51 protein-coding genes (1 of these 51 cut by a window edge) are annotated in these 57,491 nt (G+C 57.1%); 29 read left to right on the top strand and 22 right to left on the bottom strand.

Annotation, left to right across the window (positions count from 1 at the left end):
• Positions 1 to 157 precede the first annotated feature (157 nt).
• Both CHB79_RS22305 and CHB79_RS22195 read left to right on the top strand, forming a co-directional pair.
• Positions 158 to 400, top strand: a complete 243-nt coding sequence (locus CHB79_RS22305) for a hypothetical protein (protein ID WP_217898862.1) — start codon at positions 158 to 160, stop codon at positions 398 to 400.
• Positions 397 to 1,524 carry a T6SS immunity protein Tli4 family protein gene (locus CHB79_RS22195; protein WP_245851463.1) on the top strand — a complete coding sequence of 376 codons (1,128 nt, stop codon included), beginning with the start codon at positions 397 to 399 and terminating at the stop codon, positions 1,522 to 1,524. The genes CHB79_RS22305 and CHB79_RS22195 overlap by 4 nt, the downstream gene beginning before the upstream one ends.
• Before the next feature lie 98 nt (positions 1,525 to 1,622).
• Here the strand turns inward: CHB79_RS22195 and CHB79_RS12560 are convergent, their stop codons facing one another.
• Positions 1,623 to 2,897 carry an OmpP1/FadL family transporter gene (locus CHB79_RS12560; RefSeq protein WP_089360167.1) on the bottom strand — a complete coding sequence of 425 codons (1,275 nt, stop codon included), beginning with the start codon at positions 2,895 to 2,897 and terminating at the stop codon, positions 1,623 to 1,625.
• 585 nt (positions 2,898 to 3,482) lie between these two features.
• Here CHB79_RS12560 and CHB79_RS12555 point away from each other — a divergent pair.
• Positions 3,483 to 4,769 carry a glycosyltransferase gene (locus tag CHB79_RS12555; protein ID WP_089360166.1) on the top strand — a complete coding sequence of 429 codons (1,287 nt, stop codon included), beginning with the start codon at positions 3,483 to 3,485 and terminating at the stop codon, positions 4,767 to 4,769.
• Positions 4,770 to 4,801: 32 nt separating this feature from the next.
• Here CHB79_RS12555 and CHB79_RS12550 read toward each other — a convergent pair whose 3' ends face one another.
• The 4 genes from CHB79_RS12550 to purE form a co-directional block, all read right to left on the bottom strand.
• Entirely contained in the window at positions 4,802 to 5,338 is a 537-nt protein-coding gene (locus CHB79_RS12550; RefSeq protein WP_089360165.1) for a DUF3299 domain-containing protein, read from the bottom strand.
• 133 nt (positions 5,339 to 5,471) lie between these two features.
• On the bottom strand, positions 5,472 to 5,717 hold the full coding sequence (locus CHB79_RS12545; protein WP_010487740.1) for a GlsB/YeaQ/YmgE family stress response membrane protein: 246 nt from the start codon (positions 5,715 to 5,717) through the stop codon (positions 5,472 to 5,474).
• A 173-nt stretch (positions 5,718 to 5,890) separates the two neighbouring features.
• The gene (locus CHB79_RS12540; protein WP_089360164.1) at positions 5,891 to 6,973 is read right to left on the bottom strand and encodes a 5-(carboxyamino)imidazole ribonucleotide synthase; all 1,083 of its coding nucleotides are present in this window, start codon (positions 6,971 to 6,973) and stop codon (positions 5,891 to 5,893) included.
• A 22-nt stretch (positions 6,974 to 6,995) separates the two neighbouring features.
• Positions 6,996 to 7,487, bottom strand: a complete 492-nt coding sequence (gene purE / locus CHB79_RS12535; protein ID WP_010487741.1) for a 5-(carboxyamino)imidazole ribonucleotide mutase — start codon at positions 7,485 to 7,487, stop codon at positions 6,996 to 6,998.
• 272 nt (positions 7,488 to 7,759) lie between these two features.
• Between purE and adhP the strand changes: the two genes are divergently transcribed.
• From adhP to CHB79_RS12515, 4 genes are all read left to right on the top strand, one after another.
• Complete coding sequence (adhP, locus tag CHB79_RS12530) at positions 7,760 to 8,782, top strand: alcohol dehydrogenase AdhP (protein ID WP_089360163.1); 1,023 nt, start codon at positions 7,760 to 7,762, stop codon at positions 8,780 to 8,782.
• Between the two features lie 95 nt (positions 8,783 to 8,877).
• Positions 8,878 to 9,867, top strand: a complete 990-nt coding sequence (locus CHB79_RS12525; protein WP_089360162.1) for an AraC family transcriptional regulator — start codon at positions 8,878 to 8,880, stop codon at positions 9,865 to 9,867.
• 133 nt (positions 9,868 to 10,000) lie between these two features.
• Positions 10,001 to 11,059 (top strand): histone deacetylase family protein, encoded by a 1,059-nt coding sequence (locus CHB79_RS12520; RefSeq protein ID WP_089360161.1) that lies wholly within the window; start codon positions 10,001 to 10,003, stop codon positions 11,057 to 11,059.
• Between the two features lie 2 nt (positions 11,060 to 11,061).
• Positions 11,062 to 12,162, top strand: coding sequence for a polyamine ABC transporter substrate-binding protein (locus tag CHB79_RS12515; RefSeq protein ID WP_089360160.1), 1,101 nt, complete (start codon positions 11,062 to 11,064; stop codon positions 12,160 to 12,162).
• A 109-nt stretch (positions 12,163 to 12,271) separates the two neighbouring features.
• Here CHB79_RS12515 and CHB79_RS12510 read toward each other — a convergent pair whose 3' ends face one another.
• On the bottom strand, positions 12,272 to 13,183 hold the full coding sequence (locus tag CHB79_RS12510) for a LysR substrate-binding domain-containing protein (protein WP_089360159.1): 912 nt from the start codon (positions 13,181 to 13,183) through the stop codon (positions 12,272 to 12,274).
• A 245-nt stretch (positions 13,184 to 13,428) separates the two neighbouring features.
• Between CHB79_RS12510 and CHB79_RS12505 the strand changes: the two genes are divergently transcribed.
• Together CHB79_RS12505 and CHB79_RS12500 are read left to right on the top strand one after the other, a co-directional pair.
• Positions 13,429 to 14,853, top strand: coding sequence for an aspartate ammonia-lyase (locus CHB79_RS12505; protein ID WP_010487746.1), 1,425 nt, complete (start codon positions 13,429 to 13,431; stop codon positions 14,851 to 14,853).
• 317 nt (positions 14,854 to 15,170) lie between these two features.
• On the top strand, positions 15,171 to 16,439 hold the full coding sequence (locus CHB79_RS12500) for a dicarboxylate/amino acid:cation symporter (protein ID WP_089360362.1): 1,269 nt from the start codon (positions 15,171 to 15,173) through the stop codon (positions 16,437 to 16,439).
• Between the two features lie 18 nt (positions 16,440 to 16,457).
• On the opposite strand, the gene CHB79_RS12495 is transcribed toward CHB79_RS12500, so the two are convergent.
• On the bottom strand, positions 16,458 to 17,270 hold the full coding sequence (locus CHB79_RS12495; protein WP_089360158.1) for a helix-turn-helix domain-containing protein: 813 nt from the start codon (positions 17,268 to 17,270) through the stop codon (positions 16,458 to 16,460).
• 157 nt (positions 17,271 to 17,427) lie between these two features.
• On the opposite strand from CHB79_RS12495, the gene CHB79_RS12490 reads away from it, so the two are divergent.
• The 3 genes from CHB79_RS12490 (at position 17,428) to CHB79_RS12480 (ending at position 20,458) form a co-directional block, all read left to right on the top strand.
• Complete coding sequence (locus CHB79_RS12490) at positions 17,428 to 18,840, top strand: alanine/glycine:cation symporter family protein (RefSeq protein WP_089360157.1); 1,413 nt, start codon at positions 17,428 to 17,430, stop codon at positions 18,838 to 18,840.
• 112 nt (positions 18,841 to 18,952) lie between these two features.
• Positions 18,953 to 19,945, top strand: a complete 993-nt coding sequence (locus CHB79_RS12485; RefSeq protein WP_089360156.1) for an asparaginase — start codon at positions 18,953 to 18,955, stop codon at positions 19,943 to 19,945.
• A 54-nt stretch (positions 19,946 to 19,999) separates the two neighbouring features.
• A complete protein-coding gene (locus CHB79_RS12480) occupies positions 20,000 to 20,458 on the top strand; it encodes a GNAT family N-acetyltransferase (RefSeq protein ID WP_010487751.1) in 459 nt (152 codons plus the stop codon).
• Positions 20,459 to 20,486: 28 nt separating this feature from the next.
• Here the strand turns inward: CHB79_RS12480 and CHB79_RS12475 are convergent, their stop codons facing one another.
• A complete protein-coding gene (locus CHB79_RS12475) occupies positions 20,487 to 20,897 on the bottom strand; it encodes a GFA family protein (protein ID WP_089360155.1) in 411 nt (136 codons plus the stop codon).
• Between the two features lie 141 nt (positions 20,898 to 21,038).
• Between CHB79_RS12475 and CHB79_RS12470 the strand changes: the two genes are divergently transcribed.
• Positions 21,039 to 23,951, top strand: a complete 2,913-nt coding sequence (locus CHB79_RS12470; RefSeq protein ID WP_089360154.1) for an autotransporter family protein — start codon at positions 21,039 to 21,041, stop codon at positions 23,949 to 23,951.
• A gap of 69 nt (positions 23,952 to 24,020) precedes the next feature.
• Here the strand turns inward: CHB79_RS12470 and CHB79_RS12465 are convergent, their stop codons facing one another.
• A complete protein-coding gene (locus CHB79_RS12465) occupies positions 24,021 to 25,289 on the bottom strand; it encodes a serine hydrolase domain-containing protein (protein WP_089360361.1) in 1,269 nt (422 codons plus the stop codon).
• Positions 25,290 to 25,466: 177 nt separating this feature from the next.
• Between CHB79_RS12465 and CHB79_RS12460 the strand changes: the two genes are divergently transcribed.
• Positions 25,467 to 26,273 (top strand): NYN domain-containing protein, encoded by an 807-nt coding sequence (locus CHB79_RS12460; protein WP_089360153.1) that lies wholly within the window; start codon positions 25,467 to 25,469, stop codon positions 26,271 to 26,273.
• Positions 26,274 to 26,288: 15 nt separating this feature from the next.
• Here CHB79_RS12460 and CHB79_RS12455 read toward each other — a convergent pair whose 3' ends face one another.
• The 4 genes from CHB79_RS12455 to CHB79_RS12440 all read right to left on the bottom strand — a co-directional run bounded on the left by CHB79_RS12455 (position 26,289) and on the right by CHB79_RS12440 (position 30,957).
• Positions 26,289 to 26,594: an NIPSNAP family protein gene (locus CHB79_RS12455; protein ID WP_089360152.1), complete on the bottom strand. Its 306-nt coding sequence runs from the start codon at positions 26,592 to 26,594 to the stop codon at positions 26,289 to 26,291.
• Between the two features lie 49 nt (positions 26,595 to 26,643).
• A complete protein-coding gene (glsB, locus tag CHB79_RS12450) occupies positions 26,644 to 27,552 on the bottom strand; it encodes a glutaminase B (protein ID WP_089360151.1) in 909 nt (302 codons plus the stop codon).
• A gap of 172 nt (positions 27,553 to 27,724) precedes the next feature.
• Positions 27,725 to 29,530, bottom strand: a complete 1,806-nt coding sequence (oadA, locus tag CHB79_RS12445) for a sodium-extruding oxaloacetate decarboxylase subunit alpha (protein ID WP_089360150.1) — start codon at positions 29,528 to 29,530, stop codon at positions 27,725 to 27,727.
• Positions 29,531 to 29,541: 11 nt separating this feature from the next.
• Complete coding sequence (locus tag CHB79_RS12440) at positions 29,542 to 30,957, bottom strand: acetyl-CoA carboxylase biotin carboxylase subunit (RefSeq protein WP_089360149.1); 1,416 nt, start codon at positions 30,955 to 30,957, stop codon at positions 29,542 to 29,544.
• A 208-nt stretch (positions 30,958 to 31,165) separates the two neighbouring features.
• Here CHB79_RS12440 and CHB79_RS12435 point away from each other — a divergent pair, with 208 nt between their 5' ends.
• Positions 31,166 to 32,149, top strand: a complete 984-nt coding sequence (locus CHB79_RS12435; RefSeq protein ID WP_089360148.1) for a LysR family transcriptional regulator — start codon at positions 31,166 to 31,168, stop codon at positions 32,147 to 32,149.
• Here the strand turns inward: CHB79_RS12435 and CHB79_RS12430 are convergent.
• Positions 32,146 to 32,370 (bottom strand): PA3496 family putative envelope integrity protein, encoded by a 225-nt coding sequence (locus CHB79_RS12430; RefSeq protein ID WP_010487761.1) that lies wholly within the window; start codon positions 32,368 to 32,370, stop codon positions 32,146 to 32,148. The genes CHB79_RS12435 and CHB79_RS12430 overlap by 4 nt on opposite strands.
• A 216-nt stretch (positions 32,371 to 32,586) precedes the next feature.
• Positions 32,587 to 33,456 (bottom strand): transcriptional regulator HexR, encoded by an 870-nt coding sequence (hexR, locus tag CHB79_RS12425; protein ID WP_089360147.1) that lies wholly within the window; start codon positions 33,454 to 33,456, stop codon positions 32,587 to 32,589.
• A 190-nt stretch (positions 33,457 to 33,646) separates the two neighbouring features.
• Here hexR and zwf point away from each other — a divergent pair, with 190 nt between their 5' ends.
• A complete protein-coding gene (zwf, locus tag CHB79_RS12420) occupies positions 33,647 to 35,083 on the top strand; it encodes a glucose-6-phosphate dehydrogenase (protein ID WP_425439602.1) in 1,437 nt (478 codons plus the stop codon).
• Here zwf and CHB79_RS12415 read toward each other — a convergent pair.
• Positions 35,077 to 35,751 (bottom strand): hypothetical protein, encoded by a 675-nt coding sequence (locus CHB79_RS12415; protein ID WP_010487764.1) that lies wholly within the window; start codon positions 35,749 to 35,751, stop codon positions 35,077 to 35,079. The two genes, zwf and CHB79_RS12415, sit on opposite strands and share 7 nt — an antisense overlap.
• A gap of 300 nt (positions 35,752 to 36,051) precedes the next feature.
• On the opposite strand from CHB79_RS12415, the gene uvrD reads away from it, so the two are divergent.
• The 4 genes from uvrD (at position 36,052) to CHB79_RS12395 (ending at position 41,065) form a co-directional block, all read left to right on the top strand.
• Positions 36,052 to 38,238 (top strand): DNA helicase II, encoded by a 2,187-nt coding sequence (gene uvrD, locus CHB79_RS12410; protein WP_089360145.1) that lies wholly within the window; start codon positions 36,052 to 36,054, stop codon positions 38,236 to 38,238.
• Positions 38,239 to 38,266: 28 nt separating this feature from the next.
• Entirely contained in the window at positions 38,267 to 39,361 is a 1,095-nt protein-coding gene (locus CHB79_RS12405) for a TRAP transporter substrate-binding protein (protein ID WP_089360144.1), read from the top strand.
• A 186-nt stretch (positions 39,362 to 39,547) separates the two neighbouring features.
• Positions 39,548 to 40,384, top strand: a complete 837-nt coding sequence (locus CHB79_RS12400; RefSeq protein WP_010487767.1) for a Tim44 domain-containing protein — start codon at positions 39,548 to 39,550, stop codon at positions 40,382 to 40,384.
• 273 nt (positions 40,385 to 40,657) lie between these two features.
• The gene (locus tag CHB79_RS12395; RefSeq protein WP_089360143.1) at positions 40,658 to 41,065 is read left to right on the top strand and encodes an SMI1/KNR4 family protein; all 408 of its coding nucleotides are present in this window, start codon (positions 40,658 to 40,660) and stop codon (positions 41,063 to 41,065) included.
• 77 nt (positions 41,066 to 41,142) lie between these two features.
• On the opposite strand, the gene CHB79_RS12390 is transcribed toward CHB79_RS12395, so the two are convergent.
• Complete coding sequence (locus tag CHB79_RS12390) at positions 41,143 to 41,793, bottom strand: GntR family transcriptional regulator (RefSeq protein WP_089360142.1); 651 nt, start codon at positions 41,791 to 41,793, stop codon at positions 41,143 to 41,145.
• 63 nt (positions 41,794 to 41,856) lie between these two features.
• Complete coding sequence (locus tag CHB79_RS12385; protein ID WP_089360141.1) at positions 41,857 to 42,636, bottom strand: SDR family NAD(P)-dependent oxidoreductase; 780 nt, start codon at positions 42,634 to 42,636, stop codon at positions 41,857 to 41,859.
• A 134-nt stretch (positions 42,637 to 42,770) separates the two neighbouring features.
• On the opposite strand from CHB79_RS12385, the gene CHB79_RS12380 reads away from it, so the two are divergent.
• The 5 genes from CHB79_RS12380 (at position 42,771) to CHB79_RS12360 (ending at position 47,744) form a co-directional block, all read left to right on the top strand.
• Entirely contained in the window at positions 42,771 to 44,162 is a 1,392-nt protein-coding gene (locus CHB79_RS12380) for an aspartate aminotransferase family protein (RefSeq protein ID WP_089360140.1), read from the top strand.
• Positions 44,163 to 44,214: 52 nt separating this feature from the next.
• The gene (locus CHB79_RS12375; RefSeq protein WP_089360139.1) at positions 44,215 to 45,582 is read left to right on the top strand and encodes a glutamine synthetase family protein; all 1,368 of its coding nucleotides are present in this window, start codon (positions 44,215 to 44,217) and stop codon (positions 45,580 to 45,582) included.
• A gap of 270 nt (positions 45,583 to 45,852) precedes the next feature.
• On the top strand, positions 45,853 to 46,611 hold the full coding sequence (locus CHB79_RS12370; protein WP_010487779.1) for an SDR family NAD(P)-dependent oxidoreductase: 759 nt from the start codon (positions 45,853 to 45,855) through the stop codon (positions 46,609 to 46,611).
• A gap of 152 nt (positions 46,612 to 46,763) precedes the next feature.
• Complete coding sequence (locus tag CHB79_RS12365; protein WP_089360138.1) at positions 46,764 to 47,246, top strand: acyl-CoA thioesterase; 483 nt, start codon at positions 46,764 to 46,766, stop codon at positions 47,244 to 47,246.
• Between the two features lie 87 nt (positions 47,247 to 47,333).
• The gene (locus CHB79_RS12360) at positions 47,334 to 47,744 is read left to right on the top strand and encodes a DUF3301 domain-containing protein (protein ID WP_089360137.1); all 411 of its coding nucleotides are present in this window, start codon (positions 47,334 to 47,336) and stop codon (positions 47,742 to 47,744) included.
• Positions 47,745 to 47,755: 11 nt separating this feature from the next.
• Here CHB79_RS12360 and CHB79_RS12355 read toward each other — a convergent pair whose 3' ends face one another.
• Together CHB79_RS12355 and CHB79_RS12350 are read right to left on the bottom strand one after the other, a co-directional pair.
• Positions 47,756 to 48,640 carry an alpha/beta fold hydrolase gene (locus tag CHB79_RS12355; protein WP_089360136.1) on the bottom strand — a complete coding sequence of 295 codons (885 nt, stop codon included), beginning with the start codon at positions 48,638 to 48,640 and terminating at the stop codon, positions 47,756 to 47,758.
• 32 nt (positions 48,641 to 48,672) lie between these two features.
• Positions 48,673 to 49,662, bottom strand: a complete 990-nt coding sequence (locus CHB79_RS12350) for a CobW family GTP-binding protein (RefSeq protein WP_089360135.1) — start codon at positions 49,660 to 49,662, stop codon at positions 48,673 to 48,675.
• 285 nt (positions 49,663 to 49,947) lie between these two features.
• Between CHB79_RS12350 and CHB79_RS12345 the strand changes: the two genes are divergently transcribed.
• A complete protein-coding gene (locus CHB79_RS12345; RefSeq protein WP_029529558.1) occupies positions 49,948 to 50,301 on the top strand; it encodes a hypothetical protein in 354 nt (117 codons plus the stop codon).
• Positions 50,302 to 50,515: 214 nt separating this feature from the next.
• Here CHB79_RS12345 and zigA read toward each other — a convergent pair whose 3' ends face one another.
• Positions 50,516 to 51,721, bottom strand: a complete 1,206-nt coding sequence (zigA, locus tag CHB79_RS12340) for a zinc metallochaperone GTPase ZigA (RefSeq protein WP_010487791.1) — start codon at positions 51,719 to 51,721, stop codon at positions 50,516 to 50,518.
• A 423-nt stretch (positions 51,722 to 52,144) separates the two neighbouring features.
• Here zigA and CHB79_RS12335 point away from each other — a divergent pair, with 423 nt between their 5' ends.
• Entirely contained in the window at positions 52,145 to 54,079 is a 1,935-nt protein-coding gene (locus tag CHB79_RS12335) for a DUF294 nucleotidyltransferase-like domain-containing protein (protein ID WP_089360360.1), read from the top strand.
• Complete coding sequence (locus CHB79_RS12330) at positions 54,076 to 54,798, top strand: 3'-5' exonuclease (RefSeq protein ID WP_089360134.1); 723 nt, start codon at positions 54,076 to 54,078, stop codon at positions 54,796 to 54,798. Before CHB79_RS12335 ends, CHB79_RS12330 begins: the two co-directional genes overlap by 4 nt.
• 66 nt (positions 54,799 to 54,864) lie before the next feature.
• On the opposite strand, the gene CHB79_RS12325 is transcribed toward CHB79_RS12330, so the two are convergent.
• Complete coding sequence (locus CHB79_RS12325) at positions 54,865 to 56,529, bottom strand: BCCT family transporter (RefSeq protein ID WP_089360133.1); 1,665 nt, start codon at positions 56,527 to 56,529, stop codon at positions 54,865 to 54,867.
• A 304-nt stretch (positions 56,530 to 56,833) separates the two neighbouring features.
• Here CHB79_RS12325 and cls point away from each other — a divergent pair, with 304 nt between their 5' ends.
• On the top strand, positions 56,834 to 57,491 hold the 5' end (the start) of the coding sequence (gene cls, locus CHB79_RS12320; RefSeq protein ID WP_089360359.1) for a cardiolipin synthase. 782 nt of this gene lie beyond the right edge of the window; the window shows 658 of its 1,440 coding nt (coding positions 1–658); its start codon is at positions 56,834 to 56,836; its stop codon lies off the right edge, out of view.

Here is a 57,491-nt window from a genome sequence, read left to right as displayed (position 1 = left end):
GGGCAATTTTCTCAGCCTGACCAATATCAGTCAGTTGCAGCCGCAAGTAACGCCTTTAATGCCAAGTTATACAAATGGATTCCCTACACCTATTTGGCCGACTTGGGCTTACCGAAGCCTCGATAGACTAAAGGAAGGTGGAGACCTGCAAGAACCGATGCCTTATGAAGAAGCTTTTTGGCGCTCAACCTCCCTTACACCGGTCAAAAACTTCTCTCCTCCAAATGGTGTACAAGGCTTTATTTGCGCGCTGCCCACCAACTGGACACGCGGCGAGAACAACGACTCAGGTATCAACCTGACGGTGCTTGCAAAAAACCAGAAACAGCAAGGGCTTGAGCATGACGCCTCGCTTGCAATGACAACCAATAGCAAAAATGACAAAGGCCAACGCACATGAATAAGTTACTCTTAAGCCTAGGCTTGTGCTGGTTGCTGCCAATTCATTTGGCTCAAGCAGACACTGTTCGTAAAGAGTGTATTGGCCGATTAACTTTTGATGTACCAGAAGATATGCAATGGGCAACATACATGAGCCGTGATGCATTTAAAATAACAAGTACTGGTGGCGCGCATGCATTTTCTGATCATGTATTTACGGGTGGTAATAAATCCGGTTATGACTATGACGGGTTAGTAATCATGGTTAGCGATATCGTTGAGCGATCAGAATTTGATGGTGCTGCCAGATACGCAAAGGGAACTCGTAGCCTATACCAAAAAAGTTTGATCAAAGAATTAGCGAGAAAAAAAGATTTGCTCAAAGAGCTAAAAACTCAAGAAGGCACCGAAAATACTGTAAAGATACTTAGGGAAAACATTGCTAAAACAGAACACGATATCCCCCTCGCCCATGCCTATGAGCACGACCTCGGCATCCCGGATGCCTACTTTCTTGGCAGTGAAGACACCGTCTATGATGTCTTACTCTGGCGTAAGAATCGTGTTTATTATTTCTCGCTTAAAGGCAACGATAAAAATAAATCACAGCGTATTAAAGACCTTATCGCACGCTTTCAACCACGCGATTTGTATGAAGTGCCAAAAGGCCCGGGCTTTTGCTTCCCATATGGTTTTATCCACGATGATGGCAAGACCAAGTACGACATCAAGAACAGCCTGCGCTTTACCCGTGAACCCAACGTGATATTCACCATTCTCAATGCTTCTGCTGGTGACCCGTATATGAAGGCCACCTCCGGCACCTACAACACCGATTACAACCCCGGCTACGACAGAGAAAACTGGGAGAAAACATCGTTTATTGAGTCGCTGTACTTCGACAGGCGACTGGTGGGTATGGACGGCTGGCGACTTGATCCAAAGCCGGGCTCGGCAGAGAAGGAACGTGCATGGTTTGGCCTGGCCCATATCGGCGGCATGACTAAACCCCTGATCGCGATACAAGCCAAGACCTTTAAACAAGGCACCGACGATTTAACAGGCCTGACACCACCGCCTGAAGTACTTATGCCCAGCCTGAAAGCCCTGACCAAAAGCATGAAGTTGACCTTGGGCGAGTAATCCACTGGGGCTGTAACGGCTATTGCAGCCATTGTTCAGCGCCCCTGATCCAGCGCCGAGCGTTCGTTCATTGACCGCTCGGCGTTGTGACTGGTGCGCTAGAAGCGCCAGGTAGCGCCGCCGCCAAGAACATGAATCGCCGCTTTCTTGTATTCGCCAGAGACCGTTTGACCATTTCGTTTGCTCTGCTCGACGCTCAGGTCATCCATCCATATCAGGGTGTAGTTGAGGTTGAATGACATGCTTTCATCGATCTTATAGTTAAGACCAGTTGCAAAGCGCCAGGCAGCGCCGACTGGGACATCGACAGTGCGGTCATCATCGTCGACAGATGAGGTGTCGTAACCAACACCCATATTGATACGCAGCTTGTTGGTCATTTGATTTTGCGCGCCAACCGACAGGTGCCAGGTATCTTTGTATTTACGATCTATCTGGCGCGATACGGATGATCCATCTGGATTACCGTCAACCTCGACACCGATCTTGCCGAACTCGCTCCAATCTTGCCAGCCTGCACTGCCTAGCACTGTCCAATGATCATTGAGTTGGTGCGAGATGCTCGCCAAGGCATATTGCGGAATGGTTATGTCGGCGTTTAATTGATCCGCATTGATCCGGCCCAGGGCAACATTGAGCAGTGGGTTGCTGATGTCATCAAAATCCGGCTGGTCATCAAACTTGAACTTGACCTTGCTGACGTAGGACAGGCCCAAGCGAGTGCGATCGCTCAAGTCGTACATAAGCCCTGCCGTAACCCCCATTCCCCAGTCCGTGTCCTGGTATTTAAGCTGGCCATCTTTCGCATTACCGATGCCAAGGGGGTTATTGTTAACCGCTACCTCCGTGAGGAACCGGCCAAATACAAACCGCGGCCCAAAACCAACAGAAAGATCATCGGTGAGTTTGTAGGAGAGCGTAGGCTGGAACGCAATACCAATAATCGATGACTTCTGGGTGAAATAGCGCCCTGCCCAGTCATCGTCATAATTAACCGCTAGACCAAAGTTGCCCACCATGCCGATGCCGATGGTGGCGCGATCATTTATCTGGTGACTGGCAAAAACACTGCCTCCGGGAAAATACTTCAGGGCATTACCGCCCTCGTTGCCGTCGAAGGAATTATCGTCATCACGCGAAAAGTTGATGTGGCCCAACATCAACTGGCCGTTCGCATTGACCTGGGTGCCTTTCAAGGCGGTCAGGCCTGCCGGGTTGTTCATCAGGATACTGGGATCCGTAACCAGTACTGCCGCACCCGCATTGGCTAACCCTGCGCCTTCTTGGCCGACCTCATAGACCAAGATTCCTCCTGCCGATACGTTTCCTGCAACGCCTAACAGCACAATAGACGATAAAACTTTGCGCAACATGGCCAGATATCCTTGTATGTTTATAACCACTTAAGAACCCTCTGAAAAACTACTGCGCTCGATATTACTGCGTTAAAAAACTGCTCACAGCCTTTAGGCTGAACGCACTTCAGTGCTGCCCCGAAGGGGTGGGCAAAGCGAATCAAATGCTCATTTACAGCACGTAAAGTCGAGCACGACCCCGGTCACTTTTTCGCAGTTTTTGACTCGCTGCGCTCGCCCTGCGGGCCAGCCTTCGGCTGTTACTCCCGCTGGTCGTTGCGCCTTGTACTCGCGTCGCTCGCTACCTTTTTCAGAGGATCCTTAACCATTTGATTTAATCCACTTGCGGAATTTCACGCTGCTCCACTGACCGTGGAGCCTTGGATCGACCTGAGTATTCCAGCCAGCCAGAATCCGCTGACTACGTGCATTTTAGGGTAAAACATAGTCAAAAAAGCCGAGTTTACTAGTCTGGAGCGTATAAAATTTACATATACCGCTATCCACAACTAAATACTGGTTGATCACCAATCAAGGGATGACGGCCCCGCACCTTAACTCCGCTACAATCCGTGTTTTGAGCAACCGTCCCTTTCTCTGCACATGCAAAATATCCTTGTTATCGGCTATGTCTGGCCAGAACCACGTTCATCCGCCGCGGGCAGCCGGATGATGGAGCTGCTGGAGTTATTTCGCGCACAGGGTTGGCATGTGACCTTCGCCAGTGCCGCCGCGCTGTCCGAGCACCGCGCGGACTTAACTGCGCTGGGGATTGCTGAGGTACAAATTGCGCTTAACTGCGACAGCTTTGACCAATGGCTGGCTGAGTTGCAGCCCGACATGGTGCTGTTCGACCGCTTCTTCACTGAAGAGCAGTTCGCCTGGCGAGTCGAGCGGGCTTGCCCTGAAGCCATGAGAGTTCTGGACACATGCGACTTGCACAGTTTGCGTGAAGCCCGTCATCACCTGCTAAAAGCTACGCAGCAGGCCTGCTCTAACGAAGCCGATAAACAGAGCGTGGACGCGGTTACGGCAGGTGCTGACCAACTGTTTGAGGTCATGGCCAATTCAGATACGGCCAAGCGTGAAGTCGCCGCAATCTTTCGCAGTGACCTGAGCCTGATGATCTCTGGATTCGAGATGCAATTACTGCAGCAGGCGTTCTCGGTACCGGCAACACTGCTGCACGACTGCGCCCTGATGTTGATTCCCAGCGCGAGCAAGCCTGCGCCTTTTGCCGAGCGTGCACACTTCATCAGCATTGGCAATTTCCGCCATGCGCCCAACTGGGATTCTGTGCTGTGGCTTAAACACGCACTGTGGCCGCTGGTTCGTCAGCGCCTGCCGCACGCGCAGTTGCATGTATATGGCGCTTATCCCCCGCCCAAAGCCACTGCGCTGCACAACCCCAAGCAAGGGTTCCATGTGTTGGGCTGGGCGGATGATGCACATCAAGTCATGGGCCAGGCGCGTATCTGCCTGGCGCCACTGCGCTTTGGCGCGGGCATCAAAGGCAAGCTCGCGGATGCAATGGCATGCGGCACACCGAGTATTACCACCGTTATCGGCAGCGAAGGGATGCACGGCGACTTACCTTGGGGCGGGGCTGTGGTGGATTGCGCGGCAAACTTTGTCGATGCCGCCGTGGCGCTTTATGAAGATGAAAACCGCTGGCTTCAGGCCCAGGAACAAGGTGCTGCGATCTTACAGCAGCGCTTTGACCGTCAGCGCCTGGGCAGCGAATTGATTAACCGGCTTGCTCAGCTAAGCGAAAATCTGGACAGCCATCGGCGTGACAACTTCATCGGTGGCATGCTTCGCCATCACACGCTCAAGAGCACGCAATACATGTCGCAGTGGATTGCGGCGAAAAATCAAAGCGCAAATTAACTTATCCACAGGCCAATACGCCGCGCACCGGATTAGAGGTCTGCTTCTTCCACGAGTCTCACTTCGCTGGCATCCAGCGCGTAGGCTGCATCGGCCAGATCGTTGCTGACGCTCTCAACCTTGATCTCACCGCTGACCCACAGCGGCGCATAGATATCCTCCAGCGCTATACCTTTTGCATAGCGCACCAGCACCAGTTGGTTCGGCGGAGGCGGCGGCACATGAATGCAGGCACCTGGGTATGGCACCAGGAAGAACAGGGTGCTGCGTCCCTGGGCATCGCTTTCGAGCGGCACGGGATAGCCACCCAGCCGAATCTGCTTGCCGTTGAACGCCGCGACGGTTTTAGCCGAGTACATCACGGCGGGAAGCTTTGCATCCTTCTGCTTGAGACCACCCGATTGATAGAAGCTACTATCGCCTTCAGGGCTGTCATGAGTGATTTCCGGCATGTCTGCCAAGGCTTGCTGATCCTCGGCAGGCATCAGCTCAAGCCAGTCGGTTTCGGGTAACTCGGCAAAGACCAGGCTGCTGACCAGCAACAGCGGCAGTAATAACAAACGGGACATCGACAAACTCTCGGGCAGGGTGCTGGCTTGCAGTCTCTTAGAGCTGGCAGGCACATGCAAGTGCGCACTGTTGCAGCACCACAAATAAAGAAGCCGTCATAAGACGGCTTCTTGCAGAGCAGCCAAGCGTGGATCAGTTCTTTTTGATCATGGCGTAGATAAACAGCAGAATCACCGCACCGACGATTGCGCCGATAAAACCAGCGCCCTGGCCAGCCTGATAAATACCCAATGCCTGGCCACCGTAGGTAGCTGCCAGCGACCCACCAATACCCAGCAGGATGGTCATGATCCAACCCATGCTGTCATCGCCTGGCTTAAGGAAGCGTGCAATCAGACCTACAATCAGGCCGATAAAAATAGTGCCGATAATTCCCATGGCTTGTTCTCCATTTCAAGTGATTGCGCCTAGGGTTCAAGCAGTGGGTATCATCAGGGGACGATACTGGCGCTCAAACCACAGTCTAGAACAACTATGGCGCTCAGCCATCTGACGGCCAATCCCAATGGAGGTTCCCCTGGCGCTGCGTTGCACAGTGCCAGGTCAAATCATCAGGCGTCGATCAGGGCCTGCACGGCTGCCACTTGCAGGTCGAGCGTGGCACGGTCCTTACTGCGCACTGTGGCATGGCCAACCTTACGCCCTGCCTTGAAGGCTTTGCCGTAGTGATGCAGGTGGCAGTCGGCGATGGCGATGACTTTATCCACAGGCGGCACTTCGCCAATGAAGTTGAGCATGGCGCTTTCGCCGACCTTGGCGGTCGAACCCAGTGGCAAGCCCGCGATGGCGCGCAGATGGTTTTCAAACTGGCTGCATTCGGCGCCTTCGATCGTCCAGTGGCCGGAGTTATGCACACGCGGCGCGATCTCGTTGGCCTTGAGGCCACCGTCTACTTCGAAGAACTCAAAGGCCAGCACACCGACATAGCCGAGCTTGTCCAGTACGCGGCTGGCGTAATCTTCAGCCAGCGCCTGCAACGGGTGATCGGTGCTGGCGATCGACAAGCCGAGGATGCCGCTGTTGTGCGTGTTGTGCACCAACGGATAAAACCGGATATCGCCGTCGCGGCCACGCACAGCCACCAGCGAAACTTCGCCAGTGAAGGGCACAAAACCTTCGAGCAAACATGGCACGCTGCCAAGCTCGGCAAAGGCGCCCGCGACATCATCGGCGCTACGCAGCACCTTTTGTCCCTTGCCGTCGTAACCCAGGGTGCGGGTTTTCATCACGGCAGGCAGGCCGATGCTGGCGACTGCGGCATCAAGATCGGCCTGCGATTGAATGTCGGCAAAATCCGGCGTTGGGATGCCAAGATCCTTGAACATCGACTTCTCAAACCAACGATCGCGGGCGATGCGCAAGGCCTCTGCCCCCGGATAAACCGGCACGAACTGCGACAGGAAGGCAACGGTTTCAGCCGGGACGCTTTCAAACTCAAAGGTCACCAGATCAACTTCATCAGCCAACTGGCGCAAATGGTCCTGATCACCGTAATCGGCGCGAATATGCTCACCCAATGCCTGTGCACAGGCGTCTGGCGCCGGGTCGAGAAATGCGAAGTTCATGCCCAGCGGAGTGCCCGCCAGGGCCAACATGCGACCCAACTGGCCGCCACCGATTACACCGATTTTCATAACACAGCCCTTTTAGATCGACTCAAGCTTGGCGCGGGTCTGGATTGTCCAAAACAGTTTCAGTCTGCTCGGTACGGAATTTCTTCAGCGCCTCGTGAAACTGCGGGTGTTGATGGCCCAGAATACTCGCCGCCAGCAATGCGGCGTTGACCGCACCCGCCTTGCCAATCGCCAGGGTAGCAACCGGCACGCCAGCAGGCATCTGTACGATGGACAACAGCGAATCAACACCTGAAAGCATCGACGATTGCACAGGGACGCCCAGTACCGGAAGGTGCGTTTTGGCCGCGCACATGCCCGGTAAATGTGCAGCGCCGCCGGCGCCAGCAATAATCACCTGGATCCCTCGAGACTCCGCCTGCTCGGCATACTGGAAGAGCAAGTCCGGGGTACGGTGAGCGGAAACAACCTTCACCTCGTAACCGATACCCAGCTTGTCCAGCATCTCGGTGGTGTGGCTAAGGGTGCTCCAGTCGGACTTGGAGCCCATGATCACGCCTACCAGTGCGCTCATCGTTGTGCCTCTATATTGGGCGCCGGTTGGCGCGTCAAAAACTAACAAGCCACGCGGTTTAACCAGCGTGGCTTGTTTGCGATATATGGCCGGGTGCCGCCGGCCGAAGGCCGCGCAGTATACCGCAAAGACATGGGCAGTGAGCAATGCTGGCGACCGTTTGTCCAGAGCTCAGGACCATACCCGCAGAGTTGCTACATTTTGCTCTATGTCAAGTTCACCCGCCTAGGTTAGCGCACACTACAGACTCACACGACCATGGGAAAAATATCATGTCACAAACCATGAGAGCCGCCGTCGTTCATAGCTTCGGCGCCCCCCTGCGTATTGAAGAAGTAAAAGTCCCCTTGCCAGGCCCGGGGCAGATTCTGGTCAAGATTGAAGCCAGCGGCGTCTGCCACACCGATTTGCACGCTGCCGAAGGTGATTGGCCAGTCAAGCCCAGCCTGCCGTTTATCCCCGGCCATGAAGGCGTTGGTTATGTCGCAGCGGTCGGTAGTGGCGTCACCCGGGTCAAGGAAGGCGACCGTGTCGGCGTGCCTTGGCTCTATACCGCCTGCGGCTGTTGCGAACACTGCCTGACGGGCTGGGAAACCCTGTGCGAAGGCCAACAAAACACCGGCTACTCGGTCAACGGTGGCTATGCCGAATACGTACTGGCCGACCCGAATTTCGTTGGCATTCTGCCGAAGAACATCGGCTTTGTTGAAATGGCCCCCATCCTTTGCGCCGGCGTCACCGTGTACAAGGGGCTCAAGGTTACTGGCGCCCGCCCCGGCCAGTGGGTCGCTATTTCCGGTATCGGCGGCCTTGGCCACATTGCCATCCAGTATGCGCGCGCCATGGGCCTGCATGTGGCTGCAATTGATGTCGATGACAGTAAGCTGGAGCTGGCCCGCAAACTCGGTGCACAACTGACGGTCAATGCACTCAAGGAAGATCCGGCCACAGTGATCCAGCGCGACATTGGCGGCGCTCACGGCGTACTGGTGACGGCGGTGTCCAATAGCGCATTTGGCCAGGCCATTGGTGCCGCACGTCGTGGCGGTACAGTCGCACTGGTGGGGCTGCCACCGGGTGATTTTCCCGCACCGATTTTTGATGTGGTACTCAAGGCCATCAGCATTACCGGCTCAATCGTTGGCACCCGCGCGGACTTGCAGGAAGCGATGGACTTCGCGGGCGAAGGCCTGGTCAACGCAACCTGCAGCACGGATAAACTGGAGAACATCAACAGCATTCTCGACCAAATGCGCGCAGGGAAAATTGAAGGGCGTACGGTTCTGACCTTCTAAAGGTAGCCAAACACAGACCGCTGGCCACAACCCAGGGCCAGCGGCATACATCTTGCTGTACAAGGGTTCATTGCAACCATTGGACTCAGCCTGCGATGCACGCTCAATTGACCACCTTGCATGTGGTTTCCATGATCCTTGCCTATTTCGCCGACACATCAGTTCCAGTCACACGACTGCTTGATGCCAGCGGCATCCGCCCGGAAGACCTCGGCGGCAATGACAGCCGCATCACGCCTCACCAAGAACTGCAGGTGTGCGCAAACGGCTTGGCCGTGCGAGAAGACCTGGGGCTCGAGCTCGGCCAGCGCATGCACATTTCCGCCTACGGCATACTCGGTTACGCCGCATTGTCGAGTGCCACCTTTGGTGACGCCTGGCAATTGCTGCTGGAGTATCCGGCACTACTGGGCACCTACTTCAAGCTGGACCTACGCATTGAAGGCAAACTGGCCTGGGTCAGCGCCAGCGATTACCAACAGCGCCCGGAGCTTGAAGTCTTCAACACCGAGATGTGCCTGGCTTCCCTGAACACCATCTGCACCGACCTGCTCGGCCAGCCATTGCCCTTGAGCGCAACACAATTCCAGTACCCACAACCGGCCTACTCGTCCCTGTATGCCAAAAGCTTTGACTGTCCACTGCACTTCAATGCCCAAAGCAATGCCTTTGCCTTTCCCGCCAGTTGGCTTAGCCGACGCTTACCGCTGGCAGATGCAATCACTCACCAAGAAATGTTGATGCGCTGCCGAAAGCTCAATAGCGAGTTCTCTGCCCGGCAACTGTGGCTGGCACGTATTCGCCAATTACTTTCCGAGCAATTGGCCAGCTCCCCCGGCCTGGAGCAACTGGCGCAGCAGATGCACTGCTCGCCCAGAACCTTGCGCCGCCACTTGCGCGCATTGGGCACCCATTACCAGGAGTTGCTCGATGACCTGCGTTTTGAGCGCGCCAAAGCATTGCTCTGCCAAGAAGGCTGGCCGGTCGGGCGTGTTGCGGAAGAACTGGGGTTCAGTGAAAGCGCCAGTTTTCGCCATGCATTCCAACGCTGGAGCGGAGTTGCCCCCAGCCACTTTCGCTTGTAAGCCGAATATCCGAGACATGCATGGCCGTTAAATTTGGCCAGATATATCCCCTTTTGGCCATCTGTAGCGTTCTCGCGCACTTCGCTTTAGGCAAACAATGGAGCCATAACAAATAACTGCAGGGCTTCCCAACATGCTCACAATCTATAGCGACGACCATCACCTCCATCACGGCAGCTGCGAGTTGATCGACGGCAAATTGATGCCCTGTTTTGAGATGCCCAAACGTGCCGACCATATTCTGCAGCGCGTTAAGGACCGCAATATCGGTGAGATTCGCGAGCCGCAGGATTTCGGCCGCACGCCCATAGAACGCATTCACACCGCCGACTACCTGAACTTTTTCGAAGGAGCCTGGGCACGCTGGCAAGAACAGGACGGCAACGGGGATCTGCTGCCCTACACCTGGCCCGCGCGTACCCTGAGCCAGCGCTTGCCAACCAGCCTGCACGGGCAACTTGGCTACTACAGCTTCGATGCTGGCGCCCCCATTACCGCAGGCACTTGGCAAGCGGCTTATAGCGCCGCCCAGGTGGCGCTCACCGCCCAACGCGAAATTGCCGACGGCGCGCACTGCGCCTTTGCCCTGTGCCGACCACCAGGCCATCACGCCGCAAGCGATGTAATGGGCGGCTATTGCTACCTCAATAATGCCGCCATTGCCGCACAGGCCTTTATCGACCAAGGCTACAAGCGAGTGGCGATTCTCGATGTCGACTATCACCACGGCAACGGCACCCAATCAATTTTCTACTCGCGCAGCGATGTGCTGTTCACCTCGATCCATGGTGACCCGCTGGCTGAGTTTCCCTTCTTCCTCGGCCATGCCGATGAACATGGCGAAGGCGCGGGTGAAGGCTTCAACATCAATTATCCATTGCCTGCCGGCAGTGCCTGGGACAGCTGGGGCGCCGCCCTGGATGACGCCTGCACGCGGATAAACACATTCGACGCCGAGGTGGTCATTGTCTCGCTCGGTGTCGACACCTACAAAGAAGACCCAATCTCGCAATTCAAGCTCGACAGCCCGGATTACCTGAGCATGGGCGAGCGCATTGCCGCAATGGGCTTACCGACGCTGTTTGTCATGGAGGGCGGCTATGCCGTCGAAGCCATCGGCGTCAACGCAGTCAATGTGTTGGAAGGTTTTGAAAATGTCTGCCGACCTAATAATTCGAAGAAGGACGCATGATCATGAAAAAAATCCGCACCCTGATTGGCGCCGCACTCTGCGGCACAGCCATGCTGGCCAGCGCAGCACACGCAGCCGAGCGTGAGTTACGGGTTTATAACTGGGCCGATTATATTTTGCCGTCGGTGCCAAAAGACTTCGCCAAAAGTACCGGGATCAAGCTGACCTGGGATGTGTTCGACACCAATGAATCACTGGAAGCCAAGCTGCTCACCGGCAACTCGGGCTACGACCTGGTGGTGCCGTCGAACACCTTTCTTGATACTCAAATCAAGGCAGGCGTGTTCCAGAAGCTCGACAAGAGCAAGCTGCCCAACTGGAAGAACCTCGACCCAGAGCTGTTAAAGCTAATGGCAACCAACGACCCGGGCAACGAGCATGCCGTGCCTTACATGTACGGTACGGTAATCATTGGCTTCAACCCGGCCAAGGTGAAAGAGGCGCTCGGCGCCGATGCTCCGGTCGATAGCTGGGATTTGATTTTCAAAGAAGAAAACATCTCCAAGCTCAAGCAATGTGGCGTGGCGATGCTCGACTCACCCGGCGATATCATGCCAATCGCCCTGCATTACCTGGGGCTCAACCCTAACAGCACCAAGAAGGCGGATTACGCTAAAGCCACCGACCTGATGATGAAAATCCGCCCGAATATTGCCTACTTCCACTCGGCCAAATACATGACCGACATTGCCAATGGCAATATCTGCGTAGCCGTCGGTTACTCCGGCAGCTTCTATCAGTTCGCCAACCGCGCCAAGGAAGCGGGTAACGGTGTCGTAGTCGATTGGCGCCTGCCGAAAGAGGGCGCCCCCCTGTGGTTTGACTCGTTCGCCATTCCGGCCAGCGCGCAAAACGTCGAGGAAGCCCATGAGTTCCTCAACACCTTGCTCGATCCACAGGTGATCGCATCGACCAGCAACTTCCTCGGCTACCCAAACCCAAACAAGGCCGCATTGCCGCTGATGAAAGTTGAAATCCGCGATAATGCAGGGCTGACGCCTACAGCTGAAGCGCAGAAAACCCTGTACGTGCTGCAACCGCTGCCGCAAAAAGCCGAGCGGATGCGTACCCGCGCCTGGACCAAGATCAAGTCAGGAACCTAAGGCTCAAACGCGGTTGTCGCACCTTCCAAGTAGGGTGCGACAACGCAATGCTTGCCCAACAACGCCTAGTCCATTCGCCTAGATATCCACAGCCACCACGGCGCTCACCCTACTTCGGCTGCCCTACTTCGCCACTTTCCAATTTCCGCCAGAGCAGACGCACCACGGCTTTGCGCACCAGGGCGCAGCGATATAAGCGAATCTCCAGCGGCGCCTGCCATGCCTGCGTCCCACACACCGCAAGTTCTCCGCGCTGCAACTCGGCAGTCACGCTCAAGCGCGGCACCCAGGCTACGCCCATGCCTTGCAGCGCCATGCTTTTGAGGCTGTCCGCCATTGCGGTTTCATACACTGTGGTCGAGCGCAGCGCGCGCTGGCGTAACAACAGATTGACCGAGCGCCCGAGAAACGCACCGGCGGTGTACGCCAGCAATGGCACCGTTTGGCCACTGTCGAGATCAAACAACGGCTGGCCCTGCTCATCCACGGCGCAGACTGGCAACATCTCGGTACTGCCCATATACAGGGACGGGAATATTTCCGGGTCCATTTGCAGAGCGGCGTCGGGATCGTAATAGGCAAGGATCAAGTCGCAACTGCCTTCACGCAGCGAATGCACCGCTTCACCCACGTTGGTCGCCACCAGGCGAGTGTTGAGCGGCAAACCCTCACGGCGCAAGCGGGCGATCCATTCAGGGAAGAATCCAAGGGTCAGCGAGTGCGCAGCTGCAATTTGCAACACCTCGCCCTGCTTACCCTCAAGGTTATGCAGATGTCGAACGACCTCGCCCAACTGCTCAACCATGCTGCGCGCCGTGACCAGAAACAGCTGCCCGGCTTCAGTCAACTCGATCGGAGTACAGGAACGGTTGATCAGGGTCAGCCCGAGCATTGACTCAAGGCTGCGAATCCGCCGGCTGAACGCTGGCTGGGTGACGAATCGCTTCTCCGCCGCACGCGAGAAACTGCGCGTGGTCGCCAGCGCGACAAAGTCTTCCAGCCACTTGGTTTCCAGATTCATCAATCCCTCAGCATCAGGTTTAGCGCTTCAAAAGTTATCCACAGGCCGGCTTAAAGCTCCCGAGAAACGGCAAGCATTACTCGGGCAGGCCTTCGCTCAACGTCTGCCAGCCTTTGCAAGTCACATCGACATTATGCCGATTACGCATAGCATAGCGTTTAACAGCATTGGCTTGAATATCGGTGAAGTCCTTACCCTATAAGGCATGGCGATACCTCTCGCCGAAATCAGAGATTTCCTCAATCATGTCCGCTGCTGCATCATTCCGCGTTGAAAAAGACCTGCTAGGCACCCTTGAAGTCCCAAGCGAGGCCTATTACGGCATCCAAACCCTGCGTGCCGTAAACAACTTCCGTCTTTCTGGCGTACCACTGGCCCACTATCCGAAGCTGGTCACTGCTTTGGCGATGGTCAAGCAAGCAGCAGCCGATGCCAACAACCAGCTGGGCCACCTCAGCGATGAAAAGCACGCGGCCATTAGCGAAGCCTGCGCCCGGATTATCCGCGGCGATTTCCATGATGAGTTCGTGGTCGACATGATCCAGGGCGGCGCCGGTACATCGACCAACATGAACGCCAACGAAGTAATTGCCAACATTGCGCTCGAAGCCATGGGCAAGCAGAAAGGCGAGTATGGGTTCTTGCATCCAAACAACGATGTAAACATGGCGCAATCAACCAACGACGCCTATCCAACCGCGATTCGCCTGGGCTTGCTGCTCGGCCACGACACCTTGCTGGCCAGCCTCGACAGCCTGATTCATGCATTCGCCGCCAAAGGTGAAGAGTTCGCCCATGTCTTGAAGATGGGCCGTACCCAGTTGCAAGACGCCGTGCCTATGACCTTGGGCCAGGAATTCCGCGCTTTCGCCAACACCCTGGGTGAAGACCTTGCACGCCTGCGCAGCCTGGCGCCGGAACTGTTGACTGAAATCAACCTCGGCGGCACGGCAATCGGCACCGGCATCAATGCTGACCCTGGCTACCAATTGCTCGCGGTCGAGCGCTTGGCGGCGATCAGCGGACAGCCTCTGGTTCCGGCGGCTGACTTGATCGAAGCTACCTCCGACATGGGCGCCTTCGTCTTGTTCTCGGGCATGCTCAAGCGCACCGCGGTGAAGCTGTCGAAGATCTGTAACGACCTGCGCCTGCTGTCCAGCGGCCCTCGTACCGGCATCAATGAAATCAACCTGCCGCCGCGCCAGCCGGGCAGCTCGATCATGCCGGGCAAGGTCAACCCGGTCATCCCGGAAGCGGTCAACCAAGTGGCATTCGAAGTAATAGGTAACGACCTTGCACTGACCTTGGCGGCTGAAGGGGGTCAGCTGCAGCTCAACGTCATGGAACCGCTGATCGCCTATAAGATCTTCGACTCGATCCGCCTGCTGCAGCGCGCCATGGACATGCTGCGCGAGCATTGCATCGTCGGCATCAGCGCCAACGAAGCACATTGCCGTCAACTGATGGAAAACTCCATCGGCCTGATTACCGCGCTGAACCCGTATATCGGTTACGAAAATGCCACCCGTATCGCCAAGCTCGCCCTGGAAAGCGGCCGCGGCGTGCTGGAGTTGGTGCGCGAAGAAAAACTCCTGGATGACGGCACCCTTGACGACATCCTGCGCCCGGAAAACATGATTGCCCCGCGCCTGGTACCGCTTAAGGCCTAACCCTAACTTTCCGACGAAAACACCCAACCAGGGGAAAACATAGGGAGAAAACGCAGCGAACGCTCGGTAAACTGCGCGCCCTTTGTATTCCCCTGCCGTCACCGCCCACTGTATTTCCCTGCACATCTGGATTCAGCCCATGGGGCTGAACGTCCAGTGACCAGATGCAGGTTGAACATTCGCGCGTGGCCAGCAGGCGAACAGCCGACGGATCAATCATGACCATGACTCCGTTGGCCTGACTATGCAGGTTACGAGCATCCTTCAAGATCGCACAGACGGTCTGCTCAACAACAGTTACTGAAATGGTGAAACGCATGACTCAGAGTTCTAAAACCGCGACACCGCTGGGCCGCTGGAAACGTCTACAACTGTGGCACAAGATCCTCATCGGCCTGGTGCTTGGTGTTGCCACCGGCGCAATCTTCAAGGAAGACGCGCTGGTATTGGCACCCATCGGCACCCTGTTTCTCAATGCCATCAAGATGCTGATCGTGCCGCTGGTGTTTGTTTCACTGGTATCGGGCATCACCTCCATGCAGGACTCCGCAAAGCTTGGGCGGATCAGCATCAAAACCATCTCGATCTACATGGTCACCACCGCATTCGCAGTCAGCATCGGCCTGCTGTTTGGTGCGGTATTCACTCCGGGTGACGGCCTCAATATGATTGCCAGTGGCCAGGAGACTGCCAAAGAGGCGCCATCGCTGGTCTCCATCCTGGTTGGCCTGGTGCCAAGCAACCCGGTGACCGCTTTTGCCGAGGGCAACGTACTGCAGATCATCGTGTTCGCCATCGCGATTGGCGTGAGCATGAACCTGGTCGGTGAGAAGGCCACCCCGGCCATCAAGCTGTTCGATAGCCTGGCCGAGACCTTCTACAAGCTGACCGACCTGATCATGGGCCTTGCACCCTATGGCGTGTTTGCCTTGATCGCCGGCGTAGTGGGTAGCCACGGCGCCGAAGTGCTGCTGCCACTGGCCGAAGTAATAGGGGTGATCTACCTCGCCAGTTTCGCCCATGTGGTGTTGGTCTACGGCGGCCTGATTGGTTTGCTCGCGCGCTTGAGCCCAATGCGCTTCCTGCGTGGTATTGCGCCTGCACTGGCGGTTGCATTCAGTACCTCAAGCAGTTCGGGCACCCTTCCAATCTCGATTGAGTGCGCGCGCAAGAACCTCGGCGTGTCACAGGGCGTGGCGGGCTTCGTTCTACCGGTTGGCGCCACCATCAACATGGATGGCACGGCGATCTATCAAGGTGTGCTGGCGCTGTTTATTGCCCAGGCCTTCGGCGTTGACCTGGGCGCGGGCCAGTACATGATGATCATCCTCACCGCCACGCTGGCGTCCATCGGTACGGCCGGTGTACCTGGCGCGGGCTTGATTATGCTTGGCCTGGTGCTGACCGCTGCGGGCCTGCCGCTTGAGGGTGTTGCCTTGATTGCCGGTATCGACCGCATCCTCGATATGGCGCGCACCACAGTCAACGTCGCAGGCGACTTGATGACCACAACCCTGGTTGGCCGCAGCGAAAAAGAACTGGATGTCGAGATCTACAACAGCCCCAATCACGACGGCACCCAGTAACGACAGGCGCAAATGGGCTTATTCGATTTCGAATAAACCCTGGCGGATGCGTGCACCAGCCAGACGTTGGCGCACGTCATCATCAATGCGCGGATCATCGGGCGCATAGAGCATCACCTGGCGATAGGTGTTTACCCGGTTGATGTCGGTACCAAGAAACTCCCAGACCACCCGCGTACAGGCAGGCGTGCGCTGATCACCACTGGAGACGCCAGTCTTCAGGCCATTCAAACGGGTGATGCGACTTTTGAAGCTGGGAATCAGTATGGTCTGGCTCATTTCATTGCCGGTCAGGCTTTCGTAATCGATCAGAAACACCCGGTCCTGCAAGTAGAACGCCGCGCCCAGATAACGGCAGCGCACCCAATCCTCGGCTCCACCGCCACGCGCCCTTTCCTGGCGCTCCTGACGTTCAAATACAAAGCTGCCACGCTCTTCACGCAAATGCACCAGCGACAACAGGATCTGCCCCGGCACCGACATGCAATTGGAATATTCAAAGTAGTAGCCGCAATAGCGCGACAGGTCATTTGAGTGCTCGCTGAGCGACTCGAACAGCTCAAGCAGTGGTGCGCCTGCCGATGCGCTTGCCGCACTGTTGTCACGGGCCCCGATCAACCGGGCGAACTGCTCCTGCGGCAGGACCAACTCATAGTCCTCGACCCCAAAAAAATCGCAGATTCGCTTCAGGTTATGGGCTGTTGGCCTGCTCTGGCTCGCGAGATAGCGATTGAATTGCGCCCGATTGATTGCGAGTTTGCGACACACCTCGGCAATTGAGCGGTAGTGACTGCACAGCAGCTTGAGGTTGGCGCCAAACGAATCCGACATGCGGCTGTTCCAGTCGAAGTAAGTGACGCGATAGTAGCATCAAATAGCATCACATCACTGCAACCTGCGAAATTGTTTGAAACATTCGCATCTACAATCATTGAAAAAGGTCCGCAGAGGCCAACTTCAATCAGAACAACAAAGAGTGACTGCCCTTATGCTCGATTTACTCAATGACCTCATCTGGAGCAAGCTGCTGATCGTGATGCTGATCGGCCTTGGCCTGTTCTTCACCATCGCTTCGCGCTTCGTTCAATTCCGCTATTTCGGCAGCATGTTCAGCATCTTTGCCGAGGCATTCAAGCGTCAGCCTGGTCAACTCAGCTCGTTCCAGGCCCTGATGCTGTCCGTTGCCGGACGCGTCGGCGCAGGCAACATTGCCGGTGTATCGGTGGCGATTATCCTTGGCGGCCCTGGCGCCATTTTCTGGATGTGGGTCGTGGCACTGGTCGGCATGGCAACCAGCTACTTCGAGTGTTCGATCGCCCAGCTATACAAGCGTCGCGAGCCCGATGGCGGCTATCGTGGCGGTCCGGCATTCTATATCGAGCATGGCTTGGGCCAGCGCTGGCTGGGTATTCTGGTTTCGATCCTGCTGCTGATGACCTTCGGCTTCGGCTTTAACGCGGTGCAATCCTACACAGTTGCCAGTTCGCTGCACGACACCTTCGGCGTGCCGACCTATATCAGCGGCGTGGTGCTGATGGCCGTGATCGGCATGATCATCTTTGGCGGCATCAAGCGTATCGCCAAGTTTGCTGATGTCCTGGTCCCGGTAATGGCGTTCTCATACATCGCCATGGCCCTGTTCGTTATCGGCAGCAACGCTGATCGCATCCCGGAAGTCTTCGCCCTGATTTTCCGCAGTGCATTTGGCCTTGAGCCCGCCTTTGCTGGCGGTATCGGCGCCGCCATTATCATGGGCGTCAAGCGCGGCCTGTTCTCCAACGAAGCAGGTTTGGGCAGCGCACCGAACGTCGCCGCCGTTGCCGAGGTTCCACACCCGGTCGCACAAGGCATCGTGCAGTCGCTCAGTGTATTTATCGACACCATCATCCTGTGCAGCTGCACCGCGCTGATCATTCTGCTCTCGGGCGTGTATCAGCCAGGCAGTGAAATGGCCGGGGTTCTGCTGACACAAACTGCTGTCGCCAGCGTGGTCGGTGAATGGGGCCGTGTATTTATCAGCGTGGCCTTGCTGCTGTTCGTGTTCACCACCCTGATCTACAACTACTACCTGGGTGAAAACGCGCTGGGCTTTTTCACCCAAAAACGTATGCCAGTCATGGTTTACCGGGTTATGGTTGCAGTGTTGGTGTTCTGGGGCTCGGTACAGGACCTCGGCACTGTATTCGCCTTCGCTGACGTGACCATGGGCTTGCTGGCCATCTGCAACCTGATCGCTTTGGCGCTGCTGTTCAAGGTTGGCATGCGCTTGATGCGTGACTACGACAGGCAGATGAAAGCAGGGGTCAAGTCTCCCGTATTCGACCCCAAGGAGTTCAGTGACCTTGACCTCGACCCAGCTGTTTGGGCGCAACTGAAGGACACTGCTACCAAGTCAGCTTAAGGCTGGAGCGCACGGACAGGCTCAGGGAACGGCCTGTTACAACATTATTTGTAACCACAAAAGGGGGCTTGATAGCCCCCTTTTGTTATCCCGCAGTTATTGAGGAGCGACCATGGCCGCTTGCGAAAAACTCCTTGTGCTCTACACCGGCGGCACCATTGGCATGCAGCAAAGTGCCGATGGCCTGGCCCCGGCGTCAGGATTCGAAGCCCGTGTTCGTGCACAACAGTCCGAGGAAGGCCAAGACCAACTGCCCGATTGGATTTTCAGCGAATTGCTGCCACCAATCGACAGCGCCAACATGAGCCAGGCCAACTGGCTGGCAATGGTTGATGCAATTGTTGAAGGCATCGAACAACACAGCTGCGATGGCGTACTGGTGCTGCAAGGCACAGACACCCTGGCCTACAGTGCTGCAGCATTGAGCTTCCTGTTGCTGGGCTTGCCAGTGCCAGTGGTATTGACCGGCGCCATGCTGCCCGCTGGCACCGAAGGTAGCGATGCCTGGGGCAATTTGTTCGGCGCCATGCGCGCGCTGCATCAAGGCCAGGCCAGTGGCGTGCAGGTATATTTCAATGGTGCATTGATGCATGGCGCACGCGTCAGCAAACTGCAAAGTGACGCCTTTGATGCATTCACCGTATTACCGCGTCAGCGGATCAGTCCGCGTGCCGGGCAGATACCGCAGGCCATTGACTATCGCCAGGCACGTCATCCGGTAAACATTGCCGTACTGCCTTTCTACCCTGGCATTCAGGCAGAGCACATCAGCGCCCTGCTTGGCAGCGGCGTCCAAGCCTTGCTGCTTGAATGCTACGGCAGCGGCACTGGCCCCTCGGACAACGCGGCGCTGCTGACTGCACTCGAAACCGCGCATGCCCGTGGTGTTGTGCTCGCGGCAATCAGCCAATGCCCGCAAGGTCATGTTGAATTTGGCGTCTATGCCGCCGGCAGCCAGTTGCAAGCTGCCGGACTGGTCTCTGCCGGCGGCATGACTCGCGAAGCGGCCCTGGGCAAGTTATTCTCCTTGCTCGGTGCTGGCCTCGAGCCAAAAGAGGTCGAGCATTGGTTCAACCTTGACCTGTGCGGTGAACGCGCTGACTGATCAGCGCGCCAGCTCGCACTCAAACAACAATAATAATTCACAGGAGGACAGCAAATGGCCGCCCGTATCGAAGTCGAAGTTCGCCCAGTCAGCGCCGACGACCACGCTGCCTGGCTACCGTTGTGGCAAGGCTATCAACGTTTCTACATGACCGAGATTCCGGCCGAGGCCAGCGAGGTTAACTGGCAACGCTTTCTCGATCCTGACGAGCCCATCCATGCAGCACTGGCCTGGCATGATGGCCAAGCGATCGGCCTGGTCCACTGGGTCTACCACCGCTCAACCTGGACCGTGGGTGACTACTGCTACCTGCAGGACTTGTTCATCGACAAAAATGTGCGCAGCAATGGTGTCGGGCGCCAACTGATCGAGTTTGTTTACGCCCAAGCGCAACAGGCCAACTGCTCACGCGCCTACTGGCTGACCCACGAGAGTAACAGCAAAGCCATGTTGCTCTATGAGCGCATAGCCGAGCGCTCGGGCTTTATCCAGTACCGCAAGCAGTTCAAGTAAGGCTCAGGCAAGCACAAAGCACTGCTGATCATTCGACTGGCGGTAGCCCGGGATAGCGCGGCAAGTCATCGGCAAACTCGGCCCAGGACAGATGTTCCGAATGCCAATAGTGCAATGTCGGGGTCAGCGCCTGGGGGTTGTCGAGGCTGCCGAGGCTGATATCGATCAAGCCGGGCAGAAAGCTCGCGATAAACGAAACCTGGGTACCGCAGTGCTCGCAAAAGCCACGCTGCGCATCTGCCGAAGATGCATACAGCCTGGGCTGCGCCTGGGTGAAACGGACTTGCCCCTGTTGATACATCGCCCAGGCTACAGCCGGTGCCGCATGCGCCCGACGACACATTGTGCAGTGACAGATCGCGATCATCAGCGGTTCGCCTCCGAGCGAATATCGCACTGCACCGCACTGGCACCCACCTTCGATTTTTGGCTCGGACATATCCAGGCTCCCAGTCTATGGATAGGAAAGACTAGTAGAGCCCATGGAAATATTTATTCCAATTAGACAGCTGTTACAAAACTGTAAGACAAGCTCGTTATAAAAAGCGGCTATCCCTAATAACAAGGACAGCACGCTGCCATGCATTTGCGACCGACCCACCTTGCCCGCTGTATTGCCCTTAGCCTGTTCGCTGGCGTGACTACCCAGGCGCTCGCAGTCGACCTGACTATCAGTGACGCGGTCAGCGACAGCCAGGAACTGGGCGGTGAAAGCAGCCTGACCATCAGCGACAGCGGCAGCGTCATCACTAAAAAAGACCCCGCCGTGTTACTCAAGGACGACACCAGCGGCTCAGGTGTGACTATCGATAACAGCGGCATCCTGCAATCAAGCAAGGATCGCGGCATCGATAGCGATGACGGCGACGGCCCGGCGCGCAACTATCAAATCATCAACCGCACAGGTGCAACCATAGATGCCGCCAAGCAAGGCATTCGCATCGACGGCGACTTCGCCGGCAGCAGGGTAAGCATCGACAACGCGGGCACCATCACCTCCCAAGGCGACCGGGCGATCATGCTCAAGGCGCTGCAAACCGATGTAAAAATCGACATCCTCAACCGCGAGACAGGCATCATCCATGGCGTGGTTGAAGACGGGATGCGCCTCGGTGCCAACGCTACGGTGATCAACTATGGCGAGATCAGCAGCGGCGACATGACCGACGATGAAGCCAAGTTCGACGGTATCGACTTCGACGAGTCAAGCGGTGGCAAGGTGGAAAACCACGGTTTGATCAGCGGTGGTCGCCACGGCATCACCACAGATTTGGGCGCCGAACTGATCAACTACCAAGATGGCGTGATCATCGGCCGCAACGGCTCGGGTTTCGGCTCTGACGGCGACGGCAAGGTCACCAACCATGGGCGCATCACCGGCAGCTACAACGGCATTGCAGCCAATGGCGACGGCGATGGCGTGGATATCGACGGCCAAGGCTACATCGACAACCATGGCATCATCGAAGGCACGGGCGCAGGCGGCGAGAAAGACGGCGCTGCCAATACCGGCGAAGGGATCGCCATGGGCGGCGGCACCATTATCAACCGCGAAGGCGCAACCATCAGCGGCGCCGCCAATGCCATCCTGATTGACGACAGCGCAACGGGCGGCGCCCCGTTTGCCACCTTCCTCGAAAACCACGGCAGCATCCTCGGCCTTGATGGCGACGGCGTGCGCATTATCGGCGACCAAGCCGACAACGTGATCAATAATGGGCTGGTCAGCGGCGCCAGCGGCTTGGCACTGGACCTCGGCGGCGGTGATGACAACCTGACGCTAGGCACGCACAGCCAGTTTGTCGGCTTGGTCGATGGCGGCGAAGGCCGTGACAGCCTGACCCTGGATGGTGCTGCTGGCGGCAGCTTCGGCAACAGCCAGAATTTTGAATGGCTGGCCGTCAAACAGGGCACGTGGACCATCACCAGCGATGATTTCAACGAAGGCGGTGAGGTTCAGAGCGGCGCCGGGCTGATCAACCAAGGTCACATCGGCGGCACCTTGAACGTTAAGCCAGGCGCCACCTACAGCGGCGCAGGCCAGTTGCAGAACCTCAATCTTGAGGCGGGCTCAACACTTGCTTTCGCCGTCGCAGCGGATGGCAGCCACACGCCCGTGCAGGTCAATGGCAGCGCGCAGGTCAATGGCGCCAAACTGGATGTTCGCGCGGGCAGTGGCGACTATCCCAAACAAAGTAGCTACAGCGTAATTAACGCAACTGAAGGTGTAACGGGCGAGTTTGCCAGCGTCAGCAGCAATTTTGCCTTTCTCACGCCAACGCTGTCCTACACGGCCAATAGTGTTGAGCTTGAACTGCAGCGCAACGATGTCGCCTTCAGTGACCTGGCCAGCGGCGCAAATGCTGCAAATGCCGCGCAGCGCATCACCGCCAGCAGCAACCCTGTGCTCTACAACGCATTGCTAAGCAGTGATGCAAGTAGCGCCAGCGCAGGTCTGGAACAACTGGCTGGCGCCAGCAACGCCAGCCTGGCCAATGCCACGCTGGCGGGCAGCAGCCAGATCGGCAGCGCCATGCTCGGCGCCATGCAGCAACTCGGTGGCGGCATGAGTGGCAACCTGCAAACCGCGATCAACCCGCAAGACGGCCCGCTGCTAGCCGCCAATGGCCTGCCCAATGAAGCACGCAACCTTAATGATCCAAATGCTCAAGGCCGACTTTGGGTCCAGGCATTGGGCAGTAACGGTACGCTCGACGGCAACAATGGCAGCCATGATATCGACCAGAATACCGGCGGCGCGGTGATCGGCACCGACTGGGCCCTGAATGGTCAATGGCGTTTAGGGGTACTGGCCGGTTACTCAAACACCGATATCGACGCAGGCTCAGATGCGGATGGCAACGTCGACAGCTACCACATTGGCACCTATGCCTTACGTCAAAGCGGTGCCTATAGCTTGCGCCTCGGTGCGGCGTACAGCAGCCATGATGGCGACAGCAAGCGCGAAGTCAATTTCAATGGTTTTAACGACAGCGTTCGCGGTGATTACGACGCCGACAGCCTGCAAGCCTTCGCTGAACTCGGCTACGCCATCAACAGCGGCAAACTGCAGGCAGAGCCTTACGCCAACCTCGGCTATCAACGCTATGAACGCGACAGCTACAACGAAAAAGGTGGCCCGGCCGCATTGCATGTTGAGTCACAGGACCAGGACAACATGACCAGCACCCTTGGCCTGCGCATTGCCCGCTTCGACACCCTGGACAACGGCATGAGCTTCACCCCACGCCTGGGCGTGGGCTGGCGCCATGTTTATGGGGATGTCGACAGCAACACGCGCCAGTCATTCCTCAGTGGCGGCACGGCTTTCAGCGTTGAAGGCAGCGCCCTGGACCGCAATAGCATGCTCGTGGAGGCAGGCTTCGACGTCGGCATCAGCGCCAGGCAAAACCTCGGCCTGGCCTACACTGGCCAACTCGGCAATGACTCGCGCAACCATGCCTTGATGGTGCAGTGGCAACTGGGTTTTTAATAGCAAATATCAGTTGTACATAACAAAGGGGCAGACCAAGGTTCTGCCCCTTTTGGTTCAAGCCTCGCGTTATTTCAGCGCCTTGATTGCCGCTGCAATAAAGTCATAGGTTTCCATTTCCTGCTTGTCCATTTCAGGCTCTGGCCAGGCACTCCAGACCACTGCAACCAGGTTTTCGTTGCGGTTAATATACACAAACTGGCCAAAGATACCCTGTGCCTCGAAGGCACCATCGTGCTGCGGTCGCGCCGCTTTGCCCGTTGGGAACAGCCACCACTGGTAACCGTAACCCAGGATGTAATCCCCGCCGTACAGTTTGCCCGGAGCCAGATAGGACGCCGGATCGACTTCGGTGGCTTTATCCAGCCAGCCCTTGGGCAGGATACGCTCGCCATCGATAACGCCATCATTGAGTATGAATTGGCCGAAGCGGCCGTAATCTTTAAGCGTGGCGGAAAAACCACTGCTGCCGATCTCCTGGCCCGCCTGCGCATCCAGCTGCCAGTAGGCAGGCTTTTCCATGCCCATGCGCGCCCAGATCCGATCAGACAGGTAATCGCTGGTGGTCATGCCCGTGGCCGCGTGGACCAACTCGCTCTGCAGGTGCGACTCGCCAGTGCTGTATTTGAAAACAGTGCCCGGCTTGGACTTGCGCTTGAGCTGGCTCAACTGCTTGACCAGCGAACCCGGCGTATTCGATAGCTGCAACTCGAACATCTTGCGGCGATCCGAAGTCGGGTCGCGGTAGGTTTCGTTCCAGTCCGCGCCAGAGCTCATGCGCAGCACCTGCTCGACGGTCACGCCATCATATGCCCCGCCCTTGAGCGCTGGCAGGTATTGGGTAATGGGAGCTTTGACGTTGATTCGTCCTTGCTGCACTGCGGCGCCAACCAATGTGGACGAGATCGACTTGACCACGCTGAACGAGGTCCAGCGGGTATCGGCATCGTTGCCAAGGCCATATTTTTCCAGCACCACCTTGCCGTCCTTGATGATCAACAGACCTCCAACCCGGTTACGGCGCATAAAGTCATCCGTGGTTTGCTCGGCACCGTCGGCCTGGTATGTGACGTCGATATTGGGTTGCTGCGGCAACGGATAGACATGCTCACCGCGCGCGACATCGCGGGTGAAATACAGCTTGTCCATATTGCGATAGGTACCGGGCTGGTAGAGTGGCGGCAAATCGTACAAATCTTGAGCACGGCCTATATATTGATGCTTCTCGGGCTTCGACGACGCATTAACGTCGTTTTCAGTGCTGGCGGTTTGCGCGCAACCACTGATCAAAAGGCCCACAGTCATGGTCAATAACCCGCCTGCTGCTCGCATTTTCATCGACATTGCTGATCCTTGTTTTGGACAGTTGGACATCTCTAAACCATAGCGATAAATCACCGGCCTGTCCTCATAAAGCGCCAGACTAGAGCCGCCGTTGCCCGCGCATGAATACAATTGTGGCGCCTTGCGTGCATTCGACCTATGTTTTCCCTACCCTTGAAAGTGAGATCAACAGTGGCCAATAGAACTCCAACTCCGCGCCAGCAAACACATCTGGCAGTGTTGATCGATGCCGACAATGCACCGCCTGCAATCGTCGAAGGCCTGTTCGAGGAAATTGCCAAATACGGTATTGCCAGTGTCAAACGTATCTACGGTGACTGGACCGGCCCACAACTGGGTGGCTGGAAAAAGGTCCTGCTCGACCACTCCATTCAACCTATCCAGCAGTTCGCCTACACCAAGGGCAAGAACGCCACTGACAGTTCGTTGATCATCGATGCAATGGACTTGCTCTATACGAGGCGCTTCGACGGGTTTTGCCTGGTTTCAAGCGACAGCGATTTCACACGCCTGGCGGCACGGCTGCGTGAAGAAGGATTGATGGTGTACGGCTTTGGTGAGGAAAAAACACCTTCGCCATTTGTCTCGGCATGCGACAAGTTCATCTATACCGAGATTCTTCGCGCAGGTGCATCTGAAGCCGTTGAGAGCGGCGATAAAACCCAAGCCAGCAGCCAGGATGTCACGACCTCCGAGTCCAAAAAGCCAGATGCAAAAACCAAGGTGCAAAAAGTCCCTGTCGATTTCATAGCCAATGTCATCGACGACATTGATGATGAAAATGGTTGGGTAGGCTTGGGCGCGCTTGGCCAGAACATCAGCAAACTGCGCCCGGCGTTTGACTCACGCCTATATGGCTACAAAAAACTGAGCGACTTGATTCGCAGCCAAACCAAGCGCTTCGAGTTGCAGTTACGCGGCACCAGCGCAACTGGCGGCGAAGCGCTTTATGTCAGGAATAAAAAAGCTGATCGCTAAGCCTGACTGACCGATCTATTTGAGCACAGGCCTGAAAAAGCTGCGCTCGTAGCTCACAATGCACTGGGTTTCTTCTGCGTAGCGAAATGCGGCCTGGCAATCTGCGTCATTCAAAGACTGGATGCGGTACTGCTCGTATTCACCGAGGCTGGGAAAGCTGAACAAGGCCAGAGCAACATTATTGGCGCCCTCTCCCGGCAGGAAATAACCGTGATGCTGGCCACCAAATTTCTCGACCAGTGGAATCCAGAGTCGCGCATAGTGCTCGAACTCAGCCTGCTTGTAGGCATCGATGATGTAACGCAGGTAACAGGTAACCATGAATTCTCCTTTGGATGATTGATGGCCTGAAATGTATCGCCAGGATGCGTCAGTAGACCGACCAGCCGATCCTGTCGCTAAGCATCTCCAGCGCTTGCAGGCCAACCAGTGAATTACCGGCAGGGTTCAACTCCGGCGACCAGACGCAAATCGAATAACGGTCCGGAACCACAGCAATTATGCCGCCGCCAACCCCACTTTTGCCGGGCAAGCCAACGCGGTAGGCAAAGGTGCCCGCCTCGTTATACAGGCCGCTGGTGGCCATGATCGCATTGATCTGGGTAACCTGGCGTGGGCTCATCACCCGCTCGCCGCTGAGGCGGCTGACGCCTTGATTGGCCAGAAAGCTAAAGGCATGCGCCAGGTCCACGCAGCTCATGCGCAATGCGCAGTGATTAAAGTAGCTGCGCAGCACCGAATCGACATCGTTATGGAAATTGCCAAACGACTGCATCAGGTAAGCCGCTGCGGCGTTGCGTGCCCGGTGTTCGTATTCCGAGGCCGCCACCACACTGTCGATCACCACGCCGGGGTTGCCGGACAGGCGTCGCGCCATGTCCCGCATCGCCAGCGAAGGCGCGGCATAGCACGACTGGTTGATGTCACAAATAACCAGGGCGCCGGTGTTGATAAAGGGATTGCGCGGAATCCCGCGCTCCAACTCAAGCTGCACCAGCGAGTTGAACGGCTGCCCGGAAGGCTCGTAACCAAGCCGCTCCCAGATGGCTTCACCCGAGTGGCTGACAGCCTGGACCAGACTGAAGACCTTGGAAATACTCTGGATCGAGAATGGCGTCTGCGCATCGCCAGCGGTGAATAGCTCGCCATCGTTACTGTAGACGGCAATCCCCAACTGGTTCGGCTCAACCCCACCCAATGCCGGAATATAGTTTGCGACCTTACCCTGACCAATCAACGGCCGGGTTTGCTCAATGATCTCGTCTAACAGCGCTTGCATCAGCTCACTCGTGATAATTCTGAACGGCATCCAGCCTACAGTTGCTAGACGCATCCCGGCTAGACGCAATCACACCCGGCGGCGATATCCGAACAAAAAAAGGGAGCCCTAAGGCTCCCACAGAGAAACTTGTTCTGCGCCACGGAAAGCGCGGCGCGCAGCCCGGTCGAGGCTATTCGATCTCGACCAGCACTTCACCCGGGTTGACCCGATCGCCTTTGGCGACGTGAACCGCTTTGACCGTGCCATCGATCGGCGCCTGCACCTCGGTCTCCATCTTCATCGCTTCAGTGATCAGCAGTGACTGGCCAGCCTTGACGCTGTCGCCCTCTTTAACCAGGACATCAACAATGTTGCCCGGCATGCTGGTGCTGACATCGCCAGGTCCGGCGGCTTGTTTGCGCTTGTCGGAGCTACCTGCAACGAAATCGTTAAGCGGCTCGAACACCACCTCTTCGGGCATGCCATCGATGGAGAGATAGAAGTGACGCTTGCCGTCGCCCTTGACCCCGACACCAGTGATATCAACGCGATAGCTTTCACCGTGCACATCGACCACGAATTCAGTCGGCACGCCTTCACCGCCAGCCGTCGCGACACCCGTGCCGTCAGGAATTGGCAGCAAGACTTCAGGCACCAGGGTTCCGGCTTCGCGCTCTTCCAGGTACTTGCGGCCAATGTCCGGGAACATGGCGTAGGTCAGCACGTCTTCTTCCGACTTGGCCAAGGCGCCGATTTCACTGCGCAGCTTGGCCAGCTCTGGCTTGATCAGGTCGGCCGGACGGATGTCGATCACCTCTTCACTGCCGATTGCCTGCTTGCGCAGCTTCTCGTTGACCTTACCCGGTGCCTTGCCGTAACGGCCTTGCAGGTAGAGTTTGACCTCGTTGGTGATGGTCTTGTAGCGCTCTCCGGCCAATACGTTGAACACCGCCTGGGTGCCGACGATTTGCGAAGTTGGCGTCACCAGCGGTGGGAAACCCAGGTCTTCACGAACCTTTGGAATCTCGGCAAATACTTCGTTGATGCGGTTCAGCGCGCCCTGCTCCTTGAGCTGGTTGGCGAGGTTGGACATCATCCCGCCTGGCACCTGGTTTACCTGCACACGGGTATCGACTGCGGTGAACTCGCTTTCAAACTGGTGATACTTCTTGCGCACCGCGTGGAAGTACAAACCGATTTCCTGAATCAGCGCCAGGTCGAGGCCGGTGTCGTACTGGCTGCCACGCAGCGCTGCGACCATCGACTCGGTACCCGGATGGCTGGTACCCCAGGCGAAGCTGGAGATGGCGGTGTCGATATGATCAGCACCGGCTTCAATCGCCTTGAGCTGGCACATGGAGCCCATGCCTGCGGTGTCGTGACTGTGAATAAAGACCGGCAGATCGATTTCATCTTTCAGCGCCTTGACCAAGTCAGCCGTAGCGTATGGGGTCAACAGGCCGGCCATGTCCTTGATTGCGATGGAATCGATGCCCATGGCCTGCATGGCCTTGGCCTGATCGACATAGGCCTGGGTGGTGTGCACCGGGCTCACTGTATAGCTGAGTGTGCCCTGGGCGTGCTTGCCAGCCGCTTTGACGGCCTCAATGGACACGCGCAGGTTACGCACGTCGTTCATCGCATCAAAAATACGGAACACATCGATGCCGTTTACCGCCGCCTTGGCAACGAATGCCCTGACCACATCATCGCTGTAGTGCCGGTAACCGAGCAGGTTCTGGCCACGCAGTAGCATTTGCAGGCGCGTATTAGGCAACGCGGCCTTGAGTTGGCGCAGGCGCTCCCACGGGTCTTCCTTGAGAAAACGCACGCAGGCATCGAATGTGGCGCCGCCCCAAACCTCCAGCGACCAATAGCCGACCTGATCGAGCTTGGCGCAGATCGGCAGCATGTCGTCGAGGCGCATACGCGTGGCCAGCAACGACTGGTGAGCGTCGCGCAGGATGGTGTCGGTAACAGTAATTTTCTTAACCATTTCTCAATTCCTCACAGGCCAGCGTGGGCAGCAATTGCAGTGGCGATGGCGATGGCCAGGTGCGACGGGTTACGTTTGATCGAGTATTCAGTCAGTTCCGGGTGGCTCTCTACAAAGCTGGTATTGAACTGGCCACTGCGGAATTCCGGATTGCGCAGAATCTCTTGGTAATAGGCGGCGGTGGTCTTGACCCCCTGCACGCGCATGTCATCCAGGGCGCGCAAGCCGCGATCCATGGCCTCTTCCCAGGTCAGCGCCCAGACAATCAGCTTCAGGCACATAGAGTCGTAGTACGGCGGAATGGTGTAGCCGGTATAGATCGCCGTGTCAGTGCGCACGCCTGGGCCGCCTGGAGCGTAGTAGCGGGTGATCTTGCCGAACGAAGGCAGGAAGTTGTTCTTCGGGTCTTCGGCGTTAATCCGAAACTGCAGGGCAAAACCACGGTGGATAATGTCTTCCTGCTTGACCGACAGGGGCAAGCCCGAGGCGATACGAATCTGCTCGCGGACGATGTCGATGCCGGTGATTTCCTCGGTGATGGTGTGCTCCACCTGCACCCGTGTATTCATCTCCATGAAGTACACCTCGCCTTCGGCGAGCAGGAACTCCACGGTGCCAGCATTTTCATAACCCACAGCCTTCGCCGCACGCACCGACAAGTCGCCAATGTAGGCGCGCTGCTCGGGGGTTAGCTGAGGGCTGGGCGCGATTTCGATCAGCTTCTGGTTGCGCCGCTGAATCGAACAGTCGCGCTCGAACAGGTGCACGACATTGCCATGGCTATCGGCCAGGACCTGCGCTTCGATGTGCTTGGGGTTGACGATGCATTTTTCGAGGAATACCTCGGCGCTGCCAAATGCCTTGGTCGCCTCCGAAATGACTCGCGGATAAGCCTGCTCAAGCTCGGCTTTGCTGTTGCAACGGCGAATACCGCGACCGCCACCGCCGGAGGTGGCCTTGAGCATCACCGGATAACCGATGCGCTCGGCTTCAGTCAGTGCCTCGGTAATATCGGCGACATTGCCTTCGGTACCCGGCGTAACCGGCACGCCGGCCTTGATCATGCTGCGCCGGGCTTCAGTCTTGTCACCCATGCGCCGGATCACTTCGGCGCTTGGGCCGATGAACTTGATCCCGCGCTCGGCACAAATGTCCGCCAGCTCAGCGTTTTCCGAAAGAAATCCATAGCCGGGATGCAGCGCATCACAACCGGTTTCGACCGCCAGGTTGACCAGCTTGCGCGGGTTCAGGTATCCCGCCAGTGGGTCATCACCAAGGCTGTGCGCCTCATCGGCACGCTTGACATGCAGCGCCATGCGGTCAGCGTCGGAATAGACCGCCACCGAGCGAATGCCCATCTCGGCGCATGCACGCACGATACGCACGGCAATCTCGCCACGGTTAGCAATCAGGATTTTCTTGATCACAAGTGTTGCCCTCGAGCATTGGCTTATTACAAATGCCGCTCCATCGACTTTCTGTAAGCGGTTGTGTCTTAACCCTACGCCGCTTAATCAATTACCTAAAATCAATAATTATTTGATTACTCATAAGTAAAAACTTATATATAAGTTTCAGGCCTGACTTTTTTGCTTTGGCCGAGGCCATAAAACCACTCGAGCGAGACAGAAAGCCATGCGTAAATCATTGATGCGAATGACACTTCGCCAATTGCAGGTATTTCGCTCAGTCTGCGAACAACAGTCCTACAGCCGCGCCGCCGAGGAAATGTCGCTGACACAACCAGCCGTTAGTTTGCAAATTCGCCAGCTGGAAGAGCTTATCGGCCAGCCACTTTTTGATTACGTCGCCAAAAAACTGCACCGCACCGAAGCAGCCGAAGCCTTGCTGCGTGCCAGCGAAGATATCTTTGGCCGACTGGAGAGCCTGGACATGCAACTGAGCAACCTGCAGGGCTCGTTGCAAGGTCAACTGAGCCTGGCGATTGAGTCCAGCGCGAAATACTTCATTCCCCACCTTTTCGCTGCATTTCGCCGCCAATACCCGGAGATCAGCCTTCAACTCACAGTGGTTAATCACGCCCAGGCGCTCAAGCGACTCAGCGCAAACCGCGATGACCTGTTGATTCTGTCCCAGGTGCCGACCGATATGGCACTGGAGTTCTTACCCTTCCTGAACAACCCGATTATCGCGGTGGCGCCAGCCGATCATCCGCTGTGCGCAGCGCAAGCGCTGGACTTGCAAGCCCTGACGACTTACCCGCTACTGACCCGCGAGCTAGGCTCGGGCACCCGCAAGGCCTGCGAAGAGTACTGCCACCAGAAACGTGCGCACTTCGCCAATACCTTGGAGTTTGGATCTTTTGAAGGACAAATAGAGGGGGTCATCGCGGGTTTGGGCATCGCCCTACTGCCAAGACATGCCGTACGCCGAGAGCTCGACTGCGGGTTGCTACGAGAGCTGCCAGTTCGGGAGCTGCCCTTGCTCCGCAGCTGGTGCGTAGTGCATCCGCGCGGCAAATACCTGTCCCCCGTGGCCCAGGAGTTCTTCAGCTTTGTGCGCAACCAACGCAGCCAAATCACCTTGTTGGCTGAGCGCTTCAACCTGCCGCATGCAAAGCCAGAAGCAGTTGCTCCTGGCATTGACCCGAACGGTTAATGTGCTGGGGTCGCAGCTACACGGCTTACCTCACGCGAAGCAGCAATATAGTTGGCGGCGATCAGCTCAGGATAATCAGATAACTCCTGCTGCAGCAGACGCTGCTCGGAATAGCTCTCAATGGCACGACGGTATTGCATACGGCGCTGGTCAACCAACTTACGACGAGCTTTGGCTTCGCTGTTAACGTACGACTGCGATTCATCCATATAGCGCGACATGATCAGACTCCAGACTGAATATCAGGAGCCTCAGCATCGCCATCAAAGATGACAACTTCGCGGCAAAACAGTGAAGCTGCGGTGAACAGAGACGAAGCCCCCCGCGCAATACGCCCTAGAACAAAGCATCCAGCAGCCGATACCACGCGACTCCAGCCCCGAGATAGAGGCGCTGCAGCCCATGCAGTGGGATTTGCCGTCCTGAGCGAGAATGACTCAGATTTCTTCGGAGGCGCGCACCGACTTGGGCGACAAGCGCAGGCTACGCAAGCTGCGCTTGACGCTCTTGAGGTGGTTGACCAGGCCTGGGCCACGGGCCATGGCAACGCCCATGGCGAGTACGTCAATGACGACCAGGTGAGCGATACGCGAAGTCAACGGGGTATAGATTTCGGTGTCTTCATGGACATCCACCGCCAAGTTGACGCTGGCCAGGTCAGCCAGAGGAGTCTGGCTCGGGCACAAGGTGATCAGCGTTGCCCCGGCTTCACGCACCAGGTTGGCCGTTACCAGCAGATCCTTGGAGCGTCCCGACTGGGAGATACAGATCGCCACGTCGTTGGGCTTGAGCGTGACCGCCGACATCGCCTGCATATGCGGATCGGAATAGGCGGCGGCAGTGAGCAGCAAACGGAAAAACTTGTGCTGGGCATCAGCCGCCACCGCACCTGATGCGCCAAAGCCGTAGAACTCCACGCGCTGGGCATTGGAACAGGCCGCAATTGCCTGCTGCAACGCTTGCGGATCGAGTTTTTCGCGCACTTCCATCAGGGTGTGCAACGTGGTGTCGAAGATCTTCAGGCTGAAATCCGAGACCGAGTCATCTTCATGAATCGCAAACTGGCCAAAACTGGCGCCGGCGGCAAGGCTTTGCGCAAGCTTCAGCTTGAGGTCCTGAAACCCGGTGCAGCCGATCGCCCGGCAAAACCGTACGATTGTGGGCTCGCTGATACCTACGCTGTGCGCAAGCTCGGCCATGGAACTATGCATGACAGCGGCGGGATCAAGTAGCACGTGATCAGCCACTTTAAGCTCGGATTTACGCAGCAAATGGCGCGATTGAGTGATGTGCTGCAACAAATTCACAAGAGTAGACTCGGTATTTAACAGGCTGTGAGTCGTCAGTAACCTGGCCAAGGGGAAACCGCACAGGATACAGGCCTAACGACACGGCGATGTATTCATTGGTGTAGTGACTTTGTAGTTATACTACATGAATGCTTGTCCCGCACTGTTTAACCGAGCTGGAGTTGCGATTTTGAGTATTGCTTGTGACATGTTGGTTTTTGGCGGCACCGGCGACCTAGCCCTGCATAAACTGCTTCCAGCGCTCTACCATCTGCATCGCGACGGTCGCCTGCACGCCGATATGCGAATCATTGCCTTGGCGCGCAGCAAGCACGGCAGGGATGACTACAAAGCGCTCGCGGAACGTCACTGCCGCGTGCAAATCGCCAAGGCGGACTTTGACCCGCAATGCTGGCAAGCCTTCAGCGCCCGCCTCGATTACTTCGCCATGGATGCCTCGCAAAGTGCGGACTTCACTCGCTTGAAGCGCTATCTGGGCGACACCAGTGCACGCGTGCGCGTTTACTACCTGGCCACTGCACCCAAATTGTTTGAAACCATCGCCACCTACTTGAAAACCGCAGGCCTGGCCGACCCCTACTCGCGCATCGTGCTGGAAAAACCCATCGGCCACTCTCTGCAGTCGGCACAGGCAATCAATGCATCCTTGGGTTGCGTATTCGACGAGTCCCAGGTGTTCCGCATTGACCATTACCTGGGCAAGGAAACCGTGCAAAACCTGATGGCGCTGCGCTTTGCCAATATGCTCCTGGAGCCCATCTGGCGAGCCGCTCATATCGACCACGTGCAGATCAGCGTCTGCGAGACCCTCGGCATCGAAAACCGCGGCGATTATTACGAGCACGCCGGGGCAATGCGCGACATGGTCCAGAACCATTTGCTGCAACTGCTTTGCCTGGTTGCCATGGAGCCTCCGGTTCGCTTTGACGCCGAGTCGGTGCGTAACGAAAAGGTCAAGGTGCTCGAAGCCTTGAAGCCCATAACCGGCCAGGATGTTCGCGACAAGACCGTGCGCGGGCAATACAGCGCCGGCCAAATTGGCAACCAGCAGGTTGCGGCGTATTACTTCGAGAAAAATGTCGATAACGACAGCGATACCGAAACCTTCGTCGCGATTGAGGCCCAAGTCGAAAACTGGCGTTGGGCCGGGGTGCCTTTTTACCTGCGCACGGGCAAGCGCCTGGCCGAAAAGACATCGGAAATCCTGATTCAATTCAAGCCCGTGCCCCATGCGCTCTTTGGCGGGGGGGATGCCAACCAGCTACTGATTCGCCTGCAACCCGAGGAACGCATCAGCCTGCACATGATGGCCAAGAATCCAGGCAAAGGCATGAAGCTTGAGCCTGTGGCCCTTGACCTGAACCTGGCGACCGCATTCAAGCAACAGCGGCGCTGGGACGCTTATGAGCGCTTGCTGCTCGATGTGATCGAAGGTGACTCGACACTGTTTATGCGCCGCGATGAGGTCGAGGCTGCCTGGCGCTGGATCGACCCGATCATCAAGGGCTGGCAGCAACATTACCAGCATCCGCGGCCCTACCCGGCGGGCAGCAACGGGCCTGAGCAGGTGCAGCACCTGCTTGAGCGCCACGGCCGAAAATGGATGCAGGGGCCGACTCAGTGAGGCCGGGCCTCGATAACCTCCACTAATTTCGGCGGCAAATAGCGGCTCAACTGATTGTTGCTCAGGGGCAATAGTTTTGGCAGCAGTTGTATCAATGCCAATGGGCTTAGCCTGGCGCAAACACTGGCCTGGCGCTGCATGGACAGCATGCCGATCACCCGAGCCACGGCCTCCATGTTGCGGCGTTGTGCGGCCTCTTCGACCAGGCGCGCCAAAAAGTCTGTGGAACAGCCCCGCAACCCCTGCCCGGCAACCGGCAGGTTGTCCATGTGCTCGAGAATCGACACCACGTAGGCTTCGTTATTAAGCGCGAAGAACAGCAGCTTCAATTGCGCAGCAGAAAGAAAGTTGGCGAAGTCCGCCGCTGTCGAAAATGCAGAAATTTTGCACAGTTCCTGGGTCAGCTCGATATGGAACTCTTCCGGCAGGATCATGTAGTCCTCACGTATGGCCTGCGGCTGCAGGTACCTGACCACCTGGGCAATCAAGGGCATGGGCATGCTCTGGGTGAGGCGAGAGAATTGCTCGGTCGATAACTGGGTAACGAACTCAGCAGCCTGCTTGGGCCGGATTCGTCCAAGTATTGCTCGCTTGAATGGAAGTGGAATCCTGCCTCTACAGGCCATCAATAAACGTACAGCAACGCTGATCTGCGCAGAATCGGGCATGGCATCTTCCTTAAAGCCAACTCAAGTTAATCAGTTCATTGTCACGCCTGAAGCAGCTCAGCCAGCACGCCAGGCGTCGTACTCAACTCAGGGAGTTGCCAATTAACATCACAACTTTGTGCCTGCTGTAACCGACCAATCGATAGCAAATGAATGATCCTGTTTAACGCCTATCAAAGCCCCTGAAAACGGCTTGCAACGGCTCATGACAGACTCATTTCCAAGTTATTCGCCCAGCCCCCGGGCTGATTGCTTCAACAGTGGTTTGCCCTACGTGCGCCGGCCCCCTAGAATGCTGCGATGCATGATGATCTCTCGCTTCTCCTCAACTCCCTGAATGACGCACAACGCCAGGCCGTAGCGGCCAGCCTTGGCCGTCAATTGGTCCTGGCCGGTGCCGGCTCCGGTAAAACGCGCGTGTTGGTGCACCGTATCGCCTGGTTGATCCAGGTTGAAAACGCTTCGCCCCACAGCATTTTGTCGGTCACCTTTACCAACAAGGCCGCCGCCGAAATGCGCGCGCGTATCGAGCAGATGCTCGGCGCCAGCCCGGCCGGTATGTGGGTCGGCACCTTTCACGGCCTGGCCCATCGCTTATTGCGTGCCCACTGGCAAGAAGCGGGCCTGAGCGAAAACTTCCAGATTCTCGATTCCGACGACCAGCAACGCCTGGTCAAGCGGGTGATTCGCGAACTTGGCCTGGACGAGCAGCGCTGGCCGCCACGCCAGGCGCAGTGGTTTATCAATGGCCAGAAAGACGAAGGCCTGCGCCCGCAACATACTCAGCCCGGTGGCGACTTGTTCCTCGCAACCATGCTGAAAATCTACGAAGCCTATGAAACGGCTTGCGCACGGGCTGGGGTTATCGATTTTTCCGAGCTGCTGCTGCGCGCACTGGATCTATGGCGCGACAAGCCGGGCCTGCTGGAACATTACCAACGCCGCTTCCGGCATATCCTGGTGGACGAATTCCAGGACACCAACGCCGTGCAATACGCCTGGCTACGCATCCTTGCCAAAGGTGGCGACAGCTTGATGGTGGTGGGCGATGACGACCAGTCGATCTACGGCTGGCGCGGCGCCAAGATCGAGAACATCCAGCAATTCTCCAGCGACTTTGCCGACGCAGAAATTATCCGCCTGGAACAAAACTATCGCTCTACCGCTGGCATCCTCAAGGCTGCCAATGCGCTGATCGCCAATAACCAGGGCCGTCTGGGCAAGGAGCTGTGGACCGAGGATGCCGATGGCGAACCCATCAGCCTCTATGCCGCCTTCAACGAACACGACGAGGCCCGCTATGTGGTCGAGTCGATTGAAGATGCACTGCGCAAGGATGGCCTCAAACGCAGTGAAATCGCCATTTTGTATCGCTCCAACGCCCAGTCACGGGTGCTTGAGGAAGCGCTGCTGCGCGAGAAAATCCCCTACCGCATTTATGGCGGCCAACGCTTCTTCGAGCGCGCGGAAATCAAGAACGCCATGGCCTACATGCGCATGCTTGATGGCCGTGGCAACGACGCGGCGCTGGAGCGGATCATCAACGTGCCTGCACGGGGTATCGGCGAAAAAACCGTCGAAACCATTCGCGAATTCGCCCGCAGCAACCATGTGTCGATGTGGGAAGCCATCCAGTTGATGGTTGCCGGCAAATTGCTTCCAGGGCGGGCATCTGGCGCACTGGCAGGCTTTATCGAACTGATCGAAAACCTCGCGGCCAAAGTGCGGGAAATGCCGCTGCACCTGATGGCCCAGACCGTCATCGAGCAAAGTGGCCTGATTGCTTACCATCAGGCTGAAAAAGGCGAGAAGGCCCAGGCCCGCATCGAGAACCTCGAGGAACTGGTCAGCGCCGCGCGCAGCTTCGAGAATGACGAAGATGACGAACAAACGCCGCTGCAAGCCTTTCTCGGCCATGCCTCGCTTGAGGCCGGTGATACCCAGGCAGCCGAGCACGAAGACAGCATCCAACTGATGACCCTGCACAGCGCCAAGGGCCTTGAGTTCCCGCAAGTGTTTCTGGTCGGCGTCGAGGAAGGCCTGTTTCCGCACAAGATGAGCCTGGAAGAGCCCGGACGCCTCGAAGAGGAACGCCGCCTGGCCTACGTTGGCATCACCCGCGCCATGCAAAAACTGGTGATCAGCTACGCCGAAACGCGGCGTCTGTACGGTAGCGAGACCTACAACAAGGTCTCGCGCTTCGTACGTGAAATCCCATCCGCCCTGATCCAGGAAGTACGGCTGTCCAACAGCGTCAGCCGGCCATTCGGTGGCAGCAGCCAGGGCACCAGCAGCTCGATGTTCGCCGGCAGTGAAATTCCACAAACGGCGTTCAGCCTGGGCCAACGTGTACGCCATGCGTTATTCGGCGAAGGCACTATCCTCAACTTCGAGGGCTCTGGCGCGCAGGCACGGGTACAAGTGAATTTTGAAGATGAAGGCAGTAAGTGGCTGATGCTTAGCTATGCCAAATTAGACGCGTTATAAAAACAGCCGTACACAGGGGAAAGAAACAATGAATCGCCGCAATTTGCTCGGCGCTGCCGTCGCACTATTGGCCACCATGGGTCTGGCCGGCTGCAAAGAAGAAGCCAAGGCCACCACCGCCGAAACCAGCAAGCCGGCCCAAAGCTTCCATTGGAAGATGGTCACAGCCTGGCCCAAGAACTACCCAGGCCTGGGTACTGCGGCCGAGCGCCTGGCAGAGCGCGTGGCGACCATGAGCAATGGCCGCCTGAGCATCAAGGTCTATGCCGCAGGCGAGCTGGTACCGGCGCTTGAGGTGTTTGATGCGGTCTCGCGCGGTACGGCAGAACTCGGTCACGGGGCGGCGTATTACTGGAAAGGAAAGGTACCTGCGGCGCAGTTCTTCACTGCCGTCCCTTTTGGCCTGTCCGCCAGCGAGATGAATGCCTGGTTGAGCAAGGGCGATGGTCAAAAGCTCTGGGATGAAGCCTATGCACCCTATGGCGTAAAACCCATGGTGGTGGGCAATACCGGCATGCAGATGGGCGGCTGGTACAACAAGGAAATCAATTCGCTGGACGACCTCAAGGGTCTGAAGATCCGCATGCCGGGTCTTGGCGGTGAAGTGCTCAGCCGCCTGGGCGCCACCACGGTCAACCTGCCGGGCGGCGAAGTCTTCACCGCGCTGGAAACCGGTGCGATTGATGCAACCGACTGGGTCAGCCCGTACAACGACCTGGCATTTGGCCTGAACAAGTCAGCTAAATATTACTATTTCCCAGGCTGGCAAGAGCCGCAGGCAGTGCTTGAGTTGCTGGTAAACCAGAAAGCCCTCGACAGCTTGCCGCAAGACCTGCGTGCGATCCTCACCGAAGCCACGTTGGCTGCAAATCAGGACATGATGGACGACTATGTCTATCACAACGCCACAGCCCTGGTTGAGCTGAAGAAACAAGGCACAGAACTCAAGCGTTTCCCCGATGAAGTTCTCGCCGCAATGAAGCAGCAATCCAGCGCGGTACTGGATGAACTGGCCGGCCAAAGCGAGCTCAACACACGGATCTGGAACTCAATGAAAGCCTTCCAGGAACAGGTCACGCCCATGCACGAAGTCTCTGAAAAAGAGCTGTACAACTGGCGCTGAGACCTACCTTTATTGCGCCGATGCTCTCTTCACGCCATGTGTCGAGGGCATCATCGCCCAACCCCTCTATTGGCCGCCCAGCGCAGAAAAAACCCGAAACATTCTCGCGCTAGTCATCCAATGGCTGGTGGCGCAGTATCCCGCGCATAGCCTCACTACCTGTTTACCACCAAGAGACACATCCACATGCAACGTTTCATCAGCCTCGCCATGGTGCTTTGCATGGCCATGACTTTCAGCCTCCACGCCGACGCCAAGCGTTTTGGCGGTGGCAAATCGTTCGGCTCGGCGCCAAGCCATCAAACCCGCCAGGCTGCACCACAATCGCAACCCAATGCCAGTGCCGCCACTGCCGGTCGTCCCGCTGCAGCAAGTGGTGCTTCGCGCTGGCTGGGCCCCTTGGCCGGCTTGGCTGCGGGCGGTTTGTTAGCCTCCATGTTTATGGGCGATGGTTTCCAGGGCTTGCAGATCTTTGATTTTCTGATCATCGGCCTGATTGCCTTTCTGATCTTTCGCTTTCTCGCAGCACGGCGCCAGGCCAGCCAGCCACAAACGGCTAATGGCGCGCCAATGCAGCGCGAAATGGCAGGGAATAATGAGCCTGTAGCGTCGATCTTCGGCAACAAGGCTGCCAAACCCGTAATCAATGCGCCCGCATGGTTCAACGAGCAAAGCTTTATCGCCGCTGGCCGTGAGCACTTCATGAACCTGCAACAGCATTGGGATGCCAATGAAATGGAGCAGATCAGTGAGTTCGTGACGCCGCAGTTGCTTGAGTTCCTCAAGCGTGAGCGGGCCGACCTGGGTGATGGCTTCCAGGCCACCTATATCGACGATCTCGTGGTGCAACTGGATGGGGTCGATGACCAGAGCGACAAAACCATCGCCACCCTGACATTCAGCGGTATCGCCAAAACCTCGCGCTTCGATCAAGGCGAAGCCTTTAGCGAAAGCTGGCGTCTTGAGCGAGTCACTGGCGAAAACCAGCCGTGGGTTGTTGCAGGCATCCGCCAGAACGCATAAACCCAGCCCTGGGCGTTGCAACCGACTGAAGTGGCGCAAGGCTGCCAGCGGTTGCAGCGCAAGCCCGGGCTGGATCAAGCTGGCGCTGAGCCGATCAGGGCTTAAGCGCAGCGACCTCGCAGACAACAATCAGGCACATACTTTCACTCGGCAAAATTGCATGCACAATTAGGCTGTTTGCCTGCGCTTGGCTACTGTATAAAGCGCCCATTGCCGATGCGATCCCAGCTCTGCAATCCTACTGCCAGCCATCAACCGTCCAGGAGCCCGCCCGTGGAAGAAGTTATTGATCAACTACGCGAACTGAACGAACCGGTTCCAGTACCGCTTGAGCTACCTGATGAAGAATTACTGGTAGAGATCCAGGAACAAATCCTGATCCACCTGCCTTATGAGCTGCGTGAGTTCCTGCTCAAGGTCAGCGATGTGGTCTACGGCCGCCTTGAACCTGTTACTGCAACTGACCCGCAATCACACACCTATCTACCCGAAGTCGCCTCGGTAGCCTGGTCGCTGGGTGTTCCTCGTGAACTGGTACCCATCTGCGAGGATCGTGGCAATTACTACTGCGTGGAAGAAGACGGCACCGTAGTGCTCTGGGAACAGGACACCGAAGAACTCAGTGAAGAAAACTGGGAGTCGGTCTGGCACTGGGTTCGCGACGTCTGGCTGGAAAGCTGATTGGCATGCGACCACGCAGCAGGCAAAGGCCCTTGAGCGATTCGCTTCAAGGGCCTTTTGTTTTGGACGCTGCCTAATTACTCAGTAGGTTCCAGCGTCAACAGGTTAAGCAGGAAGCGCCCGAAGTAACTCAAGTCCTGCTCGACTGCGTGACGCACGCCTTGGCTATCACCGGCCTCCAGTGCCTCCAGGGCATGGCGGTGAAAATCATTCAGGCGTGGTGCCAGGTCGGCCTCGGTGAACAGCCGGTTGAAGAAGGGCCCGACTTGCAGCCAAAGCGACTCGATCATGCGCAACAGAATCGGGTTGCCACACTCGCGGTACAGCATCAGGTGAAACTGACTGTTCTCGTGCAAGTACTGGCCCAGGTCGCGGGTCTGCAGCGCCAGGTCCATTTGCTCGATACAGCTGCGAAAACAGGCGATCTGCTCGGCGCCAATACGCTCGGCGGCCAGCTCGGCGGCCTGGCCTTCGAGGTTAAGCCGAACCTGCAAGATGTGCTGGAAACGCTCGCCGGTCATCAGTGGCACCCGTACCGAGCGCTGCTGCGCGCCCTCCAGCGCGCCCTCGGCCACCAGGCGTTGCAGTGCGGTGCGCACCGGCATCGGGCTGGAACCCCACTGCGCGGCCAGGTCGCGAATCTTCAAGCGCTCGCCCGGCATGAACTGCCCACTCAGCAACGCCTGGCGGATGTTCTGGTAAAGCGTTTCCTGCAGGTTGTCACTCATCACCCACCTCGATAACAGGCGGCGCGGGCAACTGGCTGAAGGTCAACAAGCAGTTATTCATGGTTAGGGGGCCTTGTTTTCGATGATGCAATTACCGCCATCGACCACCAGCACTTCTCCAGTGATGTAGCTGGCTTCCGGGGAGGCTAAAAATACCACGGCGCTGGCCACCTCCTGGGGCTTACCGGCGCGACCGATTGGTGTGTAACTGGCTGCCTCGACTTCTTCCTGGGTGGTTGAGCCGGTTGCAATCCAGCCGGGCGCAACGCTATTGACTGTAATTCCCTGTTTGGCGACCTCCAACGCCAGCCCCATGTTCATGCCGATCATCCCGGCTTTGGCCGCGCTGTATGCGGACTCACCCGGATTGCTCCCCCGGGTACCGGTGGTCGAGCTGATGTTGACGATGCGCCCGTAACCCCGCGCCTGCATGCCGGGTAAAACACCACGAATCAACAGGAATGCTGTGGTCAGGTTACGTGCGATCGACAAGTTCCAGGTAGCCAGGTCGGTACTCGCCAGCTCCGAGAAGGGTTCAGGGCTGCCCTGCATCGCCATGCCAGCATTATTGACCAGAATATCGATACGTCCCCAGACACGCTCGGCCCAGCTAACCAGTTGCTCGACCTGGAGCTGATCGGTGAGGTCGGCCGGCCGGCCTTCTACACTGAACCCCTCCAGACGCAGCTCAGCCACACGCTCGGCAATTCGAGCGCTGCTGGCGGTGATGATCAACTTGACGCCTTCACGCCCCAGGCGCCTGGCGATGGCAATACCAATTCCGTCCGGGCTGCCTGCGCCACTGATAAGCGCCACCTGTCCTTGCCATGCCGAATCGGTCATCTCACACCTTTGTGATCACATATTTAATGGAATATGGGCAATAGAACCACACTTGTGCCGTCAATTAAACATAGATTGACATAATTGTGATCACAAATATAAGGTGTTTAAAAATTAGAACGAGGTGTTCAATCATGACAGCCAGCGGCATCAGCCCATCCGCCGTAGAAGCATTCAGCCAGCGTGAGCGCGAGCGATTTCTAGCCCGTAACCCCAAGTCTGTCGCACTGGCTGAGCGCGCACGCCATTCACTGTATGGCGGCGTGCCGATGCATTGGATGGCCGATTGGTCGACCCCCGTGCCACTGTTTGTCGAGCGTGCCAAAGGCGCTCGCTTCTATGACGTTGATGGTCATGAATACACCGACTTCTGCCTAGGCGACACCGGCAGCATGTTTGGCCATTCGCCTACGCCAGTAGCCCGCGCCATGGCCGAACAAGCCGAGCGCGGCCTGACCACCATGCTGCCCGGCGAAGATGCCGTGGTGTGTGGTGAGTTACTGGCCGAGCGCTTCGGCCTGCCGTATTGGCAAGTTACAGCCACCGCAACCGACTCCAACCGCTACGTGCTGCGCTGGGCGCGGGCTATCACCAAACGCAAGGTATTGCTGGTGTTTGATGGCTGCTATCACGGCACCGTGGATGACGTAATGGTGCGCAGCCGCAACGGTGACACAGTGCATCGCCCGGGACTGGTTGGCCAGGCCTACGACCTCACGCAATACAGCCGCTCGATACCCTTCAATGACGTCGCAGCCCTGGAAGCCGCGCTGGCCCAGGGTGATGTCTGCGCACTGCTGTGTGAGCCGGCAATGACCAACATCGGCATGGTCTTGCCCGAGCCGGGTTTTATGCACAAGTGCCGCGAACTGACGCGTAAATACAACAGCCTGCTGATCATAGACGAGACGCACACCATCTCTACCGACATAGGTGGCTGCACCCAGTTGTGGCAGCTCGACCCGGACTTCTTCGTGGTCGGCAAACCGATTGCAGGCGGCATGCCCTGCGGGATTTTCGGCTGCAGCGCACCGATGGCCGAGGCGATGCAACAGGTACAGCAAGGCGGTAGCGAAGACAACCCGGGCCATGGCCACAGCGGCATGGGCACCACCCTTTCGGCCAACGCACTGGCGATGCATTGCATGCGCGCCAACCTCGAGCAAGTGATGACGCCAGCCGCCTACGCCCACATGCTGCCACTGGCCAAGCGCCTGGCGGATGGCTTCCGCGAGCTGATCAACAAGCACAAGCTGCAGTGGTCGGTGACCGAACTGGGTGCACGCAGCGAGTTCCAGTTCTGTGCGGTTTCGCCGAAAACCGGTGCCGAGGCCGAAGCGGCATTCCACGATGAACTGCAAATGGCCCTGCATCTGTATCTGATCAACCGGGGCATTCTGATCACCCCGTTCCACAACATGACGCTGTGCTGCCCGGACACCAGCGCCGACGACGTGGACCGGCTCATCAGCACCTTGAATGAAGCACTGACTGAACTGCTGGCAATTCCCGGTGCCCGCGAATAAGCCCGCATCACCCAACTAATCAATGCTGCCCTGCACCTTCTGTGAGAAAACCATGCAATTTGCCCAGATTGATGAAGCCCAAGACTTCCTCGAAAAAAATCCACAGGTGCGCAGCATCGAATTGATGCTGTTCGACGCCAACGGCATTCCTCGCGGCAAACTGTTACACCGTGATGAGCTACTGGCGATTTATCAGAACGGCCGCGCCTTGCCGAGCTCGATTCTGGCGCTGACCATCAATGGTGAAGATGTCGAATCCAGCGGACTGGTCTGGGAAGTCGCCGACGCTGACTGCTGGGCCTATCCGCTGCCGGACAGCCTGTGCTTGCAGACATGGCGCAACGTACCAACCGCTCAACTACAGGTGAGCATGCATCCCGAACGCGGCTTACCGGCTGCACCGGCAGACCCGCGCCATGTTCTGATCCGGGCAATAGACCGGCTCAAGGCCGAGGGTTATCACCCGGTCATGGCAGTTGAACTGGAGTTCTACCTGCTGGATAAGCAGCGCGACGCCAATGGCCGGCCGCAGGCTGCACTGCAGAGCAACGGCGTACGTCCGCAAGTGCCGCAGGTTTATGGCGTGTATGAACTTGAACAGTTGCAACCCTTCCTCGATGACCTGTACGCCGCTTGCGAGGCACAAGGCTTGCCGGTGCGCACCGCGATCTCGGAGTTCGCGCCGGGCCAGCTTGAGCTGACCCTGGAGCACCGCTTCGATGCCTTGCAGGCGATTGACGAAGGGGTGCGCTACAAGCGCCTGGTCAAGGGCGTTGCCAACCGTCATGGTTTGCAGGCGTGCTTCATGGCCAAGCCTTTTGCCGACCTGTCGGGCAGTGGCCTGCACCTGCATGTCAGCCTCGCCGACGAGCAGGGTAATAATCTCTACGCCAGCGACGATCAGCACGGCACTGATCTGCTCAAGCACTCGATAGGCGGCATGATGGCAACGCTCAACGACACGCTCGCGCTATTCTGCCCGAATGCCAACTCGTACCGCCGCTTTGCAACCAACAGCTACGCGCCACTGGCAAAGAGCTGGGGGGTCAACAACCGCACCGTCTCCTTCCGCGTACCGAGTGGGCCAGCCAATAGCCGGCATATCGAACATCGTATCTGTGGCGCCGATGCCAACCCGTATCTGGCCGCTGCGGCAATCCTCGGCAGCATCCACAAAGGCATCCAGGAGCAAATCGATCCGGGTCCAGCGGTGGTCGGTAACGGTTACGAACAAAACCATGAAGCCCTTGCAACCGACTGGCTGACAGCGCTGCGCTCACTTGAGGCTTCAGACTGGGCGAAGACAGCCCTGGGCGAGGAATTTCTCAAGGTTTATCTGGCCATCAAGTGGCAAGAGTTCAGCCAGTTCATGGGTGAAGTCGGCCAGCAGGACTGGCGTTGGTATCTGACCCACGCCTGAGTCCAATGCGCAGCGACGCCAGCCCTCAAGATAGCCGCAACCCAGCGGCAGGCAGCGCCGGTAAAACATGCAGACCTTACTGAGTGAAACCCGCGCCTTTGATCTGGGTCAGCTTGCTGGAATTTAAATCGTTTCAGCCACTCAAACCTCCCAGCAACCTATATGCTCAAGATCATTCATGCACAAGATTTGCTCAACATAGCCTATGGCACGCATCATGTTGCCTGACTGCAACAACATGGAACGACCCCAACTTGGAGGAAAGTCACTATGAGCACACCTGTCGTCCTTATCACTGGCGCCGCTGGCGGACTCGGCCGGGCCATCGCCAAGCGCTTTTCGCAAAGTCGCTGGCGAGTGACTGCCACTGATGTCGACAAAAGTGGCTTACATTCACTCAATACCTTGGTACCACTCGATTACAGCGCAACCTCGGACCTGCGTAGCGCCAAGAATTGTCATGACCTGATTGCCGCAGTACTCGCCAGCACGGGTCGTATTGATGCGGTGATCAACGCGGCAGGTGTCTGGCGCGAAGGCCCGGTGGAAAAATTCAGCGAGGAAGATTTCGACCTGGTGATGGGCGTCAACCTCAAGGCTGCCTTCTACCTGAGCCAGGCAGCAACTCCGTTCCTGAAAGAAAGTCGCGGTTGTATCGTCAATATTGCCAGTGACGCCGGACGCCAGGCATATCGTGGTTCAGCCGCCTACTGTGCAAGCAAGGCCGGCCTGGTGATGCTCAGCAAGACCATGGCCCTTGAGCTCGCTGAGTTCGGGGTACGGGTCAATGCCGTGTCGCCAGGGGATATCGCCACGCCAATGCTCGACTATCAGGCCGAGCGATACGGCAACGGCAGCCCGAATGCCTACAAGCGCGAGCTGCTCAGCCAATACCCACAAGGCCGCGAGGCGCGCTTCCTGCGTCCGGAAGAAGTCGCCGAGATGGTCTGGTTTCTCTGCCAGCCGGAAGCAGAAGCCATTACCGGCGCCGACATGGCCATCGACTTTGGTTTATCCGCCGGCAAGTAAGCGTTGCCAAAGCGCGCCACGACTGTGGCGCGTGTTTCGCCCGGGCTGGACGAGCCCGCTGCACAGCCCTGCGCGCCAATACCTACTGACTATTGATTCAGGGCTGCAATATGCTTGAATCACCTCTCCCGACCTATACGGACTCTCAGCCAATGGCTCCCGGAAACGCGCAACTGTCGATGACCGTGCTGATGACCCCAGACATGGCTAATTTTTCAGGCAAAGTCCATGGCGGCACCCTGCTTAAATACCTGGATGAAGTGGCCTATGCCTGCGCCAGTCGCTACGCGGGCTGCTATGTGGTCACGCTGTCGGTCGACCAGGTGACCTTTCGCGAGCCAATCCACGTCGGGGAGCTGGTAACCTTTCTGGCTTCGGTCAACTTCACCGGCACCACTTCGATGGAGGTTGGCATCAAGGTGGTTACCGAGAACATTCGCGAACGCTCGGTACGCCACACCAATAGTTGCTTTTTCACCATGGTTGCGGTCGATGAGCAGGGCCGCTCGATAAAAGTACCGCCGCGCCAGCCAGAAACCCCCGAAGAACAGCGCCGCTTCACCAAGGGCCAGCAACGCCGTGCAATCCGCCAGGAGATGGAGCATCGCTACAAGCAGCTCAAGGAACAAGGCTAGACCCAGCCAGCCAACAGCAGACAACATCGGGCTCGGCTGGCAAGATGCATGTCTGTATGCCCTGCGCTGCTCAATCGGAGCCTCACCATGCTGACCCTTGGCAATATTTTCGTGCTCATGCTGCTCGCCACTGCCGGCGCCTGGCTTTGGCATGCCCACGGGTTACGCGAGCGCACCCTGATTCTGGTCAAGCAATACTGCGACAAAGCCGACATTGACCTGCTGGATGAAAACGTCGCGTTCCGCAAGATCGCCTTGCTCAGAGATGCCAAGGGGCGCAAACGTATAGCCCGCATTTATGGCTTTGAATTCACCGTGACCGGCGAACAACGACACGCGGGCCAAGTCATTATGTTCGGACCCAATCTAGGCAGCATTGAGCTTGCGCCGCATCCGTTTCGCGAGCCAGAAGGCGAAAGTCCACAGGTTGTACGCCAACCGCCACAGGTGATCGAACTCGATCAATGGCGCCGTGAGCGGCGCACGCCCCCACACTGACTCAAAGCTGCTCAAGCCCCTGGCGCGAGCAAGAACTGGCTGACGCGCTCGGCACTGGCTTGCGGAAACTCCTGCATGAAACAGTGGCCGCCTTCGACAATTTGCCCACGCACATGGGCGTTGCTGGCGCACAAATGCACCACTGACTTGGCCACGAATGGATAACTGCGCTTGCCGTAGATAATCTCTGTCGGGGTCACTATTTTTGCCAGCGATGCCCATAGCCGACGCGGGTAGGAACTGAAAATATCGGCTTCGCGGCTAGGTCGGCATTTGAGTTCGACCCCCTCATCCGTGTCCTTCAGGGCATGTTCGATGTAGGCACTGAATGCTTGGTCGGTCCAGCCCCGAAACATGCCGCGTCCTTGCAACAAGCCATGGGCCGTGGCGCGATCTGGCCAGACTTTGCGTCGCTTGACGGCTTTGGCAGCCATTCCGGTGCGACGACTGAGTCCGACCACATCCGACAATGCCATGACCCCGATCATTGGCGCCGAAAACAGCACCGGATCAAGCAAGACAGCACGCTTGAACAACTCCGGATGCCGAGCCAGGATCAGGCTGGTCAACACGCCGCCAAAACTGTGCCCGACGGCATACAGCGGTGCATCGGCGAAGCGCTCGCGACCAGCAGCATGCCACGCCTCGACCGCCAACTCGGCATTAAGATTCCAACCATGGAAACGACCACCATGATCGGTTTCGCCGTGCCCCTGGGCATCGCACAGCCAAAGGTCGAACTCTTCAGCCAGATACCCCAGCATCGGCTCATAGACTCGCCCACAATAGCCATTGCCATGCAGAAAGTGCAGCACAGGCTTACCCGAAGGCTTTGTGTGCCAACCACGCGAGGTGAAGCCGGCGGAGTTTGCGTGGGACCAGGGAAACAACTGCATGGATTACTGCCTTGTGGATTCGGTCACGCAGTTTAACGATTCGTCTGTATGGGGTGAACCGCAATCAGGCAGGCGCGCAGGCCCTGATCAAGCGTGTCAATGTCTTGTGCCTGTTTGAAAATCAACTCGATACGTGAATCCTTGCGCCATTCGGATTGCTGCCAATGCACAGGCTGATTGTCCAACGCATTGGCAGACAAGCAACCGGCGCTGCTCTGCACAATCAGCTTGGCCCGCCGCCAGGGCAGCGCCAGCAGCCATTGCTCCAGGCGCGCCAGTTCAAACTGCTGGCTCGGGTGCCAGCGCCAGCCAATGCTCCAGCCTTCTGCTTGATGGTGAACCAGGCGAATAGGTTGGTCGGGGTCACGCCATATTTCTGTCAGTGGCGCCACGCCTTGCGGCAATACGGCCGTGCTGCTTGCAGTGGCGGCTTGGGCGAGCGAGCCTGGTAGTTGCAGCAACTGCAGTTGGGCTTGTTCAGTCCAGATTATCGGCCTTTCTGGCAGTTGGCTGAGTACCCGTGACTTATCTGCGGAGCGCAGGGATTGCGACTTGTTGAGCAATATCAACCCGGCACTGCCCAGGGTTGCCTGCTGGCTTTCAGGCAAGGCGACACCTTGGGCCAAGGCCTGGGCATCAAGCACCAACACCGGTGGTTGCACGGCCAACACATCGTGCCAGGGCGCAGCTTGTAACTGCTCGAGTAGCTGCAAGGGGTGGCCAAGGCCGGAAGGCTCGATGAATAACCGGTGGGGCTTGGCCTTGCGCAGCAAACGGCCCAAACCCACCTGGAACGGCACGCCGTTGACGCAACACAAGCAGCCGCCCGCCACTTCACCGAGCGCTACGCCATCGCTGTCAGTACTTAGCAATGCAGCATCCAGCCCTATCTGGCCAAACTCATTGACCAGCACGGCCCAACGCTCGCCCGCAGGCCTTTGCCCCAGCAACTGTCGGATCAAGCTGGTCTTGCCCGCACCCAGGGGGCCGGCGATCAGATGCGTCGGGATGTTTTTAAGCATAATCTTCTGGCATCCAACCTTTGCACATATGCCTGGTATCAAGGCTCAGGAACCGCTGACAAACTACTGCGCCAGATATAACCGATGCGGCGTTGAAAAGCTGATCGGAATGCTCGTTCAGGGTAACCAAAGTCAAGCGTACTCAGGTCCGCCTCCTCACATCCTTTAGTTGCTGGCGCTCGCCCTTCGGGCTGCACGCCCGTCGCTTGCCAGCTTTTCAGAGGCCCCTAACGCCATGCCGAACGGCGTGATAAAGTCGCCGGCATATTGATCGGGAGGTATCCAATGCGTTGCCTAGCAGCCGTCTTGTTGTGCGTAACATCCAGCCTGGCCTGGGGAGAAGCCTGCGTGGTGCATAGCCAGGCACAGCGACTGGATGTCAAAGTTTGCCAGCAAAACCGTAGCATCCCAACCAACATGTTTCGCACTGGCTTCTGCAAGCCAGAACTCAAGGGCCAGAAAGTCGCTGTCGCTTTTGTCGAGCAATGCCCGGCTGGCGCCTATGGCGTATGCCGCAACGCAACCGTTGGCGGAACGCCTTATCAGCAGGACATTCATTATTACGGCGTCGCCAGCGACAGTGCATTCCTCAAGCCGTTTTGCGAAAAGCAAAGCAAAGGCGTATGGATGGCGCGCTGAGTTGCGGGGCTGTAATCAGTTTGTCATCTAATCAGTATTAAATAATCTCAGGTACCAAAACTCCAGGTGTCAGATCACGCACTGACACTTTTTAAGGTGCTTGAGGCTGCTCATAAAGCAGCCTATTTTTTTGCCTGTAATTTACCGCGCAACAGCGATGGCTGTTTCCACCGTTGCGGGAGGCTGCGCGCTACCGCAGCCTGGCCGGAAAGCTTCAAGCCACCTCAGCAAACCAGGGGCCAAATGGATCTGGCAGCTGTAACCAGGCCTCGCTGCCCAACGCCATTTCTGCATCAGTCAGCAAACAGGCGTCGAGTTCGGCACTGAGCCTTTGCAGGTCCATATCCTGCCCGATAAAGACCAGCTCCTGACGACAATCACCGCATGTGCTGTCCCAGTTCTTGAGGATAGCCTGGGTTGATTCATCATCATCGGGCCATTGATCTTGCGGTACAAAGCGCCACCAACGCCCAGCGAAACCATGGCGCAGCAGACCACCTGCTTGCGACCAACTCCCCGCTTCCTGAAACTTGCTTGCCAGCCAGAAGTAGCCTTTGGAACGCAGCAGGCGACCATTGCTCCATTCGCGGCTGACAAACTCAAAAAAACGCTGTGGATGAAATGGCCGACGTGCTCGATATACCGTCGATGCGATACCGTATTCCTCGGTTTCAGGCTTGTGTTCACCGCGCAATTCTTTCAGCCAGCCCGGCGCCTGGGCTGCACGCTCAAAGTCAAAACGATCTGTATGCAGTATCTTGTGTAGAGCAATTTCACCCATGCTCATGGGCAGAATCTCGGCCTGGGTATTAAGGCCGCGCAAGACCGCCATGAGCTCTTCACGCTCGGCCTGGCTGATCAAATCGGTCTTGCTGATCAGAATCACATCGGCGAACTCAACCTGCTCCACCAGCAAGTCGGTGATCGCTCGCTCATCGCCCTCGCCCAACGACTCGCCACGACTGGCAAGGCTTTCAGCCTGATGGAAATCACGCAGGAAGTTAACCCCGTCGACCACGGTGACCAAGGTATCCAGACGCGCCAGGTCAGCCAGGCTTTGGCCTTGCTCATCACGGAAGGTGAAGGTTTCAGCAATCGGCAGTGGCTCGGAAATGCCGGTGGACTCAATCAGCAGGTAATCAAAACGACCATCACGGGCCAGGCGCGCCACTTCTTCCAGGAGATCCTCGCGCAGCGTGCAGCAGATGCAGCCATTGCTCATCTCGACCAGTTTTTCATCGGCGCGATTAAGGCTGACGTCGCGCTGGACTTCACCGCCATCAATATTGATTTCACTCATGTCATTGACGATCACCGCGACCCGCAGCTTTTCGCGGTTCTTCAACACATAGTTCAGCAAGGTGCTTTTGCCTGCACCTAAGAATCCGGATAACACGGTGACGGGTAGACGATTGGGCATGGTACGAGTCCTCATTGTTCGGGCTAGCCAGGCGCACTTGGCGGCGCTGTTTTCAGGTGCATCTCGAGCCCTGGGCACTGCGGCTTGGGCCGACAGCATCCAGGATGTGCATATTTCAACAGCATAATATAGGTTATAACATAACATTAACCAAAGCCTTTATCAGTACGGCCCATGAATAAACGGCCGGCTGCCACTAGCCAAGACAGGTCAAAGACGTTCAAGCCCTGGCTATATAGGGGTTCCACGTGGAACTCCAGCAGGCTGGCCTGCTGGCAGGGCATGCAGCTGCTAGCCTGGTCGCAAGTTAATTACAGGTTGAACAGGCGCTTGCTCTAGAATGTCTAGATGCCAAGTACAGGCAGCCGATTTGGCTCCTGCACCCAAGCCACCCGAAGCAAGAAGGACAATGCCGAGGTTTGCATGCAAATTGAACTATTGGAAATACGCGATCACCTGAGCCGCTTCCCTCCCTTTGAAGGCTTGCCCGATGAAAGCCTTGATGAGCTGGCGCAAAATACTGAGGTCGGCTATTACAAAGCTGGAACCGACATATTTACTTTTGGCTCTGAAATCAAAGACTTGCATTACGTTCGCAGTGGCGCAGTTGAGGTCTATCGGCGCACCGGGGAGCTTTATAACCGACTGACCGAGGGGGATATTTTTGGCCAGTTTGGTCTGCTGCGTAACCACAAGGTGCGTTTTCCCGCCCGGGCGATTGAAGACAGCCTGATTTATTTCATATCGGGCCAGGTGTTCGAAAAGCTGTGTGAAAACAACGACAGCTTTGCCGACTTTGTCGAGGCAGAGGGACAGTCTCGATTAAAGGCCGCCGTCAGTTCGCAAGGCAAAACCAACGACCTGATGAAGATCAAAGTGCGCAAGCTGATCGATCGCCCTGCCGTGACCGTAGATATCAGTGCCACGGTGCGCGAGGCTGCCCAGGTTATGGATGCGCACAACGTTTCCTCGGTGCTGATCGTTGACCCAAGTGTTGAGTGGCCAAACTCGCGCCTTACATCGGTTGCCAATCAAGCAATGCACGTCATGGTTGGTATCATCACCGATCGCGATTTCCGCACCCGCGTTGTCGCCCAAGGCTTGTCGGCCGACACCCCGATTACCGAGGTGATGACCAACAACCCAATCACTTTGCAGTCGGATGACTCAGTGTTTGAAGCCATCTTGTGCATGCTGCGCAATAACATTCATCACTTGCCGCTGGTGCATCGGCGCCGTCCTGTTGGCGTGGTGACACTGGCCGACATCATCAAGTACGAATCGCAAAGCAGCTTGTACCTGGTCAATAACGTATTCAACAAACAGTCCGTTGATGAGTTGGAAAAACTGCTACCCGATATTCGCGCCACCTTCATCCGCATGGCCAACGAGGATGCCAGCGCACACATGATTGGCAGAGCGATGTCAGGGGTTGGACGCAGCATCAGCCAGCGCTTGCTGGAGTTGGCCGAGCAAGAATTAGGCCCGGCACCGGTGCCATACAGCTTCATGGCCCTGGGCTCGATGGCCCGCGATGAACAGTTGATCGTAACCGACCAGGACAATGCCCTGGTGCTAGACGACAGCTTCGACGCCAAGCTGCATGATGATTACTTCCTCAAGCTGGCGACCTTTGTCAGCGATGGCCTGGCGGCATGCGGCTACACCTATTGCAAGGGTGGCATCATGGCCACCAACAGTAAATGGCGCCAACCGCTGCATGTATGGAAGCAATACTTCAACGACTGGATCGACAACCCAAACCCTGAAAAGCTGCTAAACAGCAGCATTTTCTTTGATCTGGACAGCATCTACGGCGAAGCCGAGCTGGTTGAAACACTAAAGGACCTGCTGGCCGAACGTGCCAGTGACAGCCCGAGGTTCCTGGCGGCCTTGGCCCGCAATGCCTTGAATCGTACGCCACCGCTGGGCTTCTTCCGCCAGTTCGTGATGGAAACCGATGGCCAACAGAAGCACATCATCAATCTCAAGGGACGCGGGACCGCACCCTTGACCGACCTGATACGTGTTCATGCCCTGGCTTGTGGCTCGAAAGCCCAGAACTCGCTGGATCGCCTGGACGCAATCGCCGCAACCAAGCTGATGACGCCAGAGGCAATCAGTCATCTGCGCTATGCACTGGAGTTCTTGTCCCTGGTGCGTATCCGCCACCAAGCATTGGCCCTGACCGAAGGTGGAGATGCAAACAACTATATTGAGCCCGAAAAATTCACCTCGACTGAACGGCACAATCTCAAGGAAGCGTTTCAGGTACTGAGCCAGGCGCAGAATTTCATGCGATTCCGTTATCCCTACAATGCGCCGCAAAAACCTCGGCCTTCGGTATCTCAACGATGAGCGTGTTCGTACCGCGCCCGCTCACCGTGCAGTGGCAAGAGCAGTATCAAATACTGGCTGAACACGCTCGCGATCAACGCCTGGCACGATTTTATCGAGCCCCCATGGTCAGCGCCGATACCCCGCTCGACCAGGTGCCATTGCTTGCGCTGGATGTCGAGACCACAGGGTTAGATGCGCAAAATCACTGCATCGTCAGCCTCGGCCTGATTCCATTCAACCTCCAGCGCATTCACTGCAGCCAGGCCCGCTACTGGGTGGTAAAGCCAAAGTCTGAACTGAGCAGTGAATCGATCACCTTTCACCACATTACCCATTCGGACATCCGCTATGCACCGCGTGTTGAACAGGTCCTGGGGGAATTGCTGGAGGCCATGACAGGCTGCGTGATGGTCGTGCACTACCGCAATATCGAGCGGTCATTCCTTGATCACGCGCTGCAACAAGCCGTTGGCGAACGCTTGCACTTTCCAGTCATTGACACCATGGAGCTTGAGGCCAGGATTCATGGTAGTCAGCGCAAGCCCAGCTGGTGGGATCGTTTGCGCGGAAGGCAGCCCACCTCGATTCGCCTTGCCGACAGCCGCCTGCGCTACAACTTGCCCCTCTACCAGGCGCATCATGCCCTGACCGACGCACTGGCCACAGCAGAGCTGTTGCAGGCGCAGATCGCGACACACTACTCGCCGGAAACGGTCATTGGTGACCTGTGGAACTAAACCGGACTGGTTCCATTAAAAAGGCGCCACCGTTACCGGGGCGCCTTTGCTTGAAGCCTGAGCACCTTAGCGCCGCGGTTCAGCCATCAAGCCTTTGACAATGGCAATACAGCCCACCAACAACACAACGGTGAACGGCAATCCTGTGGACACCGCCATGGCCTGCAATGCACCCAAGCCTCCGCCAAGTAACAGGGCAATCGCCACCACGCCCTCGGTAATCACCCAGAATACGCGCTGAGGAACCGGAGCATTGACCTTGCCGCCAGCGGTGATGGTATCGATCACCAACGAACCTGAGTCAGAGGACGTCACGAAGAACACGATGACCAGGACGATACCGATGAACGAGGTGATCTCAGACAACGGCAAATGAGCCAGCATGGCAAACAGCTTAAGCTCAAGGGCAGCATCCTTGACCCCGGCAAAGCCCTCGGTCACAAACTGGCCGATTGCAGTGCCGCCAAATGCAGTCATCCACAAAACCGATACCAGCGACGGCACCAACAGTACCGAGATCAGGAACTCGCGCACCGTACGGCCACGGCTCACACGGGCGATAAACATACCCACGAATGGCGACCAGCTAATCCACCACGCCCAGTAGAACGCAGTCCACCCCTGGGTGAAGTTGGCATCCGCACGGCCAAAGGGGTTCGACAGCTCTGGCAGGTAGGTGGCGTATGCCGCCAGGTTGCTGAAGAAGCCGGTGAAGATCGCCAGCGTCGGCCCGACCACAATGATAAAGCCAAGCAGCAGCAGCGCCAGGCCCATGTTGATCTCGGACAGGACCTTGACGCCTTTATCCAGACCCGCCAACACAGACAGCAGGGCAATACCGGTAATGCCGACGATCAACAACACTTTGCTGGTGTCGGTAAGCGGCATTCCGAACAGATGGTTAAGCCCCGCCAGCGCCTGCTCGGCACCCACACCCAGCGATGTAGCCAAGCCAAACAAGGTGGCAAATACCGCGAGAATATCAACCAGGTGACCCGGCCAGCCCCACACGCGCTCACCCAGCAGCGGGTAGAAGATCGAGCGGATGCTCAGCGGCAAGCCCTTGTTGAACGAGAACAACGCGAGCGCCAGAGCCACAATCGCGTAGATCGCCCACGGGTGCAGGCCCCAGTGGAAGATTGTTGCCGCCATGCCCAGTTTCGCAGCCGCTTGTGCATCACCTACTGCGCCGCCCAACGGGGCCCAGTCTGTGCGCACACCATCAGCACCGACGGTAACGCCAGCCATGGACGTATCAAAGTGCGTCATGGGTTCGGCAACACCATAGAACATCAAGCCGATGCCCATGCCCGCAGCAAACAGCATGGAAAACCAGCCGATGTAGGTGTAGTCCGGCTTGGCATCCATCCCACCCAGGCGCACCTTGCCCAGAGGCGAGACAATCAACACCAGGCAAAGCACCACGAAGATATTGGCGGCGCTGAGGAAGAACCACGCCAGGTTATGTGTCAGCCAGTCGCGCAGCGCGCTGAACAGCGGGGCGACCTGATCTTGCAGGGCCAGGGTGATAACCACGAACAGCACTACGGCAAGGGCAGAGATACTGAAAACCTTACCGTGGATATCCAGTGAGAAAAAATATTTGCCGGTGATATTGTCTTGGCCAATCACATAATCGGTATCGATTAGCGTGGACTTACCGGAAGGAGCAGGAATGCTGTCTAAACGCTCCTCCTGCGGATTGGTGTCATGCGAAGGGTCTTTCCCCATATTGAAATACTCCTTTTTATTGCATTTCGCTGACTATTCATAAGGCGCCAACGCCCTCTTTCCCGGTATAACACTCCGCCTGTAACTTCATGCAAAAACAAGTCTCGAACTTGCTCGAGTCAATACTCTCAAAGGCATTTGACGGCCCGGAACAGCCAAAAGGGTAACAGGTCTGGGCGTTTCCTGCTGACGCCAGCCGTACAAAGGCGCTAACGTTAACCACGCAATAAGCTAGGTAGCCTCCATAACTACTCTAGTCGTGCTTTTTCAATGCCGGGGTATTTAGACAGGAATAAATATGGACATGGACATCGTTATCCCGGCATTCGCCACCTATATACTCGCCGCTGTCCATGTTTGCGGCTTGATCGCGGCGTTGCATGCGATATTCACGGTAAGGACATCCCAAGGCGCGCTTGCATGGGCCATCTCATTGTTTTTCATGCCTTATTTGACCCTGCTTCCCTACCTGATTTTTGGTCGCAGCGGTTTCGATGCCTATGTAGAGGCCAGGCGCGAAGCCGATGCAGAGATGCACGCGGCCATGTCCAAGCTGAACTGGAGGCCCTGGGTCGAGGAGGCTGTTTCAGCCAGTGAACTACCGGTTTATCAGCAGCTCAGAGCCTTGCCCCGACTGGGTGATATGCCATGCCTGGCCAATAACCACGTTGCGCTTCTGATCAATGGCGAAGCAACTTTTGCAGCGATCTTCAAGGCTTTGGCCTCGGCCAAGCAGGTTATCTTGATCCAGTTCTTTATCGTCAAAGACGATGATCTTGGCCGACGCCTGCGCGATATATTGCTTGAGCGCGCTGCCGCAGGCGTCAGTGTTTACTTTTTGTACGACGGTATCGGCAGCCATAGCTTGCCACGCCGCTACGTCGAAAGTTTGCGCGACGGCGGCGTGCAGATGCATGCATTCCCAACCGGTGGCGGCATTCTCAACCGCTTCCAGCTCAACT

Source organism: Pseudomonas segetis (genome assembly GCF_900188155.1).
GTDB lineage: Bacteria > Pseudomonadota > Gammaproteobacteria > Pseudomonadales > Pseudomonadaceae > Aquipseudomonas > Aquipseudomonas segetis.
The sequence above is the reverse complement of the archived record's forward strand: the minus strand, read 5'-3'. Positions and strand labels throughout refer to the sequence as shown.

What these genes read in the sequence shown, in the direction of transcription:
- CHB79_RS12380 (WP_089360140.1), top strand. Translation starts at nt 42,771, where the DNA reads ATGACAGCCAGCGGCATCAGCCCATCCGCCGTAGAAGCATTCAGCCAG.
- CHB79_RS12430 (WP_010487761.1), bottom strand. Translation starts at nt 32,370, where the DNA reads ATGTCGCGCTATATGGATGAATCGCAGTCGTACGTTAACAGCGAAGCC.
- CHB79_RS12330 (WP_089360134.1), top strand. Translation starts at nt 54,076, where the DNA reads ATGAGCGTGTTCGTACCGCGCCCGCTCACCGTGCAGTGGCAAGAGCAG.
- CHB79_RS12515 (WP_089360160.1), top strand. Translation starts at nt 11,062, where the DNA reads ATGAAAAAAATCCGCACCCTGATTGGCGCCGCACTCTGCGGCACAGCC.
- CHB79_RS12520 (WP_089360161.1), top strand. Translation starts at nt 10,001, where the DNA reads ATGCTCACAATCTATAGCGACGACCATCACCTCCATCACGGCAGCTGC.
- CHB79_RS12400 (WP_010487767.1), top strand. Translation starts at nt 39,548, where the DNA reads ATGCAACGTTTCATCAGCCTCGCCATGGTGCTTTGCATGGCCATGACT.
- CHB79_RS12360 (WP_089360137.1), top strand. Translation starts at nt 47,334, where the DNA reads ATGCTGACCCTTGGCAATATTTTCGTGCTCATGCTGCTCGCCACTGCC.
- CHB79_RS12465 (WP_089360361.1), bottom strand. Translation starts at nt 25,289, where the DNA reads ATGAAAATGCGAGCAGCAGGCGGGTTATTGACCATGACTGTGGGCCTT.
- purE (WP_010487741.1), bottom strand. Translation starts at nt 7,487, where the DNA reads ATGAGCGCACTGGTAGGCGTGATCATGGGCTCCAAGTCCGACTGGAGC.
- oadA (WP_089360150.1), bottom strand. Translation starts at nt 29,530, where the DNA reads ATGGTTAAGAAAATTACTGTTACCGACACCATCCTGCGCGACGCTCAC.
- CHB79_RS12555 (WP_089360166.1), top strand. Translation starts at nt 3,483, where the DNA reads ATGCAAAATATCCTTGTTATCGGCTATGTCTGGCCAGAACCACGTTCA.
- CHB79_RS12560 (WP_089360167.1), bottom strand. Translation starts at nt 2,897, where the DNA reads ATGTTGCGCAAAGTTTTATCGTCTATTGTGCTGTTAGGCGTTGCAGGA.
- CHB79_RS12385 (WP_089360141.1), bottom strand. Translation starts at nt 42,636, where the DNA reads ATGACCGATTCGGCATGGCAAGGACAGGTGGCGCTTATCAGTGGCGCA.
- CHB79_RS12455 (WP_089360152.1), bottom strand. Translation starts at nt 26,594, where the DNA reads ATGGTTACCTGTTACCTGCGTTACATCATCGATGCCTACAAGCAGGCT.
- CHB79_RS12490 (WP_089360157.1), top strand. Translation starts at nt 17,428, where the DNA reads ATGCTCGATTTACTCAATGACCTCATCTGGAGCAAGCTGCTGATCGTG.
- CHB79_RS12540 (WP_089360164.1), bottom strand. Translation starts at nt 6,973, where the DNA reads ATGAAAATCGGTGTAATCGGTGGCGGCCAGTTGGGTCGCATGTTGGCC.
- CHB79_RS12405 (WP_089360144.1), top strand. Translation starts at nt 38,267, where the DNA reads ATGAATCGCCGCAATTTGCTCGGCGCTGCCGTCGCACTATTGGCCACC.
- CHB79_RS12525 (WP_089360162.1), top strand. Translation starts at nt 8,878, where the DNA reads ATGCACGCTCAATTGACCACCTTGCATGTGGTTTCCATGATCCTTGCC.
- glsB (WP_089360151.1), bottom strand. Translation starts at nt 27,552, where the DNA reads ATGCAAGCGCTGTTAGACGAGATCATTGAGCAAACCCGGCCGTTGATT.
- CHB79_RS12470 (WP_089360154.1), top strand. Translation starts at nt 21,039, where the DNA reads ATGCATTTGCGACCGACCCACCTTGCCCGCTGTATTGCCCTTAGCCTG.
- CHB79_RS22195 (WP_245851463.1), top strand. Translation starts at nt 397, where the DNA reads ATGAATAAGTTACTCTTAAGCCTAGGCTTGTGCTGGTTGCTGCCAATT.
- CHB79_RS12350 (WP_089360135.1), bottom strand. Translation starts at nt 49,662, where the DNA reads ATGCTTAAAAACATCCCGACGCATCTGATCGCCGGCCCCCTGGGTGCG.
- CHB79_RS12475 (WP_089360155.1), bottom strand. Translation starts at nt 20,897, where the DNA reads ATGTCCGAGCCAAAAATCGAAGGTGGGTGCCAGTGCGGTGCAGTGCGA.
- CHB79_RS12335 (WP_089360360.1), top strand. Translation starts at nt 52,145, where the DNA reads ATGCAAATTGAACTATTGGAAATACGCGATCACCTGAGCCGCTTCCCT.
- CHB79_RS12375 (WP_089360139.1), top strand. Translation starts at nt 44,215, where the DNA reads ATGCAATTTGCCCAGATTGATGAAGCCCAAGACTTCCTCGAAAAAAAT.
- CHB79_RS12500 (WP_089360362.1), top strand. Translation starts at nt 15,171, where the DNA reads ATGACTCAGAGTTCTAAAACCGCGACACCGCTGGGCCGCTGGAAACGT.
- CHB79_RS12505 (WP_010487746.1), top strand. Translation starts at nt 13,429, where the DNA reads ATGTCCGCTGCTGCATCATTCCGCGTTGAAAAAGACCTGCTAGGCACC.
- zwf (WP_425439602.1), top strand. Translation starts at nt 33,647, where the DNA reads ATGTTGGTTTTTGGCGGCACCGGCGACCTAGCCCTGCATAAACTGCTT.
- CHB79_RS22305 (WP_217898862.1), top strand. Translation starts at nt 158, where the DNA reads ATGCCTTATGAAGAAGCTTTTTGGCGCTCAACCTCCCTTACACCGGTC.
- CHB79_RS12485 (WP_089360156.1), top strand. Translation starts at nt 18,953, where the DNA reads ATGGCCGCTTGCGAAAAACTCCTTGTGCTCTACACCGGCGGCACCATT.
- CHB79_RS12325 (WP_089360133.1), bottom strand. Translation starts at nt 56,529, where the DNA reads ATGGGGAAAGACCCTTCGCATGACACCAATCCGCAGGAGGAGCGTTTA.
- CHB79_RS12370 (WP_010487779.1), top strand. Translation starts at nt 45,853, where the DNA reads ATGAGCACACCTGTCGTCCTTATCACTGGCGCCGCTGGCGGACTCGGC.
- zigA (WP_010487791.1), bottom strand. Translation starts at nt 51,721, where the DNA reads ATGCCCAATCGTCTACCCGTCACCGTGTTATCCGGATTCTTAGGTGCA.
- CHB79_RS12480 (WP_010487751.1), top strand. Translation starts at nt 20,000, where the DNA reads ATGGCCGCCCGTATCGAAGTCGAAGTTCGCCCAGTCAGCGCCGACGAC.
- CHB79_RS12510 (WP_089360159.1), bottom strand. Translation starts at nt 13,183, where the DNA reads ATGAATCTGGAAACCAAGTGGCTGGAAGACTTTGTCGCGCTGGCGACC.
- uvrD (WP_089360145.1), top strand. Translation starts at nt 36,052, where the DNA reads ATGCATGATGATCTCTCGCTTCTCCTCAACTCCCTGAATGACGCACAA.
- CHB79_RS12415 (WP_010487764.1), bottom strand. Translation starts at nt 35,751, where the DNA reads ATGCCCGATTCTGCGCAGATCAGCGTTGCTGTACGTTTATTGATGGCC.
- adhP (WP_089360163.1), top strand. Translation starts at nt 7,760, where the DNA reads ATGTCACAAACCATGAGAGCCGCCGTCGTTCATAGCTTCGGCGCCCCC.
- CHB79_RS12355 (WP_089360136.1), bottom strand. Translation starts at nt 48,640, where the DNA reads ATGCAGTTGTTTCCCTGGTCCCACGCAAACTCCGCCGGCTTCACCTCG.
- CHB79_RS12345 (WP_029529558.1), top strand. Translation starts at nt 49,948, where the DNA reads ATGCGTTGCCTAGCAGCCGTCTTGTTGTGCGTAACATCCAGCCTGGCC.
- CHB79_RS12545 (WP_010487740.1), bottom strand. Translation starts at nt 5,717, where the DNA reads ATGGGAATTATCGGCACTATTTTTATCGGCCTGATTGTAGGTCTGATT.
- CHB79_RS12435 (WP_089360148.1), top strand. Translation starts at nt 31,166, where the DNA reads ATGCGTAAATCATTGATGCGAATGACACTTCGCCAATTGCAGGTATTT.
- CHB79_RS12550 (WP_089360165.1), bottom strand. Translation starts at nt 5,338, where the DNA reads ATGTCCCGTTTGTTATTACTGCCGCTGTTGCTGGTCAGCAGCCTGGTC.
- CHB79_RS12365 (WP_089360138.1), top strand. Translation starts at nt 46,764, where the DNA reads ATGGCTCCCGGAAACGCGCAACTGTCGATGACCGTGCTGATGACCCCA.
- CHB79_RS12390 (WP_089360142.1), bottom strand. Translation starts at nt 41,793, where the DNA reads ATGAGTGACAACCTGCAGGAAACGCTTTACCAGAACATCCGCCAGGCG.
- CHB79_RS12495 (WP_089360158.1), bottom strand. Translation starts at nt 17,270, where the DNA reads ATGTCGGATTCGTTTGGCGCCAACCTCAAGCTGCTGTGCAGTCACTAC.